Below are 57,031 nucleotides of genomic sequence, written 5' to 3' on the forward strand. Positions count from 1 at the left end.
GGCATCCCCGCGTCCTTTGTGGACCACCACGAGCTTCCCTTTGCCGTCGAGCGTGCTCAGGAGGGTAATTCCGCCTCCTCCGCGGACGATATCTTCCACGACCCCTACCTCGACGGCCCCGCGAAGCTGGTAGGTTTAACAACCGTTGTTTGGACGTGCGAGGCCACCGATCCGGTGGCCCCGGCAGGCAGCCAGATGGAATCTGTGGAGACTGAAGCGGATGATCTGGCGGCCCGCGCGGCACGCCTGGTTGCCCGGGCCTACGCGGTAACGGCGCTTGCTGCCGACGCCGATGCCGCCGCCACGGAGGAGTAGAAGGAGAACCATGGAGCACCTCGAAGGAGCTCTGCGCCCCTACCCCTGGGGCTCTCACACGTTGATCGCCCAGCTGCGCGGCGAGCCTTCGCCGAGCCCGCAGCCGCAGGCGGAACTCTGGTTTGGTGCCCACCCGGCCGCCCCGGCGACGGTGAACGGGCAAGGCTTGGACGAAGCCATTGCCGCCGACCCGGCCGCCGCGCTGGGCAAAAGGGTCACAGAAGCGCACGGCGACCAATTGCCGTTTCTGGTCAAGCTGCTCGCTGCGGCCGCGCCCTTGAGCATCCAGGCCCACCCCTCGCTGGAGCAGGCACAGGAAGGCTTTGCGCGCGAAAACACCGAGGGCATCGCGTTGAACAGCCCGAACCGCAACTACAAGGATCCGAACCACAAGCCCGAGCTCATTGTCGCGCTGACCGAGTTCCGCGCTTTGGCCGGGTTCCGTCCGGTTCCGGACACCGCCGCGTTTTTTGCCGAGCTCGGCAGCGCGGAGCTGGACCGCTACGCCACCTTGTTGCCCACGGACGGCGAGGGCGATCTGCGCGCATTGTTTACCACCCTGATTTCGCTGCCGCACCAGCCGCGGGTGGAGTTGATCGAATCGGTGCAGCGCGCGGCGGCGGAGCTCGTCGACCAACACTCAGCCCCTGCATGGATGGTAGACGCCGCCGAGGTCTACCTCGAGCTCAACCGGGCCTACCCGGGCGATGTGGGCGTGTTGGCGGCGTTGCTGCTGAACGTGCTCACGCTCGCGCCCGGCGAGGCGGCGTTTTTGCGTGCCGGCCAGCTTCACGCCTACCTGTCGGGGCTGGGCGTGGAGGTCATGGCTAACTCCGACAACGTGCTGCGAGGTGGGCTGACCACCAAGCATGTGGACGTGCCGGAGCTGGTGAAGGTGCTGGACTTCAGCACCTTGGAAAACCCGCGGGCAGAGGCAGCCCCGTCGCACGGCGGCGTGGAGTTCCAGCTTCCGGTGGACAGTTTCGCGGTGCGCGTGCATTCGCTTGCCCACGGCGAGACGCTGGTCATCGACGAAGACGGCCCCGCGATTGTGCTGTGCACCTCCGGCGAGGTGCGCGGCGCCGACGGGTTTGTGCTGTCCCAGGGCAACGCAGCTTGGGCGCCGGCGAGCGAAAGGGAAGTGCAGCTGACCGCCGAGGGCGCGGCCCAGGTGTTTGTGGCTACGGCCTAACGGCTACGCGGCCCTCAACGCTGCGTGGTTTAGCGGCCGGTGATCTTGTCCAACACGCCGCGGGCCGTCATGCCTTCATCTTCCTTCGGGTAGCCCGCAACGTCTTCCTTGCCCGCCACACGGGTCGGCGCCGAGGGCTCCTCCGCAGCGGTGGCCTCCGGGGTCACCTGCGATGCGGGAGCGGAGTCGGCGGCGTCGGTGATTTCGGCGCCCGCGGACGGCTGTGTCGCCTCGCCTGCGCCTTCAAGCCGCGTCTTTGGCGCCGGGCTCTGCGGCGCATCCTGTGCGTGAGAAGGCTCTTGCTCCGACGATTCTCCCACCTGGACGCCGCCCGTGTCGCCCGAGTCGCCCATGTCATCGGGGCCGTGCGATGGGCCCGAGCCGTTGCCCGGCTGCGGCGTCTGCTCTGACTCATCGGACGCTTCAGTGGTCTGCGGCTGTTCCGGCTGCTTCGACGGCTCCTGTGCCGGGGTGCGCGTCGGCTCGGTGGCCTCCGACGGCTGTGCTTCGGACCCACCAGGTGCCGGCGTAGCAGGGGTGCTCGGCTGCGCTGCGCTGCTCTCACCCGGCTCGCGCGGCGGGGTGCTGCCCGGCGTCTGCTGGGAGGAAGTGCGCGTGCTGGTCTGTGCGCCCGCCGGGGTTGGCTCTGCCGCCGGGTTGGCGCCCTGCGGCGCTGCCTGCGGACGGGCAGGGGAGGGCACGATGTTGGACGGGCGGTACACGCGGGACGGCTGCCCCGACTCCGGTGCCGGAGCAACCACAGCGTGCGGCGGCAGGTACGGGTCCTGCGCCGCGTTGTAGCCGGTGGGCACGGCAGCGCCGGCGCGTCCTTCGTCGGAGCTGGCTCGACCGGCATCGCCCGCGCCGCGGTTGGCGTTGCGTCCGTTGTCGGCGGCGCTTGCAGGGCTGCGCACGGTCCGGGTGTGTGTCTGGTTCTCCGTCACCGTTTCCGTTGTCGGGCTCGATGTGGTGGGCGTGGCGCTGGCGTCGGTGGTTCCAGCGGCTTCCGCGGTGAAACCGGCGCGGTTGTTCTGCCCGGCCGAGGAGGTGGCCCACACGGTGAACCCGACGAGGGCGGCAAGGAGCGCACCAGCGCCGATGAACACGGCTACCCGGCGTGCTGTCCCTTCCACGGTGGCTCCTCCCACGGGGCGTTTCGGCCCCGCGTAGTAGTTACAAATTGATAACGTTTTGCGTTGTAGCACTGTTTATAGCACGCGGTTGGTAAATGCGGAACCCCCGCGCGGCGAGTCGATGCGCGTTCTGCTGCCCCGGGGGCGCGTTTTGCCGTATACAGATGGGTGTAACGCAACGCGCGGGCGCCCGCTCGCGCACTATCTATGGAAGGAGCGCCGCAGTGAGCACTTGGGACGAGCAGATTTTCACGGTCGATGCCAACACCGACTTCCTGGACGAGCTGGTCGATCTTGATTTCGACGAGGTTTTCGAGGCGGTCCGTGATGCGGTTCTCCTCGCTGCGAAGCAGGATCCGAGCGAAGATGAGCTCCTGAACGGCCAGGCTGCGGCCACGATCGCCGCGATTTGGGCGGGTGCGCCGTTTTCTGCCGGCGAGATCGCTGAGACCTACCCGTTTATCCGTATGCGTCCGGACGAGATGGACGAGCAGCTAGTTGAGTCCGCGGCCGCCGTGCTCGAGGAGGCGGACACCGAGCAGGATCTGGAGCAGTTCCTCGAGGCGTTGGCGTAACTGCATGATTGTCGCTGTTGAAGGCATAGATGGTGCCGGCAAAAACACGCTTGTCACCGCGCTAAAAGAGCGCTTCGGTGCCGAGACCTTGGCGTTTCCCCGCTATGAGACGTCCGTCCACGCCCAGCTGGCGCAGGACGCCCTGCACGGGCGCATGGGCGATCTGACAGATTCCGCGTTCGGCATGGCCACCATGTTCGCGTTGGACAGGCATGGGGCGAAGCAGCTTCTCGACGGCTTCGCTGGCCGACGAGACCGCATTATCATCCTGGACCGCTACGTGGCGTCCAACGCGGCGTACACCAGCGCCCGCACGGGTGATACCGCCGCGGTGAAGTGGGTGCACGACTTGGAATTTGAAAAGTTGGGTCTACCCAAGCCGGATCTGCAGGTTCTGGTGGACACCACCCCGGATGTTGCCCGCGAGCGCGCGGAGGCGCGCGAGGAGCAGGACGCAACGCGCACCCGCGACCGCTACGAGCGCGACGTGGCTCTGCAGGTGGCGACCTTCCAGGCATATTCGGAGCTGGCGGAGCACAACTGGGTGAGCCGGTGGCTTCGCACCGCAGATCCGGCGGTTATCATGCAGGCAGTGAGCGAGCTGACGGAGTAGAAGAGCAGTTCAAGCTCAGCGGCTCAGCGCGAAAAGGATGGAGGAGGACGCATGGCACCGAAGATCCTTGTGGTGGACGACGACCCGGCGATCAACGAGATGCTGACAATCGTGTTGGAGGCCGAAGGTTTCCAAACCAGCTCCGTGACGGACGGTGTTGAGGCGGTGCCTGCCTTCCGCTCGTTCGACCCGGACCTGATCCTTTTGGATCTGATGCTGCCGGGCATGAACGGTATCGACATCTGCCGCGAGATCCGCAAGGAGTCCGCGGTGCCAGTGGTTATGCTCACCGCCAAAACGGACACGGTGGACGTGGTGCTGGGTTTGGAGTCCGGCGCGGACGACTACATCACCAAACCGTTCAAGCCGAAAGAGCTCGTTGCCCGCATCCGCGCGCGCCTGCGCCGCACCGACGAGACCCCGGCAGACGTGTTCGAGGTCGGCGACCTGACTGTGGACGTGCCGCAGCACACCGTCACCCGCGGCGACGAGGAAATCCAGCTCACACCCCTGGAGTTCGACCTCTTGGTGGAGATGGCGCGCAAGCCCAACCAGGTGCACTCGCGCGAGGAACTGCTGGAGTCCGTGTGGGGCTACCGCAACGCCTCCGACACCCGCCTGGTCAACGTGCACGTGCAGCGTCTGCGCTCCAAGATCGAGCACGACCCGGAGAACCCGGAGATTATCCTCACCGTGCGCGGTGTGGGCTACAAAACCGGTAAGTCGGAGGTGTAGCACCTGGACGCCATACGTCGTGCTAGCGACCGAGTGCGGCACGCCTGGTCCACGAAGCTGCAGGTCCGCTTCGTGGGCACGGTGCTGCTGGTGTCCACGGTCGTGATGTCTGTGCTTGGCTTCGCGCTGGCGTCCGTTGTCACGGACCGCATTACCGCTGCCAAGATTGAAACCGCCAGTGTGGAAATTGAGCGTGCCCGCTCGACCGTGGATTACCAGCTGGCCAACTCTGGGTCTTCTGCATCCTTGCAGGCGCGGCTGAATTCGGCGCGCGCCGGGTTGACGCAGCGCGTGCAGGAAAGCGGCGACTCCGCCAGCTTCTACGAGCCGGTGCTGGTGGTCGAAGCCCCGAACGGCTCCGTGACCTCCTCGCCGGAGGCATACCAGATTCCGAAGCGGCTGGGCGACTATGTCAGGGACGGCAACGTGGCGTACCAGTTCGCCACCGTGGAGCGCCCGGACGGTTCGGCCTACGACGCGCTGATTGTGGGAACCCCGACCAACGCGGACATCCCCAACCTACGCCTCTATCTGGTGATGAACATGGAAAGCGAAGCCTCCACCGTGGCGCTCATGCGCGGCATTTTGGCGTCTGCCGCGGTGATCGTCGTGGTGCTGTTGATGGGCATCTCTTGGCTCGCGTCCCAGCAGATTGTGGCGCCGGTGCGCTCCGCCTCGCGCACCGCGCAACGTTTCGCATCCGGGCACTTGCGGGAGCGAATGCCTGTCGACGGCGAGGACGAGATGGCCGTGCTCGCCATGTCCTTCAACGACATGGCGGACACCTTAAGCAAGCAGATTGCCAACCTGGAGGAGTACGGCTCGCTGCAGCGCCAGTTCACCTCCGACGTCTCACACGAGCTGCGCACCCCGCTAACCACGGTCCGTATGGCGGCGGATTTGATCGCCGCGAACGAGGATTCGCTGGAGCCGGCGACCAAGCGTGCCTCGCAGCTGATGATCAGCGAGCTGGACCGATTCGAGGCGTTGCTCAACGACCTGTTGGAAATCTCCCGCCACGACGCCGGTGTGGCTGAGCTGTCCTCCGCGAACGTGGATGTCCGCCAGCCGGCGGAATCCGCTTGGCAGCAAACCCAGCACCTGGCCGAAGAGCTGGACGTGGACGTCATCTTCGACATCCCAGACGAGCCGCAGACTTTGGAAGGCGATGCGCGCCGCATCGAGCGCGTCGTGCGAAACCTCATCGCGAACGCCATCGACCATTCCGAAGGCAACCCGGTCACCGTGCGCATGCGTTCCAACGACGAGGCAGTGGCTATCACCGTCACCGACGGTGGTGTGGGCCTGAAGTCGGGCGAAGAAGACTTGGTGTTCAACCGGTTTTGGCGCGCCGATAAGTCCCGCAAGCGCCACTCCGGCGGCACGGGCTTGGGCCTGGCCATCGCACGGGAGGATGCGCAGCTGCACGGCGGCACGCTCGACGCGGTCGGCGAATTCGGCGTGGGCTCGCAGTTCCGCCTGGTGCTGCCGCGCCACCTGGAGGCCGGGGTCACCGAGTCCCCGCTTCCGCTCGAGGCGCCGCGCGCTACCGCACCAGAGTCTGCAGAACCACTTGACGGCGCAGAAAACTCTGCCGACAGCGCTGAAGGATTTGGCGGGGAAGGCGGAGCCGTCGATAAGCGAGAGCCCCAGGAGGACACCAATGCGTAAAACCCTTGCCTGCCTCATGGTTGCGCTGACGGCGCTGACCACTAGCTGCGCCTCGCTGCCCACGAACTCGGCGCCGCACGTCATCCGCTCCTTCACGCCCGATGAGACCGAAACGCAGGACGCCGGTCCGAAGGACGGACAAGAGCCGGACCTTTTGCTCCGCGATTTTTACCACGCATCCGCGACACCCGACGGCGACTACGAGGCAGCGCGCGCCTACCTCACCGAGGGTGCCTCCACGGCGTGGGACCCGACCGGCCAACAGCTCGTCGTGGACAGCATCGGCATGACCACGCTGCCGGGTTCCTCAGTGGGGCAGCGCAGCTTCGCGGTGCACGGCCAGGTTGTCGGCACGGTGCGCCCCGGCGGTTCCTACTCGCCGGAGCGGGGAGACTACGAGGCCACCATCGACATGGAGATGGTCGACGGGCAGTGGCGCATCTCCTCGCTGCCGGAAGGCGTGGTCTTTGAGCGCACGGAGTTGCGCAACCAGTACCAGCCGTACAACCTGTACTTCTTCGACCAGGACGACCAGGAGCTTGTCACGGACCGTCGCTGGGTGCATTCGCGCCGCGAAACCCTGGCCAGCGACCTTATCGGCCTGCTCATGGAGGGCCCCTCCGAGCGTCTGCGCCCCGCATTGACCGGCTCGCTGCCATCGAGAGTGACGTACACGGGCGAGCGCGACGGCATCTACACCTTCAGCGGTTTTTCCGGAGTGAGTGAGGATGAGCGCGCCCGTTTCGCGGCCCAGGTTGTGTGGACGCTCGCGTCTGCGGGGGTGACCGGCCCGTACATGCTGGAGGCTGACGGGCAATCGCTTATCGACGGCACCGCCGCCCTGGACACCGATGACTTCATCGCCGCGAGCCCCCTGGTGGAGACGGTGGGGGAGACCAAGCTCTACGCCCTGTCCAGCGGCAATGTTGTGCAGGTGGAAGAGCGCTCCACGCACCCGGTGGAGGGCAGCCTCGGCGCAGCCGGCGATGTGTCCTCGGTGGACATCGCCGGCGGCGGTGAGTGGGCCGCCATCTTTGGCAAACCCGGCGACGATGAGGACGATATCTTCCGCGTGGGAACCTTCGACGGTGCTGAAGCGGAAGTCATGCGCGCGGGCACGTTTACCCGCCCCGCGTTCGAACCCGACGCGGCCGCGGTGTGGACGGTGGTCGACGGCAAGCAGATCCTGCGCACGGTGAGATCCGCAGCCACTGGCAATCTGACCACCGGCGAGGTCAAAGTTGAGCTGCCCAAGGGAGTGGACGGAAACATTTCCGTACTGCGCCTGTCTCGCACCGGCACCCGGGTAGTGATGGTCATCGACGGCAGCCTTTACACCGGGATTGTGCGCCGCCAGGCCTCGGGCGAGCGCTCCATTGTCAACGTCTGCGAGTACGCCCAAGAACTGGCAGGCAGCGTGATCTCCGCCGACTGGCGCCCGGACGGATCCCTGCTCGTGGGCACGACCTCCACCACGCCGGTGATGCGCGTGGAACAGGACGGCTCCTCCATGACCGCGATGTCCGCAGGCAACATCTCGGCGCCCGTGGTGGCGGTGGCGGCGTCGCCGAGCACCCTGTACGTCACGGACGCCAACGCGCTGCTGCAGATGCCGGCCTCCGGCGCAGACAACCCGATCTGGCGCGAGGTTCCCGGCCTGGAAGGCGTGCGCGCGCTGCCGATCACTTCGCGCTAGCCTTTCCCACATGGGGGAGATGTTCGGGCAGATCGGCGAGCTGCTGCTGCCGCGCAGATGCGCGGGCTGCCGCGCGCCGGGGACACTGCTGTGCCCTTCGTGCCGTAAGGGCCTGGCGACGCCACCGCAGCGGGTGTTTCCCAACACCACCCCGCACGCGCCGGTGTTCGCGCTCGGGCCGTACGCGGACCCGCACCGCGGGGTGATCCTGGCCATGAAGGAGCGAAACCACCTGGCGGTACGCCGCCACGTCGGCGCGGTGCTTGCGGCTGCGTTGGATTACTTGGAGGCGCGCGGCGAGATCCCCACCGGCGCGGTTTTAGTGCCGGCACCTACGCGCACTCGTTCCGCGCGGGCTCGCGGCGGCGACCCGGTGGAGCAGGTCTGCCGAGCCACCGGAAGGCAGGTCGCGCCCGTGCTGCGGTTGGACCCGCGGACGGCGGACCAGTCCGGCCTCGACGAAGCAGGCCGGCGGGCCAACCTGGCGGGGCGCGTGCAGATTTCCGGGGTGCCCGCCGGGCAGGTCGTGCTGGTGGACGACGTGGTCACCACCGGCGCAACGCTGCAGGCCAGCGCAGCTATTTTGCTCTCGCGCGGGGCGGACGTCGCCGCGTGTGTGGCGCTGTGCGCGGCCTAGCCGGCGCCGGCGGGGTCGCTGCAGCCGGTGGTCCGCCGCAGGTTCACTCTCAGCGAGCATTGTATAAAACCGGCCGAATTGGTCATAACCAGTTGTATAGTGGTGGTGGACACAGTTCCTACTACCGCAAGGGAGGACGCAGATGACGTCTGCAGACCGCAACCCGATCCAAGAGACGCTGAGCCCGGAAGCCCAGGTCACCATCACCGGTCGAAACGTCGAGGTCCCAGAGCATTTCCAGGAACGAGTAAACGGCAAGCTGGCCAAGATTGAAAAGCTTGATCCGACGCTCAAGTCGTTCCATGTGGAGCTGAAGCACGAGAAGAACCCGCGCCGCGAGGCAGAGGCGGAGCGCATCCAGATCACCGCCACCGGCTCGGGCCACCTGGCCCGCGCTGAGGCGAAGGAGGAGAACTTCTACGCCGCGCTCGAGACCGCGGTGGACAAGCTGGAGCGCTCGCTGCGCAAGGTCAAGGCACGTCGCAACATCGCAATGTCCGGCCACCGCGCGCCGAAGAGCACCGGTGTGTTGGCCGCGGAGATGGAGGCGGACGCGAAGGCCAAGCAGGAGAGCGCGGCGCAGGAGGCCGGCAAGTACGACGTGGACCCGTACGCCGACCAGGTCGAAGACGTTGTCCCGGGCCAGATCGTGCGCTCCAAGTTGCACTCCAACGCCCCGCGCAGCGTGGACGATGCGCTCAGCGAGATGGAGCTGGTGGGCCACGACTTCTACCTCTTCGTCAATGAGGAGACCAACCGTCCGGCTGTGGTCTACCGCCGCCACGCGTTCGATTACGGTCTGATTGAGCTCGCCCCGGAGGCAGACGCCGAGTAGCGCGCATTCCCGCAGCTCAAGCTAGCAAGACCTGCCCCGGCCAGATACTGTTTCCGGATCTGGGCCGGGGCGGTAGTCGTCGATAGGCAATGGCTCGGCTGTGGAGCGCCTATGGGGTTGTCTATACCCCGGGAGGCGTGCGTACAATGGCCGGTTGTATCACCTTGGCCCTGTCAACCCATCAGTAAAGGACTTTGCACACGTGTTTGGACTGTCAAAGCTGCTCCGTGCCGGTGAGGGGCGCACCGTAAAGCGCCTTGCCAAAATCGCCGATCAGGTCATGGCGCTCGACGACGAGTACTCCGCGCTGGCCGACGAGGAGCTCAAGGCTAAGACCGTCGAGTTCAAGGACAAGATCGCCGACGGCGCGAGCCTGGACGACATCCTGCTCGACGCGTTCGCCACCGCCCGCGAAGCCTCATGGCGCGTGCTGGGCCAAAAGCACTTCAAGGTGCAGATCATGGGCGGCGCCGCCCTGCACTTCGGCAACGTCGCCGAGATGAAAACCGGTGAAGGCAAGACCCTGACCTCGGTGCTGCCGGCGTACCTGAACGCTCTGTCCGGCAAGGGCGTGCACATTGTCACGGTGAACGACTACCTTGCCAAGCGTGACGCCGAGATGATGGGCCGTGTCCACCACTTCCTGGGCCTTGAGGTGGGCGTGATCCTGTCCGACATGCGCCCGGCCGAGCGCAAGAAAGCATACGACGCCGATATCACCTACGGCACCAACAACGAGCTCGGCTTCGACTACCTGCGCGACAACATGACGCGCTCTGTCAACGACATTGTCCAGCGCGGCCACAACTACGCCATCGTGGATGAGGTGGACTCCATCCTCATCGACGAGGCGCGTACCCCACTGATCATCTCCGGCCCGGTGGACGGCTCCAGCCAGTTCTACAACGTGTTCGCGCAGCTCGCTCCGCGCATGCGCGAGGGCATCCACTACGAGGTGGACCAGCGCAAGCGCACCGTGGGCATCTCCGAGGAGGGCGTGGAGTTCGTCGAGGACCAGCTGGGCATTGACAACCTCTACGCCCCGGAGCACTCGCAGCTGGTCAGCTACCTCAACAACGCCATCAAGGCGAAGGAGCTGTTCGAGCGCGACAAGGACTACATCATCCGCCAGGGTGAGGTGATGATCGTGGACGGATTCACCGGCCGCGTGTTGGCGGGCCGCCGCTACAACGAGGGCATGCACCAGGCCATCGAGGCCAAGGAGCAGGTGGAGATCAAAAACGAGAACCAGACCCTGGCCACGGTGACCCTGCAGAACTACTTCCGCCTCTACGACAAGCTGTCCGGCATGACCGGTACCGCCGAGACCGAGGCGGCGGAGCTGCACCAGATTTACAAGATGGACGTCGTGCAGATCCCGCCGAACCGTCCGAACCAGCGCGCGGACCGCGACGACCTGATCTACAAGACCCAGGAGGCGAAGTTCGCCGCCGTGGCGGAGGACATCGCGGAGCACGCGGCGAAGGGGCAGCCGGTGCTGGTGGGCACCACCTCGGTGGAGCGTTCCGAGTACCTGTCGCAGCTGCTCACCCGCAAGGGCGTGAAGCACAACGTGCTCAACGCGAAGTACCACGAGGAAGAGGGCAGCATCATCGCCGAGGCCGGTCTGCCCGGCAAGGTGACCGTGTCCACCAACATGGCTGGCCGCGGTACCGACATCGTGCTTGGCGGTAACCCGGAGATTCTCCTGGACGCGAAGCTGCAGGCCCAGGGCTTGGACCCGCTGGAGGATTCGGAGCGCTACCAGGAGGCGTGGGACGCACAGCTGCCGGCGGCCAAGGAGCGTTCGCAGCAGCTTGGCGACGAGGTGCGCGAGGCCGGCGGCCTCTACGTCATCGGCACCGAGCGCCACGAGTCGCGCCGCATTGACAACCAGCTGCGCGGCCGCTCCGGCCGCCAGGGTGATCCGGGCGAGACCCGCTTCTACCTGTCCATGCGCGACGAGCTCATGGTGCGCTTCGTGGGCCAGTCCATGGAGAACATGATGAACCGCCTCAACGTGCCGGACGATGTGCCGATTGAGGCGAAGATGGTTTCCAACGCGATTAAGGGCGCGCAGTCTCAGGTGGAGAACCAGAACTTTGAGATGCGCAAGAACGTGCTCAAGTACGACGAGGTGCTCAACGAGCAGCGCAAGGTGGTCTACCGCGAGCGCCAGGAGATCCTGGGCTCGAAGGATATTGCGGGCCAGGTGCGTCGCATGATCGATTCCACCATCAGCGCCTACGTGGACGGCGCGACCGCCGAGGGCTACGTGGAGGACTGGGACCTCGACGGCCTGTGGAACGCGCTGGAGTCTCTGTACGGCCCGACGGTCAGCGCGCAGGAGCTCATCGACGGTGACGAGTACGGCCGCGCCGGCGAGCTCACCTCGGAGCAGCTGCGCCAGGCGCTTGTCGACGACGCGAACGCTCAGTACGACAAGCTGGAGGAAAACGTCGCGTCGATTGGCGGCGAGGAGCAGATGCGCAACTTAGAGCGCATGGTGATCTTGCCGATCATCGACACGAAGTGGCGCGAGCACCTCTACGAGATGGACTACCTCAAGGAGGGCATCGGCTTGCGCGCGATGGCGCAGCGCGACCCGCTGGTGGAGTACCAGAAGGAAGGCGGCGACATGTTCAACGGGATGAACGAGGCCGTACAGGAGGAGACGGTGCGCCAGCTGTTCACCATGCGCAAGCAGTTCGAGACCCAGGATGCTGAGCAAGCGGCTGATGCGGGCGGCTCGACCGTCGTCTAGGCACTCGCTTATCGACGTGCTGTCGCCTACAGCACCTTGAAGGCAACCAGCTTGCCGTCGCGGATTTTCGCGGCGTAAGCCCGCCTGGTGCCGTCCGTGGTTTCGACGGTGCCGAAGAATTCCCCGCCCTCGCGGGCGTGGCAGGTAACCACTTTGAGCCTGCCCGCCGCGGGGGCGGTACTCGTTGGCGGGTTTGTCAGCGCCGCAGCGTGCTGCCGGGCGCGTATGTGGGCGCGCACGGCGGGGGCGAAGCGCCACGCCATCATGGACGTGGCCCGGTGTTTGCTCATGGCGGCGCTGAGCGCTTCCGCCACGACGGGCTCCACCGCCATTGGGGCGCCGGGTGGCCCAATGGCGGGCCGTTTCGTTCCCAGGGGCCGGCTAAGCGCGGCGGGTGTGTGGTTTCGCCGGGGTACGAGCACTTGCACGTGCCTGTGCCCTGGGGCGGTGTAATACATGGCGGGCATCCTCCCTCTTTTTCACGCGGGAATGCGTGGTGGAGGGGGACGGGCATTGGGCGGGGTAGGTAGTATTGTCCACGTTCGCAGCCGCCCGTGTAAAGGGTGTGCTCACTACAGTAGGCACGACGCAACCAACGAAAGAGGGATCCCGTGCAGGGCTTGATCATCGACTACGCAGGAGTGTTGGACACCGGTGCAGAGGACGAGCAGCGCTGGAAAACCCTCATTGAGGCGGTGAAGGCGAAGGACATCGCGGTGGGCATCCTCTCCAACGAGGAGGGCGACGGTGAGATGGCCGACAAGATCCGCGAATGGGAGTTCGGCGGCCGGGTTGATGCTGTGGTGCTCTCCGGAGAGATTGGGGCGGAAAAGCCGGAGCGTGCGGCGTTTCAAGCCGCGGCCGACGCGATCGGGGTGGACTTGAACGACTGCGTGATGATCGACGACGACATCATGCACGTCCGCGCCGCAGTCGAGTACAACATGATTGGCATCCTGCACACCGCCATCGACCGCACCGCGGTGGAGATCCAGTCCCTGTTCGACATCGAGGGCGAGTTCTAGTGCGCGTCTACATTCCCGCCACCTTCGGCATGCTCGCGGCGCTGGAGGACAACCGTCTGATGCACGCCCGCAGCGGCTGGGCGTTCGCCGCCACCGAGGCGCTGCACGAGTTTTTCACCTCGGGCGACCAGGAAGAGATTGAGGCTGTGGCGTTCGACGACGCGGCGATGGCGTCGATCCGTCTGCTGGCCATCGGCGACGAGGAGCGCCACCCGCACCGTCGCGTGGTGGTCTCCGCGGACGTGCCGGATTCCCAGGCCACCCCGGATCCGGAGATGGGCGAGTCCGTGGTGAAGCTGTCCGCGCCGGTGCAGATCGAGGACATCGCCGCGATCCATGTGGACATCGCGGAAGCCGAGGAGGCGACCGCCAAGGCGGTTGAGGTCGTCGACGCCGCTGATCTGGGCGACGAGGACGCCGAGCTCGCCGTGGGCGACGCCCAGGACAACTACATGGCGTTCTACGACCCGAGCGAGTTACCGGTCCTCGTCGAGCTGCTTTAGCTCCCAGTTGTTGTTGGAGTGCAGGGCCGAAAGCAGACCCCGCACTGCCGCGGCCCGGCGGCCGACGGGGGACGCCGGATCCAGCTCGTCCCAGGCACACTCTGGATCCGCCGGGGGGCCCAAATGTGTGCAGCCACGGGGGCAGCGCTGAGCCGCTTCCTCCAGGTCCGGGAAGACGTCCACGATTTCTTCGGGGGAGACGTGCGCCAGGCCGAATGACCGGATGCCCGGGGTATCGATCATCCACCCGCCGCCGGGCACCTCCAGCGCCACGGACTGGGTGGAGGTGTGCCGGCCCTTGCCCACCCCGGAGACCTCGCCGGTTTCACGGTCCGCGTCGGGCACGATGCGGTTGACCAGGGTGGACTTGCCCACGCCGGAGTGGCCGATGAGGGCAGAGACGTGGCCGCGGATAAGCTTACGCAGCTGCTCCACGCCGTCCTCCACGCCGGTGCGCAACACCTCCACGCCCATGGCCTCGAGCTCGCGCTCGAAGTCGGTGGGATCCGCCAGGTCGGTCTTGGTCACGCACACCACCGGGGTCACGCCGCCGACAAAGGCGGCGATGAGGGCGCGCTCGACAAAGCCGGTGCGTGGCGGCGGGTCGGCGGCCGCGACCACGATGAGCAGCAGCTGCGCGTTGGCCACGATGATGCGTTCGTAGGGGTCGGTGTCGTCCGCCGTGCGGCGCAGCACCGAGGAGCGATCTTCACGTTTGACGATGCGGGCGAGGGTGTCTTTCGCCCCCGAGGTGTCGCCGACCACGCCGACGCGGTCGCCCACCTCGATGGAAGTGCGCTTCAGCTCGCGGGCGCGGGTGCACTGCAGGCGGGTGCCGGTGGTATCGAGCACCACACCCCAGCGGCCCCGGTCTTTGGCCACGACGAGTCCGAACTCGGCGTCGTCGTGGGTGGGACGTTTCTTCGAGCGCGGGCGCGAGCCTTTGCCGGGGCGCACGCGCACATCGGACTCGTCGTAATCGGCGAAGCTGCGGCCCATTACTGCGCCACCACCTCCGCCCACATGTCGGCGAAGCCGGGCAGTGTCTTGGAGGTGGTGTCGATGTTTTCCACCTCGACGCCGTTCACCATCAGGCCGATGATTGCCCCGGCGGTGGCCATGCGGTGGTCGTCGTAGGTGTGCCAGGCCCCGCCGCGCATCCGGGTCGGGGTGATGCGCAAGCCGTCGCCGAGCTCCTCGCAGTTGCCACCGAGACCGTTGATTTCGCGCGAGAGCGCAGCCAGGCGGTCGGTTTCGTGGCCGCGCAGGTGGGCAATGCCGGTCAGCTCACTCGTCGTGGTGGCGCAGGCGGCGATGGCGGCGACAGTGGGGGCGAGCTCGCCGATGTCGCTCATGTCGATGCGGATGCCTCGCAAACTTCCGGCCTCCGGGCCCCGCACGCGCAGGGTGTGGCCGGCGCCAGCGGCTTCCAGCTCCACCTCGCAGCCCATGCGCTCCAGGATGGACTGCATGGTCGCGCCCGGCTGGGTAGAGGCAACCGGCCAGTGGGGGATGCGCACTTCGCCGCCGGTGACCGCTGCGGCAGCCAAAAACGGCGCGGCGTTGGACAGGTCAGGCTCGATCTCCCAGTGGGAGCCGCGGATCGGCTGTGACTCAACGGACCAGGAGGAGGCGGTGGCCTGCACCTGCACGCCAGCGTGCTGCAGCATGGCCACCGTCATCTCAATGTGGGGCATCGACGGCAGGGTGCCGCCGGTGTGGCGGATCTGCACGCCGCGCTCGAACCGGGGCGCGGCGAGCAGCACGCCGGAGACGAACTGGGAGGAACCGGATGCGTCGATCTCCACCGGGCCGCCCTCGGCGCGGCCGGTGCCGTGCACGGTAAACGGCAGGGTGTCGCCTGCCACGGAGACTCCCAGGGTGCGAAGGGCTTCCAGGATGGTGGCCATGGGGCGTTTGCGGGCGTGGGCGTCGCCGTCGAAAAGCACGGGCCCATCCGCGAACGCCGCGACAGGCGGCACGAACCGCATCACCGTGCCCGCCAGGCCGCAATCGACCTCGGCGGAGCGCAGCTTGCCAGGGGAGACGCGAATGGTCTCGCCGTCGTGGTCGATGGCGGTGCCCATGGCGCGCAACGCAGCTTCCATCAGGTCCGTGTCGCGGGAGCGCAGTGCGCCGACGATGGTGGAGGGGCCGGACGCAAGCGCCGACAGAATGTAGGCGCGGTTGGTCATGGATTTGGACCCGGGCACCCGCTGGGTGTGGGTGATCGGGCTGGGGTGAAACGGCGCAGGCCACATCTTGGTCATGAAAGTCATGATAATGGAGCGCATGTGCGGACGATTCGTTCTTTTCACGTCAGGCGACGACCTTGTAGGCGAAGTAGCCGGTCTTCCCGGCATCGCGGAAGTTCAGGCCCCGGACGGCACCCCGCCGCCGCGCTACAACATCGCGCCCACGCAGCAGGTGCCGCTGATTAGGGTTGCGGATGCTACCGCGCGTATCGACGCCGCCCGGTGGGGCCTGCTGCCCACTTGGAAGAAGGACGAGACCGGCCCTCCGTTATTTAACGCCCGGGGCGAGACGGTGGCTGAGAAGCCTTCCTTCCGCAGCGCGTTCAAGGCGCGCCGCGGGCTGATGGTGCTGGACGGCTACTACGAATGGAAGCCCACCGAAAACGGCAAGCAGCCCTACTTCGTGCGCCCGAAGGAAGGCATGCTCTACGCCGCCGCGCTGTGGGAGACGGGGCTGGACCGCCTGTCTACGACCATGGTCACCACCGAGGCCGCCGAGAGTATGGCGTGGCTGCACCACCGCCTGCCACTGTTTCTGCGCGAGGACGAGATACGCACCTGGGTCGACGGCTCCCCGGAGGAGGCCCTTGAGCTGGTGCACCCCTCGCGTGTGGCGGACACTCTGGTGTGGAACGAAGCGGCCCAGGAAGTGGGCAACATCAGGAATGACTACCCGGAGCTTGTGGGCAAAGCCGACTGAAGCTACAGACTACGGCTAGGGCGCGCTGATCGGCGCAAACGTCGCCCCGGTCAGCTCAGCCAGGTCGCGCGGGCTCAGTTGCGCGGACAGGCCGCGTTGGCCGGCGGAGACGTTGATGGCGGGAAGGTCGGCCACGGAGGCGTCGATAAGCGTTGCCAGCTTTTGCTTCGTGCCCAGCGGCGAGATGCCGCCGACAACGTAGCCGGTCGCGCGCTGCGCCTTGGCCGGATCCGCCATCTCCGCGCGCTTCCAGCCGAGGGCTTTCGCCGCGGCTTTTAAGGACAGGTGGCCGTCCACGGGCACGCAGCAGATGGCCAGCTCGCGTTCGTGGGTGATCATCAGCGTTTTCAGTACCGACGCCGGATCCAGTTCGAGCTCCTCGGCCGCGTGCGCGCCGAAGTGGTCCTGGCTGGGGGAGTAGGTCAGCACCTTGTGTTCAGTGCCTTGCAGTGCAGTCAGTGCGTGCGTCTTCTCTGCCATGGGCACAGGGTAGCGATTGCAAATACTGGCCCTACAATGGCTCACATGCCCGAAACCGAGCCAGACGCAGGCGTGAGCGATGACCTGAAGGCGCGCTTTAACGAGGAAGCGATGCCGCTTTTGGACCAGCTGTACGGCGGCGCGCTGCGCATGACGCGCAACCCGCAGGATGCCGAGGACCTGGTGCAGGAGACCTATTTAAAGGCCTACAAAAACTTCGGCAGTTTCACCCCCGGCACCAACCTCAAGGCTTGGCTGTACCGGATTATGACGAACACGTACATCAACTCCTACCGCAAGAAGCAGCGCCGCCCGCTGGAAACTTCGGCGGACGAGGTGACGGACAACCAGCTCTACACCTCAAGCTCGCACGACTCCACCGGCTTGGAGTCCGCGGAGGTGGAGGCGCTGAAATCCATGCCAAACTCCCGGATTTCGGAGGCGCTCAACGCGTTGAGCGAGGACTACCGCATGGTGGTCTACTACGCGGACGTGGAGGGGATGGCCTACAAGGAGATCGCGGAAGTGATGGAGATTCCTATCGGCACCGTGATGAGCCGGCTGCACCGGGGAAGAAAACAGCTTCGCGGGATGTTGAAAGACGTGGCGAAGGAACGCGGTATCGGTCTCGACCATGCTGACATGACAGATGCCACCGGTAAGCAAGACGCGAAGGAGAAGTAATGTCCACCGGACACACCCACACCGACGCTCACGGCTGCGAGGCCACTTACCGCTTGCTGTGCGAGCTGTTCGACGAAGACACCGCGCCCGAGCGACGCGAGGAGATCAAAAACGACCTGGCGGCTTGCCCGGAGTGTTTGGCCGTCGCGCAGTCTGAGCGCGACGTGCGCACGATGGTGCGCGAGTGCTGCGGCCCTGTGAAGGCCCCGGAGCCGTTGCGCCAGCGCATCATCGCTTCCATCACCACGGTGAGCTATACCGAAGTTCGCTATAGATAAGATCCGTGTTCCTCGCCCGCAGCCCGTTGGTTGCGGGCTTTTCGTTGTTTGAGGGGGCTTTTTGCTTTGCGACGGGTCCTTGTCCCCGCGGCGGGGGTAAAACACGGGGGTAGGGGGTAAATCGGGATTGCTGAACAATCCGCGGATCTTTGAACAATCCAGGGGGTTTCTGGGGTTCCTGAGGAAAAACCCGTCGAAACTAAGAACACATGAATTGTGTAGTCAATCAGAATATGCAGGTAAACGGGAAATCGGCCTATACCATCCAAGAATACACCTTAAGGTGCATAAAATGCAGCTGTGGTGGATTGTTGAACCATCTGGCACTGCGCGCGGTTTGATCGTTGAACAATGCCGGCGAAACCGGGAAATCGCCACCCGGATTGCTAAACAATCCGCAGGCCACAACGGGTGGAAACGTTGAACAATCCGGAAGGAATGTTCAACGATTCAACGGTTTCTTCAGGCTTTCCCCGAGCGTTTTACCAGCGCATATTCGGTGCATAAACTCATGGATGTAACAAAGAGAAAAACACACCAAGGAGTCACCGAGATGCGAGCAGCATTCCGAAACACCATCGCCGCAGCAGTTGCCGCCGCCATCGCGGTTTCCGGCGCGAACGTCGCACACGCCCAGCAGGAAGTTGAGTTGGCGGAGTTCCGCACCAACACCACCACCCTCGTTGACTCCGATAAAGACGGCCTGCCCGACATCTGGGAAGAAGAAGGCGTCGTGTTAGCCGACGGCACGGAAATCCCCCTGCCGGACTGGGGTGCGGACCCTAAGCGTCCGGATCTGTTCCTCCAGCTGAACTGGATGGCCTCCGAATACGACACCCTCGGCTGCAACACGTCCGCCGCCCGCGAGTGCGCAAACGCCAACCGCACCTCCTACGCCCCGTCGACGCAGAGCCTGGATGATCTCGTGGACCTGTTTGAGACCCACGGCATTACCCTGCACATCGACGCCGGCGAGCACTACACCAACATCGCCAACTACACCGAGCGCTTCGGCGGCCAGACGATCGACTACCGCGACGTGTACTTCGATCCGAGCCAGCACGAGGCATTCCAGCTCATCGACACCATCAACGAGCTCGGCGAGCGCGCGAACATCTTCCGCCCCGGCGTACTCGGTGACCGGATGCGTGCTGGTTCCAACGCCACGGGCCTGTCGCTGGTGGGCGATAACGCCTTCTACATCGCAAACCCCGGCGGGCGCGCGAACGAGGAGCAGGTGCGCAACTCCATCCTCCACGAGTTCGGACACACCCTGGGGCTGCGCCACTGGGGCGCCGCCAAGTACGTTAAGGACTTCGCCGAAGGCTCCCCGATGCAGGACGGCTACCACTCGGTGATGAACTACAACCACCAGTTCAACTACTTCAACTACTCCGAGCATGCCTACTTCGCCAACACCCCGCAGGGAAGGGTGCTTATCCCGGCCGACTGGGACTCCCTGGTGCTCAACAGCCCGCGCATCGGCGCCTACGCCGAATCCATCGGCGCCCGCGCAGACATCGCCGAGGTCGAGGTCGAAGCAATCGAGCAACCCGAGGAAATCGTCGAGACCACCCAGCCCGAAGCTGTCGAGGTCGCCGAAGACCACCCCATGGTCGCACTCGTCCCGGCCGAGGAAATCAACGACGAGCCAGGTGAAGTCCCCGCCGAGCAGCCCAAGGCAGAAGCCCAGGCCAAGGTCGAAGACGTCAAGCCCGCCAAGGCCGAAGCCCCGAAGCAGACCAACAACCAGCCCGACAACCAGATCAACATCGCAGCCATCATCGGCGGCGTCAGCGCAGCCCTGGCAGCCCTCGGCATCGGCGCAGCATTCGTCGCAATGCACTAAGACGTAAAGGCTACGGCTGGCCGGTAGGTAAAAGCCAAAACGCGGGCCCTTCCCGAAATAGGAAGGGCCCGCGTTTAACTTCGTTTACCGCGTTTTAAGAGTTGGGGCGCTTACCGCGGTTAGCGCTCTTCTTGCGACGGTCCTTGCGCTTGCGACCACGCTTGCTCATGGGGGCCTCCTTTGAATATGGGTACCGGTTACAGATGTTCCACTGTATAACCCTGCACTGCTGGCAAGGTAATCCGGCGGAGCTTTATGGCCTTATGCCGACAGACGAGCGCGGTTGCGGGCGCGGGCCTTGTTGCGGCGCTTGAGCGCGCGGCGCTCCTCCTCGGACAGGCCACCCCAGACGCCGGCGTCCTGGCCGGTCTCCAGAGCCCACTTCAGGCACTGGGAGGTGACGGGGCAGCGATGGCACACCAGCTTGGCCTGGGCGATCTGGCTCAGGGCCGGGCCGGAGTTACCGACGGGGAAGAACAGTTCCGGGTCCTCGTCGCGGCAAATTGCTTCGTGGCGCCAATCCATGATGATGACTCTCCTTTTGGGTCGTGTGTGTTGAAACATGTGTTCAATCCATGTGCAATTACGTGCGCACCACAAACACCCGCATTGTGGCGGATGCGTTGCAAACGAAGTTTGATTCCTGGGTACCGGGCGGAGCTTCCCGTTGGATGCGGGACCCGTCTTCCGGTTTACCGGGCGTTAACCCTGTGGTGGCTTAGGGTTAAGGGCTGTTTAACCAGCCCGTTGTTTTTGCTACCCGGAAATAATGGCATGTTCACCTACACCGCGCTAGGGGTGTAAGCCAAATTGTGACAGGAATCATAGAATCTAACCCTGTTTTCGTTGGTTCGGGTTGGGGGCTGGGTGCGTCCGGAGGTCGTCGATAGGCAATGTGACCTGCACAATCATGATTCCGATGCGAGGTGGGTCACCGTCAAATCGTGCCACACGAATGGGAGCATGGGGCAGCGGGGCCTAGACTGCTTTGTTGTGGAAACCAACAAAAAACCCGCCCAAAGTAGGTCCGAAGTTGCGCTAGGAACCGTGCCCGCAGTGATGCGGTTCAGCGCGGTGGTGGTGCTTGTGCAGTGCGCCGCGATGTTTATTTACGCGGCCTCGCTAATCGTCTCACAGTTCACTGAGCACACCTCGACGTTGGAGTCGCAGTCCCCGGCAGCGAACTACGTCAACATCGGCACCGCGACGTTTCTCGTGATCATTTTCGGCTACATCGCCTACGCCGCGGTGAGCACATTGAAGGGCAACCCGCGCGCCACCGGCGCGATCGTGCTGGTGGAAGCGATCTTGGCGGGCGTGGCGGTATACATGTTCCGTGGCGGTGTGCCGCTGTTGGGAGCCGCGACGCTGGCCTCAGCCGTGCTCGCACTTATCGGTATCTTCCACCCGGCTACGCGCGAGTACAACGAGGCGCGCTACGCGCAACGCAAAGCGCGGCGCTCACAGTAAAGCGCCGCGCCCAAAGGTGGTAGTGCCGATGCGTTAGGTGTTGGCCTTCATCACAACGACTTCGTCGCCGCGCTTTTCTACGACGGTGGCGCCGGCAGAGGAGATGTGCACCGGGCCGGAGTAGCCGCCGCGGTCGACCGGGATGATCTTGTCCACGGCGTTTTTGTCCCAATCCACTACGGCAATGCCGTTGTCGGAGGCGTATAGCAGCTTCTCGCCGGCAGAGAAACCCGTGCCCAGCGCGCCCTGGAAAACGCCCGTGACTGCGAGCGCTGCTGGCTCCATAAGTAGCAGGGAGTTGTTCTCCCAGTACGTCATGTGGTGCGGCAAGTCAGCCACAGGCAGGTTCTTCACAATGCTGTCCGGGCCGAGCTCGGGGCTATCCATCTGCGGCACCGACGAGGAGCTGATGTTGGTGCCCTCCGTGTTGTAGCCGCGCACCTCGGAAGTAGTCGGATCATAGACCGCGGCCGCGTCCTGGGAGATAGACACCAGGTACGCGTCCGGGCTGATTTCCGCGTCGGCGAGAACCTCGGGCTTGCGCGAATCTTCCGGCGTAGCCTCCTGCAGGCGCAAAAACGCGCCGTCGTCGCAAATTTCGGTGACGGCAACGAGTTCCGTGCGAGTCAGTGCAGATGTGATGGTGCACTCGTTGGGCTGCATGTCCGGCTCTTGCTTCGCCTCCACGTGCCCGTACTCCACGGTGCGCACTAGATCGGATCGCCACACCTCGGCGCGCTCGGAGCTGGCGTAGCCCACACGGTCATTTGAGGCCAAACGCACCACCTTGTCCGGCGCGATGGCCGAGCGTGTGCCGGCGTACTTGCCGGTCTTCGCGTCGATGGCCACCACGTCGCCGCAGCCCGCGTTGTCGCGGTAGGTTGCCACAACCTTGCCCCAGGCATGGTCCACCAGGCACAGGTCGTTGGGCCGCTCGTACGTCCACACGGTTTCACCCTCCGGCGTGGTGGCGGAGAGGGTGTTGTCGTTGTAGGTGATCACCATGCCGCTGGCCACCAACGGCTGGTCGCGGCCAGATGTATCCGGCAGGGAAAACCCCTCGCTGAACGACTTCGGCACCACGGCGAGCTGGCCGTAGTCCTCCTGCTCTTCTTCGGCAGCAACCAAGTGTGCGTCGCGCGCGGGGGCGGTGAGAAAGGCAGTGCCCAAAAGCAGCGCTGAGACACCTGCGATCACTCCGGTAGCGATCAAATCGCCGCGGGTGCGACGCAGAGGAGAATTCATCGCCGGTTCCTTCCTGAGGCTCGTGCTGGGCGTGCTCCGAGCACTTTACGCGGGCGTCCCACTCGTGCAGTAGCCGAGTCCGGGATATCCAGCGCCTCGTGCAGCTCCGGGGAGGTGGAAAACCACTCGGGCAGCTCGCGGGCATCTAGCGAAAGCTCGTCGTTAATCGCCTGCCACTTGCGCACCTCGTCGTAACCCACCAACGTCACGGCCGTGCCCTTCTTGCCAGCGCGGCCGGTGCGGCCGATGCGGTGCACGTATGTCATTGGGTCATCCGGCGTTTGGAAGTTGATCACGTGGGTGACGTCTTCAACGTCAATGCCGCGGGCGGCGACGTCGGTAGCGACGAGAATGTCGGCCGAACTGCGGCGAAACGCATCGAGCGCCGCTTCACGCGCACGCTGGCCAAGATCACCGTGGACCGCCGCCACAGTAAAGCCGCGCTGCGCGAGATCCTCCGCCAACTGAGCGGCGGAGCGCTTCGTGCGGGCGAAAATGATGGTGCGGCCGCGGCCGCGGGCCTGAAGGATGCGCGCGACCACCTCGGGCTTGTCCATGCGGTGGGACTTCAGGGCGACCTGGCGGGTGGTGTCGTGGGTTCGCGGCGCGTCGGCGGACTCGGCGCGGATGTGCACCGGCTTGTTCATCTTCGCCCGCGCAAGCGTCAAAATCGGGCCCGGCATGGTGGCGGAAAACAGCATCGTCTGCGCGTCATCGCGCACCGCCGCCCAGAGCGTTTCGATGTCGGGCAGAAAGCCCATGTCCAGCATCTCGTCAGCCTCGTCGAGCACCAGAATCGCCACAGTAGAAAGGGTGAGATCCCCGCGCTCGTGCAGATCAATCAGGCGCCCGGGCGTGCCGACGACAACGTCCACGCCCGCTTCCAGCGCCGCAATCTGGTCCTCGTAGGGTCGGCCGCCGTAGATAGTGGTCACGCGCACCGGCGTCTGGGAGGCAGCGAAGGTGAGGTCGTCGCCCACTTGCACGGCAAGCTCGCGGGTGGGCACCAGCACCAGCGCGCGTGGGGTGCCGTCGAGCTCGTCGATGTCCGCGTCGTCAAAAACACGGTCTAAAAGCGGCACGCCGAAGCCGAAAGTCTTGCCCATGCCGGTGCGGGCCTGGCCGATGATGTCCCGGCCTGCAAGTGCGCGGGGCAGCGTCAACTCCTGGATGGAGAAGGGGCGAGTAATGCCGCGCTGCGCCAGCGCATCGGTGATTTCGGCGGCGACACCCAGCTGAACAAAAGTCGGCGGCTGCGATTTCTCGCCGGCCGGGGCGCCAGTTGAGGCGCGGTTGCGTTCACTCTCAGCTGAATAGGGCACGCGTTCATCTTAGCTACAGGCCGTTACAATGGCGCCATGGATATCAAGATCGGTCTTGCAGACAGCCCCCGCGAACTGACGATCAAGCTGCCGGAGGGGCAGGACGACATCATCGCCACCGTCGAGCAGGCCGTTGACAGCGGCCAGGCCACCTTGAAGGTGGAGGACGACAAGGGTCGGGTTTACCTCATCCGCACCGACCGCATCGTGTACGTGGAGCAGGGTACTGCCGCAGCCCGATCCGTCGGGTTCATGCGCTAAATTACGCATTTATGGCACAACGGCACGGCGCACATGAGCGGGACGTCCGCCGCGGCGACTCCATCGAGGGTGGCCGCGGAGCGCACCGCCGCCCCAGCGACGGCGAGTTCGGCGCCCGTGACACCGACGACGATGATTTCGGCGACTGGTTTGATAGCTGGGAACTCGAATCTGAGAGCGCTGATCCTGCTCACACGCCCCGCCGTTCTGGGAAACGCTCGCAAAAGCGCGGCAAGCTTTTCGACGCCTCACGGCGGCCCACGTCCCGCGCCGCGCACGCCGAAGCAGGCGATAGCAAGCTCGTTGCGTTTGCGCAGGAGTACGGCTGGCGTGCCTACGCCATCCCCGTGCTGGCCGTGATCACCGTTTTTGTGCTGATCAACATGTTTCAAAACCCGGAGGACCTCGCGGTGGGGGCTACCGGTTCTCCCGCTGAGTTGGAAGATTCCGCAGCCGCCTCGCCCGCGCCGGGCGAGGAAGACCCGGAGGGCGGCGCGAAGCCGTTGGAACCGGCGAAGATCGCGGAAGGGGAGTTTGATCCCCACGATCTGCCGCCGGGTGGGCCGTACACCACTACCGGTGCTGGCACTTACCGCGAGGTGGGCGCACCGGGCATGAGCGTCGGCGAGGGCACCGAAATCGTGGTGCGCTTCGCAGTGGAGGTCGAGGACGGTATCGACACCTCCGGCTACGGCGGGGATGATGCGTTTGCGCACATGGTCGACGCGACGCTGAGCGATCCACGCGGTTGGACCAACGACCCGCGTTTCCGCTTCGAACACGTCAGTGTCAACGATAATCCGTCGCTGAAGATCCGTCTGACCTCGCTGGAGACGACCGCGGAGCTGTGCGGTGTGCAGATCGGCACCGAAACCAGCTGCCGCACCCGCATCACCGGCGAGGATACGGTGTTGCTGAACGAGTCGCGCTGGGTGCGCGGCGCCGTGCCGTTCCAGGGCGATCTGGGCAGCTACCGCCAGTACCTGATCAACCACGAGGTGGGCCACGCCGTGGGCTTTGCGGAGCACGTCCCGTGCCCGGAGCCGAACGCGCTGGCGCCGATCATGATGCAGCAGACCCTGAGCCTGAACAATGCGCAGCTGCATGAGATGAGCCCGGAAGACAACTACCCGGACAACCCGGACACGTGCCGGCCGAACCCGTGGCCCTACCCGCGTCCAGCGGTGCTGTAGGAGGCAGGCGGTGGCGCAGCGCACAGCACAGCACATCCCCGGGCATGTTTTGTCGGCGTTCCAGCTCGACGGCCGGGCAGGCATACCTGTAGGTCCGGAGTGGGACAACGGTGTCCGTTTCGGCCGGGTCGTGGTCTCCGAGGCGAGCGACACGGCCGCTTGGTCCGGCAAGGCCCGCGATCATGCCGGCGAGTTCGGCGCAGGCATCGCGGTGTCCCGCCCGGTGCGCGCCACCGACGGCCGCCTGGTCGTCGGCGGTTTCAAAGCCAGCGAGTTCGTTGAGGGGCGGGTGCTCGCGCGTATCGACGAAGCCGTGTCCGCCGCCCTGCGTTACGACGAGGCGATGGCCGGCGTCGACGCGCCGACGGCGGATCGCGGCGACGCCTTCGCGACAGCAGAGCGAGCGGTGTGGCGCGACTACATCCCGCAGCCGGGCGACGTTGTGGCGCACATGGACTTTGCGTCCTGTCTGCTCTTTTCTGGGGATACGGTGCCGACGTTGACGGACCTTGTGCCGTCTTCAAGCAAGCGCCCCCGCGGTTTTACCGCGGCGCTGGTGATTGTGGACGGACTGTTGGCTCAGGCCTGCAATGTGGCAGTGCTCGACAGGTGGGCGCACGTGCCCGGTCTGCGGGAGCTCGCAGGCTATGCGCTGGAGTACCGCGTGGCCTGCGCGAGAGCTGCAGGCTCGGACATACGTTCGATGGCTGAGGGGATTGATCAGGCGCTCGTGTCGGAGTGAGTGACACAATCAACGGCATGACTTTCACCAGACCCTCTCCCGTGCCCCCGGCGGTACTCGAGCCGAATGCCTGCCTCGTGCCACGCACGCGCCCGGACACGCAGCGCGAATGGCCGGTTGAGCTGCCCCAGCAAGGCCTGTACAAGGTGACCGGAGAGCCGGGCTCGGGAGTGTCGAGCTTCCTGCTGGACACCGCCGCGGCTGCGATGCGCAGGCACGCAGGCAGCGAGGCGGAACAGGGCCCGGGCGGGGTGCTGGTGCTCACGGATTCCAAGGAGACCGGCGCGCGGCTGCGCGCGGAGCTAGCGGACACGCTTGCCGCCTCCGGGTTTGTCTCCGACGAGCCAGTGGTGCGCTCCGTGCACTCGCTCGCGTTCGCGCTGGTGCGCCAGCAGATGGACGAAGAGCTGCGGTTGATCTCCGGCGCGGAGCAGGACGCGGTGATCCGCCAGCTGCTGCAGGGCCACGCTGAAGACGGCGGCGGCACCTGGCCTGAGGAGCTGCGCCCGGCGCTGCCCATGGTGGGTTTTGCCCGGCAATTGAGGGACTTTTTGTTGCGCGCCATTGAGCGCGGCCAGGGCCCGGAGGATCTGGTGGAGCTGGGCCAGCGCCACGACATTGGCATCTGGTCCGCCTCGGGCGAATTCTTGCGCGAATACCAGCAGGTGATGGCACTGTCCGGCGCGCACCGCCTGTCGGCGTCGGAGTTGATCGCGGCCGCGCTTGAGGTGGAGCTGCCGCGGACGTGGCATACCGTGATAGTGGACGACGCGCAGCACCTGGCGCCGGCATCCGCGGCACTGGTGCAAAAGCTGTTGGAGCAGGCGGACCTCGGGGTCGTCGGCGGGGATCTGGAGCAATCCGTGTTCCGCTTCCGCGGTGCCTCTCCGGCATTCTTCCAGGACTTAGGCGGGCTAGACCACGAGGTGATCAACCTCGGGGCCACCCGCAGGACGCCAGTGCGGTCAGCGGCAATCGCAGAGTCCAGCGCGGCGGAGCTTTCCCTGGTGGCGGACACGCTGCGCCGCGCCCACCTGGAAGAGGGCGTGGCGTACCGCGACATGGCGGTGGTGGTGCGCTCCACGCCGCTGCTTGAGCCGATGCGGCGCGCGCTGCTGCGCGCGGGGGTGCCGGTCGCGCTCAACCCCACCGACCTGGTGCTGGGGGAGCAGCGCATTGTTTCGGCGCTGCTGCTCGGCGTGCGCGCGCTGTATGAGGAACTTCAACCCACCGAGTGGCGCGACCTGCTGCTGAGCCCCGTCGGCGGTGCTGACCCGGTGACGCTGCGCAGGTTACTGCGCGGCCTGCGTCGCTGGTCGCCGGAGGTTCGCGCGGAGGAAAGCCTGCGCGAGCTGCTTCTCACTCCGGACGGGCTGCCGGATTTCGGCACCGTGCTCACGGACCGCGAGCTGGACATCTTGCACCGCGTGCGCGACGTGCTCGATGCCGGGCGCGATGTGCTTGCTCACGGCGGCACGGTGGAGGAAGTGCTGTGGGCACTCTGGCACGCCACGGGCTTGGCTAACCGTCTGCTGGCGTCTGCGCTGCGGGGAGGCGCGACTGGTTCGCAGGCGGACAGGGATCTCGACGCCGTGATGGCACTGTTCGACGCGGCTGGCGACCACACGGAGCGCAGGCCCAGCGCGGGCATCGAATCCTTCGTCGCCTCGATTACCGAGCAGGAGCTGCCCACCGGCGTGCGCGACCGCCGAAGCGCCACCCCGGACGCCGCCGCACTGCTTACCGCCCACGGTGCGGTGGGCCGCGAGTTCCGCCGCGTGGTCGTGGCCGGCGTGCAGGAACTGACCTGGCCGAGCCTGGGGGAGACCGGGTCGCTGTTCCGCCAGGAAGACCTGGTGGACCTCATCGACAACGACGTCGACCCCGGCGTGCCCGTCTCCCACATCAACGAGCGGTTGGTGGAGGAGCGCCGCTTGTTTACCGTGGCAACCAGCCGCGCCACAGATGAGCTCCTGGTCACCGCCGTGGAAAGCGATGACGGCGAAGAAGTGGAGCAGCGATCCAGGTTCGTGGAGGAATTCTGCCGGGACTATGGCGTGCAACCGCGCCCGGTGCGCATCGCGGGCTCGTCCGCGGACGCCTTCCGGATCTCCGGGCAAACCACTGACACTGCTGCTGACGCCGAGGACGCCAGCGCGGTGGTGCGCGTGCTCGCGCACGACGACCTGATCGCCGAGTTCCGCCGCGTGCTGGTGGACCCTGTATCCACCGAAGCAGAGCGCAGCCAGGCGGCGCGCCAACTCGCACGATTGGCGGACGCAGGCGTGCTGGGCGCGGACCCTGCGCAGTGGTGGACGACCACGGAGCCTTCCACAAGCGAACCGCTCGACGTCTCGCCGGCGCTGTCGCCGTCGCGGGTGGAAAAGCTGCTCGCATGCCCCATGCAGGCCGTGCTGGAGCGGATGTCCGGCCTGGACGAATCGCTGGACATGATCTACGGCGCTATGGCCCACGCCTACTTCGAAGCGCTGGGCAACGGCATGGACGACACCGAGGCGCTGGATGCGACCGTGGCGGCGCGGCGGGCCGCGGATAACGCCCCGGAGTGGAAGGTCGAGCGAGACATCGCGGACTTCCGGGCCATGCTCGAGCGCGCCCACGGCTGGCTGCAGGCCAGCCGCGGGGCGTTTGAGCAGGTCGCCGTGGAAGCGGATGTGAACGTCCAGGTCAGCGACAACGTGCGCATCCGTGGCAGGCTGGACCGCCTTGAGCGCGATAGCAGCGGTGCGGTGCACATTGTGGACCTGAAAACGGGCGCGTACCCGCCGACCGTCGACGCCACCGCGGACAACCCCCAACTGGCCACCTACCAGTTGGCGCTTGCGCACGGCGAGTTCGACGGCGGCAAGGTTGTCACCGCTCGCGACGGCGCAAATGCGCTTTCCGTGGGCGGGGCGGTGCTGGTGTACCCAAACGCCAACAAGACCACGCTGAGCACCCGCGAGCAGGCGAAGAAAACCGCCGACGAGCTGGACGCGCTCGCCGCCGCACTCGACGGGCTGCCCGAGGAGACCGCTGGACCGATGTTGCTCGCCGTGGTCGGCCCGCAGTGCGACCGCTGCGCGGTGCGAGCGCTGTGCCCAGTCCAGCCGGAAGGAGCGACGATCCACCATGTCTAACCCCACCCCGATGTCTCCCGTGCTGCTGTCGCGCTACCTGGGCCAGCAGTACCCGCCGACAGACCAGCAAGCCGCTGTGATCGGCGCAGAGCCCGGCCCGCTACTGGTGGTCGCCGGTGCCGGCGCCGGCAAAACCGAAACCATGGCCGCGCGCGTGGTGTGGCTGGTGGCCAACGGCTACGCCCGGCCGGACGAAGTGTTGGGCCTGACGTTTACCCGCAAGGCCGCCCAGGAGATGGGCAAGCGCATTCGGGACCGTTTGGGCTCGCTCGCGGCCAACACCGATCTGGTGCACCGCCTGGACCCGTCCGGCGAGCTAGCGGACAACCTGCAGGTGATCGCGCCTTCGGTGTCCACCTACGACTCGTACGCCGGCGAGCTGATCCGCGAATACGGCCTGTTGGTTCCGGTGGAGCCGGACGCCCGGCTGATCACCGACGCGGAGCTGCACGCCATCGCCACCGACGTGGTGGTCAACTACTCCGGCGGGCTGATCACGGAGATGGGTTCCAACCCGTCGCTGTCCACGGTGGTGGAGGACCTGCTGGCGCTGACCACGGCAATGGGCAACGAGCTGGCTTCGCCCGAGTGGGTGCGCGGGCACGCGCACGACTTCCTCGCAGAAACCGAGTCCTATCCCATGGCCCCGCGTGCCCGCGTGGAGTTCACCAAGGTGCTCACGAATTGGCGCTCCAAGCAGGAAATGCGCGTGAACATGCTGCCGCTGGTGGAGGAGCTGGCGGCGGAGCTGCGCCGCCGTGGCGTGGTCACGTTCAACGAGCAGATGTCCGTGGCAGCAAAGCTGGCGCGGGACCACAAGACGGTGGGGGCATCGCAGCGCTCCCGCTACCGCGTGGTCATGCTGGATGAGTACCAGGACACCTCGCACGCGCAGCGCGTGCTGCTGCGCAGCCTGTTCGGTGAGGGTGCGGACCCGTCGCTGACGGTGACCGCAGTGGGCGATCCGATGCAGGCGATCTACGGCTGGCGAGGCGCCACCGCGGCCAACCTGGCCGCGTTCGTGGAGGATTTCCCCTCGACTGAAGGGCCGGCGCCGAAAAAGCAGCTGACCACCTCCTGGCGCAACCCGCCCGAGGTGCTGCACCTGGCCAACGGCGTGTCCGACGCGGTGCTGGGCACCGCCGAAAACCGGGCGGTGGCTGCGCTTCAGGCGCGACCGGCCGCAGAGGCCGGAGACGTCACCCTGGGCTTCTTCCCGAACCAGGACACGGAGATCGCCTACGTGGCTGACGCGCTCGCGCAGGAATACCAGGCGGCAGTACAGGAAGGACGAGCGCTTTCCGCAGCCGCGCTGGTACGCAAGAACCGGCACTCGCCGCTTTTGGCAGCGGCGCTGGAGGAGCGCGGCGTGCCCTACGAGATCGTGGGCCTAGCCGGGCTTCTCGACGTCCCGGAGGTCGCCGACACCGTCGCCATCGCCACGATGCTGGTGCGCCCGGACGACACCGCGGCCGCGTTGCGCCTCCTCGGCGGCCCGGCCGTCGGCCTGGGCCTGGCAGACCTGCAGGCGCTGGCGTCGCGCGCGAACAACCTGCACGGCTCGGCGCTGGACACCCCGCCGGAGGCCGCCCCGGCGGACGCGGCGGAGCATCTGCACGCCCAGCTGGATGAGCTCGTGTCCCGCGCCGCGGAAATCTCCGCCAGCTCGGACAAACCCGAAGGGCTCACGGATGCCCTGGCAGACCTTGGCGAGCCGGAACGCTACAGCGAAGAAGGCCTTGCGCGCATGCGGGACACCGCCGCGAAGCTGCGCTGGCTGCGCACCCATAGCCTGGGCAAGCGCCTAAGCGACCTGTTCGCCGACATCATCCACGTTTTCGGCATCCGCACCGAAGTGCTCGCCCGCGGCTCCGCCACCGGGGCAGTGCACCTGGACCGGTTGCTCGAGGAGGTCGCCGCATACCCGGGCGCGAGCCTCGACGGGTTGCTGCACTTTTTCGAACTCGCCCGCAGCTTCGAGGACGGCTTGGCCCCGGGCTCGGTGGCGGTGAAGGAGGACCGGGTGCAGATCCTCACCGCGCACAAGGCCAAGGGGCTGGAGTGGGACACCGTGGCGGTGCTGCACGCGGACGCGGCAACGTACAAGTCCAAGACGGAAACCTTCCTCACCTTCCCGCGCTTCCTGCCGACGGAAACGTTCGGCGACCCGGACGTCTATCCAGTATTCGCGGACGTGGAAAACCGCAAGGACTTTGAAAAAGCTGGCAAGGCCTGGCTCAAGGAGGTCGCCGGGGATCTGGCCGAGGAGGCTGCCCGGTTGTTCTACGTGGCGGTGACCCGCTCCGGGAAGAAACTCCTCGTCACCGGCTCGCGCCGCCGCGAAGGTGTCGCGCGGGAGGCGGAGCCGTATGAGCACTTCGCCGCCATGCGCGAGCGGGTGCCCGAAGAGTGCGTGGTGGTCTGGGACGACGGCACCGAGCCTGACATCGCAGAGGAAGCGAGCGACAAGGAGGCGGCCGCACCGGAGTCCGGACGCTGGCCCCACTACCTGCCTGCGTCACGCGACCTCGCGGCCGCTCAAGCGGTGCGTGCCGCCATGGACGCGCTGCCGGACTACACCGAAGGCGAGCTGTACTCGCTGTGGGAGCGCGACGCCACAGCCTTGATCGAGGAGCACGACGCCGCTCAAGCCGCAGACGTGCCGGTGGTCATGCCGGGCGAACTCACCGCCTCCGACGTGGTGGCGCTGAAGGCGGACCCGGAGCAGTTCGCCCGCCGCGCCCGCCGCCCCGTGCCGTTCAAGCCGAATACCTACGCCAAGCGCGGCACCGCGTTCCACGAGTGGCTGGAGCAGTTCTACGGTGCGCGCCCGCTGCTCACGGAAGACGAGCTGCCGGGCAACGATGAGGCCGAAGTGGACCGCGCCGTCCTGGAGCGGCTCAAACGCAACTTCGAGGCCAGCGAGTGGGCCGGGCGCACGCCCGAGTACGTCGAGCACCCCTTCGAGCTGGCACTGGGCGATTCGGTCGTTCGCGGGCGCATGGACGCCGTGTTCGCCGACGATGACGGCTGGGTCGTGGTGGACTGGAAGACCGGCGAGAAGCCTGGCCGCGACGCGATGGAATCGGCTCAGCTGCAGCTCGCGGTCTACCGTGAGGCGTGGCGCCGGATCGCACGTGACGGCAAGCCGGTGCGGGCGGTATTTTTCTACGTGCGCACCGGCGAGACGTTCGCGCCCCGCGCCTTGCCGGATCTCGACCAGCTCGAGACAATGCTCGGAGGCGCAAGAGCCGGTACGCCCGGTGAAGAAATAGCAAGAGAAAGCGAGGAGCGGCAGGGATGAAGCTTCGGAGCCTGTTGTCGCTGCGCGCAGACGCGACCAACCTCACCGAGATCCCGGTGCACAGCTTGTTGGATGTGGTGAATATCCCCACCGCGGAGCGCGCGACTCCGTGGTCGCTGATCGCGCGCCGCTTCGGCTACGCCTTGCTGCTCATGGTCGCCATCGCGTTCGTGGCCTACCTTGACCGCGACGGATACTCCGAGCCGCTGACGTTCATCGACGCGCTGTACTACTCCGCGGTGACGCTGTCCACCACGGGCTACGGCGACATCACGCCGGTGACGCAGACGGCCCGCCTCATCAACATCTTCCTCATCACCCCGGCCCGCGTGGCCTTCCTGATGCTCCTGGTCGGCACCACGTTGTCGGTGCTGACGGAGGATTCCCGCAAGACGCTCCAGATCCAACAGTGGAGGAATAGCGTGCGCAACCACACTATTGTCATCGGCTACGGCACCAAGGGCCGTTCCGCAATCGACGCCCTTATCGCCGGCGGTGCGTCGCCGTCGTCGATCGTGGTCATCGACTCGGACCCAGCCGCCCTCTCCGTGGCGGAGCAGCGCGGCCTGATCACCGTGCACGGTAACGGCACCAAGTCGGGCGTGCTGCGCGTGGCCGCGGTCAGCCGCGCCAGGTCTGTCATCGTCGCGCCGTCGTCGGACGACACGGCCGTGCTGATCACCCTATCGGTGCGCGAGATGGCGCCGAGCGCGATGATCGTGGCCAGCGTCCGCGAAAGCGAGAACCAGCACCTGATCATGCAGTCGGGTGCGGATTCGGTGATCGTCTCCTCCGAAACCGCGGGCCGTCTGCTCGGTATCGCCACCGTCACCCCGCCGGTGGTGGAGATGATGGAGGACCTGCTCAGCCCGGACGAAGGCTTCGCCGTGGCGGAGCGTCAGATCGCGGACGACGAGGTCGGCGCAAACCCCCGTCACCTTGCGGACATCGTGCTGGGTGTGGTGCGCTCCGGTGAGCTCTACCGCATCGATTCCCCCGAGGCGGAGACGGTGGAGCCGGGCGACCGGTTGCTGTACGTGCGCATGAACGGCGCAATTACCAACCGGGATTAGCTGGATGTTCCTGCTCATCGATGCTGACGGGCGTTTCCCGCTCGGCGACGACGGGGAGCCGAAGCTTTTTCACACACCTCCGGCCACCACCGACATCACCTCCCACGTGCACGTGACCCGGGAGGTCACCGCGGCACGGGTGCACGGCGTCGACGCGGCAGACCTCGCCGGGCCGGCCGGGGCGACCGGGGACGCGCGCACCCACGCCAGCCACCCGCTCGCCGCCCGGGCGGTCGGTTTGGTCAACGCGCGCGAGCGCACCCGCTTCGACCCGGCGGACGGCTCCGAGGTGCTCTGGGGCGAAGGCGGCATCGTCGCGCGCGGCGCTACCGGCCGGCCGATCTTCCCGCGGCTGGACCCGTGCGTGATCGGCCTGGTGGAGGACCCGGCGGGCGAGCGGATCCTGCTGGTGGAAAACTCCCGCCGCCCCGGCTACCTCACCCTGGTGGCGGGCTACGTGGACGTCGGTGAGACGCTTGAGGCCGCGTTTGCCCGCGAGGTGTGGGAGGAAACCGGCCGCCGGGTAAGCGACGTGCGCTATGTGCGCTCCCAGCCGTGGCCGCTCTCCGGCGCGCTCATGCTCGGCATGGCGGCGCGCACGGCGGATACCGATGCGCAAGCGCCCACCGACGGAGAGCTGACCCGCACCGTGTGGGCCAGCCGCGACGAGCTGGATTCCCTCACGCTCGCCGCGGAGGGCACCATCGCCCGCGCGCTCATCGGCTACTGGGCGGACATCCCGAACACACCCACCCCGGAAGGAGCACACCCATGGCGATAGACCTCAGCGTGCTGGATGAAGACCAGCGTGTGGCGGCGGAAGCGCCGCGCGGGCCGGTGTGCATCCTCGCCGGCGCGGGTACGGGCAAAACCCGCACGATCACCTACCGCATAGCTAACTTGATCGACCGCGGCCAGGTCGCACCGAACCGGGTGCTGGCGGTGACGTTTACCAAACGCGCCGCCGGCGAGATGCGCGACCGCCTCACCGCCATGGGCATCGGCGGGGTGCAGGCGCGAACGTTCCACTCCGCGGCGATGCGCCAGCTGCAGTACTTCTGGCCCCAGATCGCAGGAGATCTGCCGTGGCGGGTGCTGGACAACAAGTTCCCCATCGTCGCCCGCGCCACCCGCGCCGCAGGCCTGGACACCGGCAAGGAAATGGTGCGCGACTTGCTCAGCGAGATCGAGTGGGCGAAGTCCTCTGTCATCGGCCCGGAGGACTACGTGCAGCGCATCGCCGATTCCCCGCGCAAACCACCAGCGGACGCGCAGAAGGTCGCCCAGGTCTACCGCTTCTACGAGGAGGCGAAGACCAGCCCGGAAGGCATGCTGATCGATTACGACGACCTGCTCATCCACGTCGCCGGCGCACTTGAGAACGCGCCCGCGGTGGCGGAGGAGTTTCGCGCGCAGTACCAGTCGTTCGTGGTGGACGAGTACCAGGACGTCACCCCGTTGCAGCAGCGGGTGCTGGAGGCATGGTTGGGCACCCGCGACGACCTGACGGTGGTCGGCGACGCCAACCAGACCATCTACTCCTTTACCGGCGCGACCCCGGACTACCTTTTGAACTTCTCGCGCACGTACGAACACGCGACCGTCGTGAAGCTGCAGCGCGACTACCGCTCGACCGTGGAGATCACGGACCTGGCCAACACCGTCATCGGCAAGGCCACCGGCCGCATCGCGGGCACCCGCCTGCAGCTTGAAGGCATGCGCGGCCACGGCCCGGAGCCGCAGTTCAACGGCTACGACGACGAGCCCGCGGAGGCGCGGGCGGTGGCGCAGAAGGTGCGCAAGCTGCTTAACGACGGCGTCGCTGCCCGCGAGATCGCCATTTTGTACCGCATCAACGCGCAGTCCGCCGCGTTTGAAGCCGCACTTGCGGACGAGGGGATTGTCTACCAGGTCCGCGGCGGCGAAGGGTTTTTCCAACGCGCGGAAATCCGCGAGGCGTTCGCGCAGCTTTTGCGCGCCTCCAAGCGCACGGACCTGCCGGATGATCCGGTGCGCATTGCGCGTGCCGCGCTCGCCCCGCTGGGGCTGACGCCGGAGGAACCGGAGGGCGCGAAGGCACGCGAGCGCTGGCAGTCCTTGAACGCGCTGGTGGATCTGATCGAGGAGATCGTGCGCACCCGCGAGGCATCAACCATGGGGGAGGTGCTGGGGTCGCTGCGCCGCCGCGCCGAGGCGAAGCAGCCCCCGGCCGTGGACGGGGTAACTCTGGCCAGCCTGCACGCCGCGAAGGGCCTGGAGTGGGACGCGGTGTTTTTGGTGGGGTTGGTGGAAAAGACGCTGCCGATTTCGCATGCCCTCAAGGCGGGCGACGAGCAGATCGAGGAGGAGCGCCGCCTGTTCTACGTCGGCGTGACCCGCGCGCGCGAGCACCTGCACATGTCGTGGTCGCTGGCGCGCCAGGAGGGCGGGCACAAAAACCGCACCCGCTCGCGCTTCTTGGACGGGCTGGTGCCGGAGCTGGAGGTGGAGCAATCCCCGCAGCGGCTCAAGCGCGCGAAGCGCTGCCGGGTGTGCGGCAACCAGCTGGGCACGCCCGCGGAGAAGTCCCTGGGCCGCCACGAGGAGTGCGAGCCGAGTTTCGACGAGGCCGTCTACGCTGCGCTGAAGCGCTGGCGCCTGGACGTCTCGCGTGCAGCGGGCCAGCCGGCGTTCGTGGTGTTCACCGACGCGACGCTGATGTCTATCGCGGAGGCCATGCCTGCCGACGAGCGCGAGCTGCTCGGAGTCTCCGGCGTGGGCCCGGTGAAGGTGGACAACTACGGCGCCGGCGTGCTCGAGGTGCTGGGGCAGTTCCGGTAAGGGGGCGTCCGGAGGCGCTCCGAAGCTTAGAAGCACATGGCGCAGTCCGGGTGGGGCGGCAGCGTCGCCGTGGACACGGGTGTCGGCGCGAACGGGTCGACCACCGTGAGCACCCCAGCACCAGGCTTCGGCGCGGAGACCCCGGGCGGGTCCGGCGCGCCCGCCAAACGCCGCAGCGCCACCGCCGCAAAAGCGGCGCCGGCCGTGGCAGCCACGGGATCGCCCTGCACGCTCAGCGGCGCGCGCTGCTCCACCACGGGCCAGTTCGGGTCCCGGTCCAGAAGGTAGAGGCGCATGCACAAAGGGCACGGGCCAGGGCGGGCGCACACGGGGCCCACCACCACGCGCGCGTCCACCTGCGTCACCGGCAGCACCGCGCCTTGGCGCTGCCGGGTCAGCGCGGCGAGCTCGCCGAGTTGGGCGGTGGTGTTCACCGCCGCCACCGGCACCCACTTCTCGCTGTGCAGGAGGAACTTCGACAATGCCTCGTTGCGCGCTTGTGTGCGCACATCTAACCCGCATTCGCGCAGTCTGGCAGTCACCGCCGCCGCCAGCCGTCCATGGCCGACGAGCAGCACCTCGGGCTTGGCGGCTGGCACGAGCACCCGGTAGCTGAGCAAGTCGTCCGTAAGGCTCCGGGCTGCCTCGGCACCGATGAGCGAGATAAGCTGCTCCACCACCCAGCCCAGCCTCCGCGGCCGCATGAGCACCCCCAACAGCGCCGCGACGTCCTTGGCGTGCTCGGTGGTGACCAGGCCCGTGCGCGTGGCGTCGGCGCCGAACTGTATGACGTTGTCTGCGCGCAGAAACGGGTGCGCGCCGTGGGCGAGTTTCACCCGTGTGTTGTCGTTGATCATCCCTGCATCCACCCCCGATGCGGGATCCTACAATGCATTGCCATGGCTGGCAGGCAAACACAGAACAATTCGACGCCGTACCGCGTGATCCGCTCGGCGCGCAGGACGCGCTCGGTGCAGGCGCGGCTGGTGGGCGGTGTAGCGGAGATCCGCATCCCCGCGCACTTCACTAACGCGCAAGAGTGCGAGGCGGTGGCCGAGATGCTGGCCAAGCTCGAGCGCAAGACAAAAGCGCGCCCGCGTGACGACGTCTCCTTGCGCACGCGCGCCGATTCCCTGAATAAGCACGTCCTGGACGGCCAGGCGCGCCTCGGCTCAATCAGGTGGGTGTCCAACCAGCGATCGAGGTGGGGTTCCTGCACGGTGTCCACCGGCGACATTCGGATCAGCGACCGGTTAAAGCAGGTGCCGGATTACGTGTTGGACGCGGTGATCGTGCACGAGCTGACGCACACGTTCATCCCGAACCACAGCAAAGAGTTCTACGAGTGGGCGGACAAGGTGCCGTACGCGGAGCGCGCACGCGGCTACCTGGAGGCATACCAGCGCTTCGGGTGAGGACCGCCCTTAAAGTTCCGTGCCGTCCTCGCGGCCGTCGTCCTTGCCGTCGCCGTCTTCGCGCTTGAGCTCCGGGTTGTCGCGCAGCTCCTGCTCGAGCTTGGCAAACTCGTCGTCGAAGTCGGTGTCCGGCGCGTCGTCGAGCAGCGTGTCGATGAACGCGGCCGGGTTGTCCAGGTGTTCCGCGGACGGCAGGAAGTCCGGGTGGTTCCACACCTGGTCGCGGCGCTTGGTGCCCACGGCGGTGTCGATGCGGCGCCACAGCTCGGCGGCGTCGCGGGTGCGCGGCGCGCCCAGCTCGATGCCTACGATGTTGGCGAATGCCTGCTCGGCGGAGCCGCCGGTGGCGCGGCGGCGCGCCCACGCCTCCGCCAGCTGCGGGGTGGACGGGATGCGCTCGCCGAGAGCCTCGGCCACCACGACGTCGACCCAACCTTCCACCAAGGCGATCAGCGTCTCCAGGCGGGAGGTGGCGCCGGCGTTGCGGGTGCCCACGCGCGGGGAGAGGTCCTCGCCCTGCAGGTTCTGCAGCGCCTCCTGGATCTGCTGCGGGTCGCCGCCTTCCAGGTTGAGGTTGCGGGCGATGTCCTCGATGTGGGAGGTGTCGATCTCCAAACCGGCGGCGTATTCCTCCACGGAGGAGACGATGCGCTCCACCAGCCACGGCACGTGGCGGAACAGGCGCTGGCGCGCGGCCTCGCGGGCGGCGATGTAGACCATCACTTCCTGGCCGGCCAGGTCCAGTCCCTTGGAAATCTGGGTGACGTTGCGCGGCAGTATCGCGGCGGTGCCGGCGGGGGCGACGGGCAGGCCGAAGTCGGAGCCGGTCAGCGCCTGCTGCGCCAGATCCCCCAGCGCGTGGCCGAGCTTCATGCCGAACTGCATGGAGTTCATCTGGTTCATCATCCCGGCCATCGGGCCCATCATCTCCCGGGCCTGCTCCGGCATGGAGTCCAGCTGGGCGCGGTTCATGTGCTCCGCAACGGGGTTGACCAGTCGCTTCCACATCGGCATGGTCTGGTTCAGCCACTGCTCGGCGTTCCACGCCTGCGCCTTCGCGCCGCTTGCGGGCAGGTCCGTGGCCTCGTCTAACCACAGCTCCACTAAGCGCAGGGATTCTTCCGCCGCGCGGGTGTCCGCCTCGGAGACCGGGCTTGCACCGGCGATGCGCTGGCGTGCCATGCGCGCGGCGAGTTCAAAGTTCACCGCGTCGCCCGACGCTTGGGCGTTCATGGACGAGCCCATGCCGGAGAGCATCTGGCCCAGCTGGTTAAACACGTCGCCTAAGCCGCCTCCGCCGGGCTGGCCCCCGCCGAAGCCGAATGCGGCAAACGGGTTGTTCGCGTCACCGCGACCGTTATCGTTGCCGCGGCCGTTTCCGTCGCCGCCCCGATTGTTGCCGTCGCCTTCGCCGTCATCGTTCGAGTCGTTAGGAAAGGAAAAGCCGAATCCGTTAGTCATGCCAGCCAGAATACAGTCAGGCACAACGCTCATGGGTTCGCTGAGAGCCAGCAACAGTGTCAAGCGCCTCCTGCGCTAGAATCTGCGCCCATGTCCAAAGCGCGTGAAGCACGGAACCGGCGGTGGTCGACCCTGGTCTGGGGGTCCATCCCCGTCGTGCTGTTGGCAGGTGCACTGACCGCGGACCACATCCCGGGCACCGATATCCGCCTGACAGTGCCGTACGCGGCGGAAGGGCCGGGGCCTACCTTTGACACGCTCGGCGAGGTCGGCGGCGAGCCCGTCGTGGACATCGAGGGCGCGGAGACGCTGGACACCGGCGGCAAGTTGAACATGACCACCGTGTCCGTGCGCACGAACATGACGCTCGGCCAGGCGCTGGGGCGTTGGGTTGCCACGGACGACACGATCGTGCCGGTGGAGCAGATCATGCCGCCGGATTTGGACGAGGATCAGGTGCGTGAGGTCAACCAGCAGGCGTTTGTCGCCTCCGAGGCGTCTGCGACGGTGGCGGCCATGCATTACCTGAACCGTCCCACCACGGTGGTGGTGCACGACGTGATGGAAGGCAGCGCCTCCGAGGGGGTGCTGCAGCCGGAGGACCTGATCACCGCCGTCGCAGACGAAAAGGTGGAAACGCCGCAGGAAGTCCAGGATGCTGTGCGCGCCAAGACCCCCGGCGAGACGATCGAGATTACCGTCGAGCGCAACGGCGAAGAACGCACCGAGGCGGTGGAGCTGGGGGAGAACCCGCACGAGAAGGGCCAGCCCATGCTGGGCATCCTCATGACTTCCGAGCCGGCCGGCGGCATCAGCGTGAACTACAACCTCAACGACATCGGCGGGCCGAGCGCGGGCATGATGTTCTCGCTCGCCGTCATTGACAAGCTCACCCCGGGCGCGCTCAACGGCGGCAAGTTTGTCGCAGGCACCGGCACGATCAACGAGGACGGCAAGGTCGGCCCCATCGGCGGCATCACCCACAAGATCCGTGCCGCAGAGGACGACGGTGCGGAGCTCTTCCTAGCGCCCGCCGGCAACTGCGACGCCGTCAAACGCGTGGACACGGAGCACATGACGGTGGCGAAGGTGGACAACCTCGCCGAGGCCGTCGAGGCGATGGAGGATTTCGCCGCGGGTGCTGATGTGCCCGCCTGCGAGTAGTTACTGCTTGGCCAGCCCCAAGTCGTAGATACGCTGGCGCGGATCATCCTGCTCGGTGGAGATCAGCTGCTGCATCACCTGACCGGCCTCGTTGTCCACCACGGTGATGATCGCGGAGGTGCCGAGCGTGGACCAGCCCACCACGCGGTCGCCGTTGTCTTCCACCACGCGCGAGGAGCGCAGCTCGGTGAGAAGCTGCGTTGTCGAGGCGGCCTTGGAGTCGGAGTCGAAGAATTGGAACTGGCCGATGCCCTCGCCGGAGCAGTCGAAGGAGCCGCTCAAACCGCCCGCCGCGCAGTCGTCGAACTGGTCGAAGAACTCTTCCGGGGCCAACGTGGAGAAGCGTTCGCGCACTTCCGCCAGCGCGTCAGCTTCCTGCTTCTTTCCGCTTGTCGACGTCGCATCCGCCGTGCCCGCAGCAGTCTTCTTCGACGAGGATTTCGTGGACGCGGCGGTCGTGGACGACTTGGGCGAGCTGGAAGCAGTCTCGCTTCGCGTCGACGTCACCGTCGCAGTGTCAGTCTCGGTGCCCGAGTCGGTCTCGGTGTCGGTTTCGAGACCGGTCTGCTCTGGCTCGCTCGGCGGCGTTTCCGTGGAGGTGATCTCCGGCGCGCGGGTATCGGGGTCCTCGGAGTCGGAATCGTTGGAGCACGCCGTTAGCGTGAGCGCTGCGGCGGTGGCGGCGGCGATGATGGAGACGGAGCGGGACCAGGGGCGGGAAGTAGACACAACTGACATACTAAACCAGCTCGTCCGGGTCCTGCTCGAGGCCGTAGCGCAGCGCCGCCACTACACCCGGGGCTACGCCGGGCCCGCCGCGTAGCTCGATGTCGTCTTGGGCGAACGCGCCGCGCTCCTCCAACTCATCCTCGGTCAGGCGCAGCTGCAGCAGCGTCTGGTCGATGTCTTCTTCCCGCAGCACGCCGGAGAACAGGCGTGCCGGGCGCGGCTCAGCGGCCTCGCCGGCGGAGGCGTCCTTGAACACGATCTCCTGCGCCAAGATCACGCCCTGCACGTCGCGCGGCCAGGCGATGCGGGAGACGTACTCGCCCAGTTCCTCGGAGCCGGGCAGGATGTGCTCTGGGAGGTCTTGGACCACCAGTGTTAACGGGGAAGAGTCGTCGAGGTGGCCCAGCTCGTCGACAAGCAACTGCGTGGGTACCAGGCCGAACAGTGTCGGGGGAGCGTCCCACCCCTCCGCGTGGACGAACTCGACGGCCTCCATCATGGCCTTATTTAATGCTTGCTGTTCGCGCACGGGAACCCTCCGGGCTAGTTTGACGTTGGATTATTTAAGCTTGATGCTTATCTGCGTTGCACACACTAATTCCTAAGGAGCAGGCTTGGCTACCCGCCTCAATCGGCCACAACCACGCGCCAAGAAACCGAACACGGGGTTAATGACCACCATCGGTGTCTTGGGCCTCATTCTTTTCCTCCTGCCAATGGCAGTCGGGCTGTACACCGACTTCCTGTGGTTCGGGGAGGTGGACTTTAGGGGCGTGTTTAACCGCGTGATCCTGGTCCGCGTGGTGCTGTTTATCATCTTTGCGCTGCTCGGCGGCGCGATCACCTGGATTGCCGCCCGACTGGCGTGGCGCGGCAGACCCCAGGAGCAGGCCGCGCCGTTCGACCAGGCCGCGCAGTACCGCCAGCAGGTGCAGCAGTCCGTTCGCGGCATGCTGGTGTGGGTGCCGGTTGTCGTGGCCATCCTGTCCGGCCTGGCCGGCCAGCGCATGTGGCGCGTGTTCATGCTCTGGTTCAACGGCGGCGAGTTCGGTTCCACCGACGCGCAGTTTGGCAAGGACCTGGGCTTCTACGCGTTTACCCTGCCCGGCATTTCCGCGGTGGTGGACACGCTTTCCATGCTGCTTCTGGTGGCGTTTTTGGTCGCGGCGGTAGGCCACTACCTGCTGGGCGGCATCCGCATTGGCAACAAGGTCTCCGGCATCTCCGGTCACATCAGCAAAAACGCGCGCATCCAGCTCGCCGTCACCGCTGGCCTGTGGATGCTGCTGAAGGCTGTGAGCTACTGGCTGGAGCGCTACTACCTGCTCTACAGCGAAAACGACATCTTCACCGGTGCGTCCTACACCACCGTCAACGCCATGCTGCCGGCGAAGATCATCCTCACCGTCATTGCAGTTTTGGTGGCCGCGGCGTTTTTCGCCTCCATCGTCTACCGCGACTTCCGCGTGCCGGTCATGGCCACCGTGCTGATGCTGTTGTCGTCTCTGGTGGTGGGCAACGTCTGGCCGGCGCTGATGGAGCAGTTCTCCGTCAAACCCAACCGCCAGGCCAAGGAGTACGAGTACATCGGCCGCAATATCGAGGCCACCCGTGAGGCGTACGGGCTTACGGACGACAACGTGACCTACCTGGATAACTGGGGCGCTGGCAACACCTCCAACTCCGACGTCGCCTCCGACGCGGCCACGATTTCCAACCTGCGCCTTTTGGACCCGGAGATCATCTCTCCGACGTTTACCCAGAACCAGCAGCTGCGTAACTTCTACGGCTTCCCGGACCAGCTGGCCATGGACCGCTACCAGGTGGACGGCGAGCTGCGTGACTTCGTGGTTGCGGCCCGCGAGATGGATCCGAACTCGCTGAGTGAGAACCAGCGCGACTGGATTAACCGCCACACGGTGTACACCCACGGCAACGGGTTTATCGCCGCCCAGGCCAACACCGTGGACGAGGCGGCGCAGGACGCCGGCTCCACCCGCGGCGGCCTGCCCATCTTCACGGTGTCCGACCTGCAGTCCAACGCCGCCGCAAAGGCCTCCGAGGACGCAGAGGAGCTGGGCATCAAGGTCGACGAGCCGCGCATCTACTACGGCCCGGTGATCGCTTCTGCCGAGGACGGCCTGGACTACGCGATTGTGGGCGAGGCCGGCCAGGGCCCGGTGGAGTACGACACGGACAACTCCACCTACACCTACGACGGCAAGGGCGGCGTGGACATCGGCAACATCTTCAACCGCCTCGCCTACACGGTGAAATACCAGGAGCTGAACTTCCTGCTGTCCGACCGCGTTGGTGGCGACTCGAAGGTGCTCTACGACCGCGACCCGCGCACCCGCGTGGAGAAGGTCGCCCCGTGGCTGACCACGGACTCCAAGACCTACCCAGCCGTGGTGGACGGCCGCGTGAAGTGGATCGTGGACGGCTACACCACGCTGTCCCAGATGCCGTACTCCACGCGCAACTCCCTGCAGGACACCACCCAGGACGCCCTGAACCCGGACGGCACCACCCAGCGTCTGATCACCGACAACGTCGGCTACATCCGCAACTCTGTCAAGGCCACCGTGGACGCCTACGACGGCTCCGTGGAGCTCTACGCCTTCGACGAAACCGACCCGGTGCTCAAGGCATGGCAGGGCATCTTCCCGGACACGGTGCGCCCGGAGTCTGACATCTCGGATTCTCTGCGCGAGCACCTGCGCTACCCGGAGGACCTGTTCAAGGTGCAGCGCGACCTTTTGGCGCGCTACCACGTGGATGACCCGGGCGTGTTCTTCAACAACGACGCCTTCTGGTCCGTGCCGAACGACCCGACCGCCCCTGAGGGCCGCGGACAGCTGAACCAGCCGCCGTACTACGTCGTGGCAGCAGACCCGGAGACGGACAAGGCCTCCTTCCAGCTGATCACCCCGTTCCGCGGCCTGAACCGCGAGTTCCTGTCTGCGCACATGGCGGTGTCCTCCGACCCGGAGACGTACGGCGACATCACCGTGCGCGTGCTGCCGACGAACAAGCAGACCCAGGGCCCGAAGCAGGCGCAGGACGCCCTGATGTCCTCCGACCAGGTTGCCCGCGACCGCACGCTGTGGGAGGGCACCAACGACCTGAAGAACGGCAACCTGCTCACCCTGCCGGTGGGCGGCGGCGAGATCCTCTACGTCGAGCCGATCTACTCGCAGCGCAAGGACCAGGAATCGGCCTTCCCGAAGCTGCTTCGCGTGCTGGTGTTCTACCGCGGCCAGGTGGGCTACGCGCCGACGATCTCTCAGGCGCTTGACCAGGTGGGCATCCACTCCTCGGCCGCCCAGGACATCGAGGTTGTGGACGAGAACGCCGGCGACGACGCCAAGCCGGAAGGTGAGAACCAGGAGGCGAAGCCGGAAGGCGACGCCCAGCCGGAGGATGGCCAGGACGCTCCGCAGGTGAATAAGGACGAGGCGATGAGCAACATCAACGACGCCCTGCGCAACCTGGAGAGCGCTCGCGACGGCTCCTTCGAGGAGTACGGCCGTGCACTCGACCGCCTTGACCGCGCGGTGGAGGAGTACCAGCGGGCGCAGTAAGCACGATCCGCGCCAGCGCGCCACTCGAGCACAAAAACGATAGCGCCAAACCTCCAATGAGCAGGAGGTTTGGCGCTATTAGTTGGTGTATGTATAGTAACTCCACGTTGCCGGTTACGGCGACAGGCGATAATCACATAGACGCCCGACGCGGGGTGGAGCAGCTCGGTAGCTCGCTGGGCTCATAACCCAGAGGTCGTAGGTTCGAATCCTGCCCCCGCTACCAACTTCCAAGCCCCTACCAGGAGAAACACTGGTAGGGGCTTTAGTTATTTCTCTTAAGGCGCACGTCCTGGGACTCAAATCGGGACTTTAGCGATGGCATTTTGTCACTTAAGCCGGTTTGGAAGTGATGGGGTTAAGTGACAATTTTCGATTTTGTGACCTTGGATGACTGTGTCGTTTTGAGGAGTCGTCTGCACGGATTTCAGAAGTCCTCTGTACTATCGCCATCCACTCCGGAGAGGCCGCGGACGTTCGTCCACTTCATCTGGAACGCGATTCGACAGAGCGCATTCAATACGATGGTCTTTTTCTCCCTGCGAAGGATGGGGGCAGTTTAGGGTGCCAGGGTGTTGACCAGATCGAGGAATTCCTCAGCGTAGGCAATTTGCTTGCGTAGCTTTTCGTAGCGGGTGCGCGTCTCCTCACGAATGTCGGCAAGGGTGGCCTTGGCATCACTCCGTGCCTGCTGTGCGGTATCACTTTCCTGCCCGCCATCTGAACTATGAAGAATCTCCGCAGCTTCCAGGAATTCCCGCATCTGATCCAGAGTAAACCCCAGCGGTTTCATCCGTCGCACCAGCAAAACACGACGTACATCAGCCTCACTATAAAGCCTGAACCCACCAGGGCTACGCCCCGATGGGGTAATCAGGCCGACGTTGTCATAATAACGCAAGGTGGGAATCGACAACCCCGTCTGGTCAACGACCTCGCCGATCTTGAAATTACTGTTTTGCATTGCCTGTTCTCCTTCACGGTGATGTTGCCCACGGGTTCCTGTGCCTGGGTTGGCGGTTGAGTAAAACTCCCGCTACCATGACCACCATCACCAAACCTAAAGTTACTAGAGGGTTGGATTCCTTTCGGGCGTTCGCCCAGTTACCTATCCCCTCAAAGATTGGACATCTATGACTGAAACTAGCACGGCGGCCCCCCGCCCCCTCCTGAGTCCAGACGGCGCTGATGCCCCTACCGGGATCATCGCATCCTTCCGTTACGCATTTTCTTCCCCCGCCCGTATCCGTATAGAGATTCTGGCCGGACTGGCGGTATCCCTGGCGCTGATCCCTGAGGCCATTGCCTTTTCCATCCTTGCCGGTGTTGACCCAGCCATGGGTCTGTTTTCCTCGGTAGTCATGGCCATTGCGATCGCCTTTACCGGTGGCCGCCCGGCAATGACCACCGGCGCCACCGGGGCTATTGCCCTAGTCATTGCTCCTGTGGCGCGTGGTTACGGGATGGATTATTTCATCGCCACCGTCCTGTTGGGCGGTGTCCTACAAATCGTGCTCGGCGCCCTCGGTGTGGCGAAACTTCAGCGTTTTATCCCCCGATCGGTGATGCTGGGTTTCGTCAATGCACTGGGCATTATGATTTTCACCGCCCAACTCGAACACCTCATTGATGTGCCTTGGATAGTCTACCCACTCGTCGGCTTGGGTGTGGTGATCATGATTTTCTTCCCCAAGCTCACCAGTGTGATCCCCGCCCCGCTGGTCACGATTATCGTGCTCACCGGTTTGGTCATTGCCGCCGGTTTGACTGTCCCGACGGTCTCGGACATGGGCAAGATGCCGGAGACCTTACCGTCCCTGTTTATTCCGAACGTGCCGTGGACGTTGGAGACCCTGCAGATCATCGCGCCTTATGCCCTGGCCATGGCCGTGGTCGGTCTCATGGAATCGTTGATGACCGCCAAGCTCGTCGATGACATCACCGACACTCATTCCGATAAAACTCGTGAATCCTGGGGACAGGGGGTGGCTAATATTGCCTCCGGTTTCTTCGGCGGCATGGGTGGCTGCGCGATGATCGGTCAAACCATGATCAACGTCCGCGAATCCGGGGCACGTACCCGCCTATCCACCCTGTTAGCCGGTGTGTTCCTGCTGGTCCTGGTCCTGGCACTGGGCGACATCGTTGGCATGATCCCGATGGCTGCGCTGGTGGCAATCATGATCATGGTCTCGGTCGGCACCATCGACTGGCACTCGGTGCATCCACGCACCCTTAAACTCATGCCGGTCTCTGAGACCATTGTTATGGCCGTGACGATTATTGCCACCCTAGCCACCAGCAACCTGGCCATTGGTGTGGTGTTGGGTGTGGTCACCGCGATGATCATGTTCGCCCGTCGGATGGCACATATCGCTTCCATTGAAAAGGTCTCCGAGATCGACGGCGACGGCGATGGCGAGATTGATACTCGTACCTACCGGGTGCATGGCCAGTTGTTTTGGGCATCAAGCAATGACCTGGTTTATCGCTTTGATTACACCGATTCTGCCCGTCATATCACTATTGATCTCACTGAGGCGGAGATCTGGGATGCCTCCACGGTCGCGACCTTTGACGCGATTACGCAGAAGTTCCAGGACAGAGGCAAAACCGTGTCCATTATCGGGCTCGACGGTCCCAGTCAGGACCGGCTGAACCGCCTGTCTGGCCGGCTTGGCACCGGCCACTAACATCCCCCGACTCGAGCACATCGACTTGGCGCCCCAACTTATAACCGGGGCGCCAGTTTATTGGTGCTGTTGCAAAGTTGGGGCATAGGAAGAGCATAAAAGAAGCGTAGCGGTTAACCGCTACGCTGTGTTGTGGGGATTTTTACTTTTTACGGTGCACGTGTTCTAGTTAGTGGTTCGTTTCTTTCCTCGGGTGATTGCGACGGTATTCCTCGACTAAGTGAGCAATACCCGGCGCAGCCTGGGACAACATCCAGGTCATAAGCGCTATAAGAACCCCTATGACGATAAGTGTTAACGCCAACCAGCCCAGTGTTGGGCCGATGCCGTTGGCCTCCTGGACCTGCGCACCGACAACGCCGTGAAAGCGTCAGCGGCTCTGTTTAAAGATGTCGGCGCGCAGGTCCAGGACGACCACGTCGCTTTAATGAGATCCCATGACTGGCGCACGGTGCTCAATAACCGGGCCATCGCGCGAGGGGTGCCCGCCCAGGTGCGTGCAGCCTACTTCGGGCATGACGTCGACGTGAACGCGCGCAACTACACGGATTGGACTGATGTCGACGCTATGCGGGGAGCCTTGAATCTCGGTGAAGAAAGTGGGACTCAAAACGGGACTTAAGAGTCGGTAATCCGCGGTAAGGCGCAGTAAGGCCCAGTATGCTTATACCTCTCTAATCAGCAGGTAAAAGGGTAATAACTGCAGGTGGCTCGAACTTGAGGGTGAGAACCCAGAGGTCGTTGGTTCGAATCCAGCCCCCGCTACCAACGTGATTGCAACCCGGCCAGAGAGAAACTCTCTGACCGGGTTTTTGCATTTGGTTGCTTGCGTAGGCGTAGTCCGCTGAGCAGCCTTTTGCTCCCGAGATTGCGGCATTGCTGTGGGACAATCAGGCGGTTACCAGAAGCACAATAGGGACGCCGTAATGACTGATACCTCAGAGATTCTCGATTCGATCACCCCAAAGCAAACAGCCAAGGTCAACAGCCTGAATGAGTTCCCGCGCGAGGATGCTCAGGGCATGGTCATCTATAACGCCGTGCTGTACCGTTAACCCGTAGCCCAAGGCACGACAGAGCAGTAACCCGTGAGGATCATCCTCATGGGTTTTGTTTGCCTTTATGCGTGCCCCGCGTCAGGACTGCATAAGCGTGCTCTTAATACCTGGTGAATGAAGCGCCGTTGAGCTTTTCAAAGGTCGTGGTCGGGCCGACTGGTAGCTTTTTGTCCAGCGCATCGACGTAGGCGGCGATCTGTGACATGGGAACCAAGTACGTGGGCATGGGGCTGACCATGATGGAACCGGTCTGATCGTAACGATCGATGTGGGCGTTGAGGGCCATGGGGAGCTTGTTGCGCTTCTCCGCCTCCCCGCCGACGGCCATGATGACGGCGCGCGGCCGCGTCGGCAGACAGGACGCTTCGTACAGGCAAGTCGACACTGTCTCCCAATAGGGGGTGTTCTTTGGCAAGTAGGTGAAGTCTCCCGTCGTCGCGGGCTTGAGCTTGTCGCCCCAGACCTTCGAATCGATGAGGAGTAGGCCGCGCGGGGAAATGGTCAAATGGTCGATATTGGCGGATTCGCGCCCATTTTTGTGGATGGTGATGTCCTCCACCAGCGAATATTCGTCATCGAGTCCCTGCTCCAGCATCTTAGAGACCTCGATCTCGCCCCATGCGCCGGTGAGCCAACGCTGTTCATCGGCGGTGAGCTGGCTCGGCTCTGGGATCTTGCCGTTCTCGATTTTGTAGAACTCCTCCCCGGCGACGCGCTTGGCGTCGTTCACCGCGGCTTCCATTGCGGCCTTCTTCCGCTTCTCCAGCTGCGGGTCGTGCGGGGTGATGGATTTGTAGCCGACGACAAAGATGATGGCGTCCCCAATGAAAATCGGCCATCTCAGCCAGGAGCCGGTCAAAATACACAGCAGCCCGATGAATGCGATAAAGCCGACAACGACGAAGAGCAGAAGGAGCTTCGCCACCTTCGGGCCCGGATCGTTTGACCGGTCGAACTGGGCTGCGTAAACCTCGGGATGCAGGCGCTTGACGACGGCCTCTATCACCTCATCGATCGCGCCCTCCGCAACTGACCCGTACCGCTTCGCCATGCTCGCTACTCCTTGAGTCTGAATGAATCCTCCAAAAGACTAGCGCGACGGGCGATGTTTCCTCTGGAAAACATTGGGGTCACGTCCACTACGCACGCTGACCTGGATGCTTCGACCAGACTGATCAGTGATCAGCGAAGTGCTGGACGCAGAAATAGTGTCCCGTCTCCGGGTCTTGCGCGATACCGATACCTACCTTCGGAGCGCGCCCGTTAGTGCCCATGGCACTGGCGTGCCCCGGAGACTGCGAAAACATGGCGACGAAGTACTTGTAATCGATCTGGCTCATTGCCACATTCTCCCGCCCCCTCGTGTTGTACCCCGAATGCCAAATCTCATCTCCCGGAGTCTGCGCCAGTTCGTCTGCAAACCGCTGTGCAGTCGCGTCCAGGGACGGGTCATAGGTGATCGGGCGCAGTGCCTTATCACGAGAACGCCATGCAACCAGTTGCTGGAACTGATCCTGTTTCGCTTGCTGGATCTCGCTCGGAGTCAGGGTCGGGTTCTTCTTGTCGATAGGGTTGTGGAACTGCTTGCACTCCCAGTAGTTCGGAGTGCCATAGACGCACCCATCCGCATCCGCTTTACGTCCACCATTCGACGGGGCAGAAGCGTTGGACTGCTTCCGGGTGTTCGCCGGAGCTGACTGCGCACCCGCGTCGCTACGAGTAGAAGATGAGGACAAATCCTCGCTTCCAAAGAGCAATCCGAGGATCAGGACGATGACGGTGACAGCAGCACCGGCGTACTGCATGAGTTGTTGTGGGTTAGGCACGGGTTTACTTCCTCAGAAAACCAATGACGTGGGGATGTAACGACCCCTTCATAATAGGGGGTGCAGGCGAGACCTCTTATTTTCACGTGGAATCCGAAAGGGGCTTACCCCCACGCCTCCAGCACCGCCTCGCCGACACCGGCAGCGGACGTTGGGTTCTGGCCGGTGATGAGGTTGCCGTCGACGATGACGTGCTTGGTCATCGGGATCTTGGCGGTGGTGTACTCCCCGGCTTGGTCGCGGAGTTTCTCCTCCAGGCTGAAGGGGACCTCCTCGGTGCGGCGGGCGAGTTTCTCTTCGGTCCAGGAGTAGCCGGTGACGTGGCGGCCGTCGAGAAGCATGCGCCCGTTGGCGAGGGTGACGTCGAGCAGACCGCACGGGCCGTGGCAGACGGCGGCAACGATCTTGTCTGCGTCGGCAAAGTGGGCGACGGCCTTTTTCACGTCGTCATTGGCGAAGTCGAACATGGTGCCGTGGCCGCCGATGAGGTAGATGCCGGCGAATTCGTCGAGGTTCACATCCGTGATGGCCGGGGTGTCGTCGAGTTGGTTCATGAACTCGGGGTCCTCGTAGCGCTTGTTGGTGCCGCCGAGCTGGATCACTGGGGTTTTCAGGCTCACCGGGTCGATGGGCACGGCGCCGCCGTCGACGCTGGCGAGGGTGACTTCGTGGCCGGCCTCGGTGAGTACGTCGTAGAAGTGCGTGTACTCGCCCAGCCACATGCCGGTGTGGATGCCGGAGTCGGTGTAGCGGTGGACACTGGTGGAAAGCGCAAGAAATTTCATGCGCCCCATTGAACCACCAGCGCTCCCGCCGGGTAGCGGGCCTACGTGGCCAGGTTGCGGACCAGCAGGCGGTCCACCTGGTCCGCCAGGTCCGGGGCTTGCGTGTCAAAGTCGCCGGGCAGCTCCCGGTCCGCTCCAGCAATGGCGTCCGCGTCCGGCTCACCGGTAGCCATCGCTGCCTTAGCCGCGTCGAGCAGCCGCTGCAGGCGGGGCACGTTGAGCTGGTACGCGCCGTCGTGTTCTGGGCCTTCCACGGGTTGGATCCAGCCCGTGGCGGTGAAGATGAACATGCGGGTTTCCAGCATGTTCGCCTTCAACCCGAGTTTGTCTTTCGGATCTCCCAGGCCTCGCACGTAGCCCCGGCGGGCCTCGCGCACGGTGCCGTCGGTGTCCAGGACAGGTCCTGAGTGATCGTCAGCGTTACACGCGATGTCGGCCAACATATGCAGTTCTCGGGGGAAGAGCGACGGTGGATTTGCGCAGTACACGGCGGCTCTCAATATCTCGCCCAAGGGCGCCTCCTTTATGCGGTTGTGGTGGAACAAGCGGACATTATAAAAACCCGCTCGACGCTTGTGGTGCGATTCGTCGAACGGGTGTGTGATCAGTCGGATTGGGTGGAGCTATCTATTCGCTCCCTGAGTTGGAGGAGGAGTTCAGTTTCTGAATTTAAAGCCTCGCGCCAGTCAGAGACGGCATTGTCTTTTCTATATGGAAGTATTGTGAAGGACGCACCAATAAGAGCTAGTGAAGTCCTGTATGCGAATCGTAAAGACTCAAGCTCTAACGAATCCGGGTTGAGTTCAGGCGCTGAGATTTGGTTGAACGCCTTCCACGGATTGTGATGGGTATAGCTGCTCAACTCGTTGTAAAACTTAGGCCCAATAAGGTCTCCGGCGGTTTTCTCAACCATCTCACTGAACTCGACCTCGTTGTGTTTGAGTTCGGGGATGAAATGCTTCCGAGTGTGGCGTTCTACAACTCTGTTCAAATCCGCGTACATGTCTTCGGCGATGGGCTGTCTGTGCACCTTGTCGATTTTCATGCCCATGCGAAGGGCTCGGGCGTTGCGAACGGTTCGATCTTCGGGGGCCTCTTCTCGGTTGAGGAACATTAAGAGAGCAGAATACTCAACAGCACTTCGTGCTAACGGGGCGACGGTAGCGGGGGAAGTGAAAGGATCTAGTAAGAGCCGACCGATCGTGTGGACGTGTGCTCCAGCGACCTGAATAATGCCGAAAGCCAACTCATCAGGGACTCTAGCTACGTTTTTGACTGACTTGTCCAAAACGCTATTGATCCTGCCAGTGATATCTGGGCCCCACGCAGGTTCCGCCTGGCCAATTTCCCTGGCGGTAATCGCGAGTCCGATACAAAGGCGGGACATTTCGTCTTTGAACTGCTTAATACTTGGGTTCAGTTTCTTTGGATCAGGAATCGTCATGGCGCGATTATTTCAGGGCAACTTAACTCGTTTGGGAAAGTCGAGAAAAGCATCAGTCTGAGAACGGCCACATTGGATTGGGCCCGTCTCTCCAAATGAGCCGCTCTACAATGCGGGATTGAAGCTCTCGCTGGCGGAAGCGCTAGAACTGCTTGTGGTGGTGGCGGTGAAAGCAGCGATGACGCCGCGGAGAAGAGTGCGCATGAGATTCTTCTAGAGCTTGAACAGCACGTGGTTGGTGGCGCCGGCGCGGATGGCCGCGCGGGTGGCAATGTCCGCCACGTACAGGTTGCCGGAGAAATCCGGGGTGATGTAGGCGGAGCCGAGCTGCTTGACCTGCAGCGGGTTCAACTTCTGGGGCGGGTTGGTAAAGCCCTGGTTCCAGCAGTGGACAGCGGCGGCGATGAGAGTGGCGGTGGCAGCAATGGGGCGGTCTTTGTGATCTGCATGGCAAAAGTAGTGCAGTTTATGTCCAGCGTTGCACGCCTCCGGGCAAAGATTTCAAAGAAATCCCCAATGTTTCGGCAAGCGCCCCATGCCTATCGACGAACCCTTCGGAGCGCACACCACCAGCGCAATACACAACAACCTCGTCGCCGGGCGAGAACTGCTCGAGCGCCCTCGGCACCGCTTCCGGGTCCCGCTCCACCTCGCTGAGCGGGAGGTTTATCCCGGGCACGGGCAGATCCGCGATCGCCTTCTCGTGCGGTTCGCGGACATCGAGGGAGGGGAGGCGGTGGGCCGTGAGGGCGTCGAAAAGCGATTGCCCTTCGGTGCTTACCGAGCACGCCTCGGTGTAGGTGCCCAGAGTGGTGGCGAGCTCGCGCGCCGGGTCGCGGGTGACGGTGAAGCGGCGCATCGTGGCGGAAAGGGCGTCGTACATGTGCAGCCTGCCCACCTGAACCTCGCCGATGCCGGCGAGGAACTTCACCGCCTCGGTGGACATGAGTGAGCCGACCACCGAGGTGGTCACGCCGAGCACGCCGGCGGTGGCGCAGTCCGGCACGGAATCCGCGTCCGGCTGGGTGGGGTAGAGGTCGCGAAGTCCCACCCCATCCGCGGGCGCGCCGGGGCCGGAGTGCCACAGGGCGATGTCGCCGCGGTAGCGCAGCACCGAGCCCCACAACAGCGGCGTGCCGGTGACCTCGGCGGCGTCGGCGGCCATGAACTTGGTGGCGAAGGTGTCGGAGCCGTCGATGAGCAGGTCGATGCCGTCGAGCGCCTCGATGAAGTTGTCGGGGCTGAGCCGGTCGTTTACGGCCGTGACCTGGATGTCCGGCTGCAGGGCGCGCAACCTTTCGGCGGCCACGTCGACCTTCCTGCGGCCCACATCGGAAGCGCCGAAGAGGATCTGGCGGTGAATGTTGGTGATGTCCACCGTGTCGTCGTCCCACACCGTGATGCGGCCGACGCCGGTGGCCGCCAGCGTCTGCATGACGGGGCAGCCCAGGCCGCCTGCGCCGATGACCAGCACGTGGGCGTCGTAAAGCCGCTGTTGCTGCTCCGGCCCGAAGCCGGGCAGGCTCATCTGGCGCGCGGTGCGCTTGAGTTCTCGCTCGGGCAGCACTTACAAAACCTCGTCCGCCCAGCTGGCCAATCCCTCGAAGGTGGAGGACGCTACGGCGTGCTCGCGCTTCGGGATCCGCCCGGCGGCGCGCGCCAGGCGCCCGGCCTCCACCGCGTGCCGCATCGCCTGCGCCATGGCCACCGGGTCCTGGCAGCGGTTTACCGCACTCGCCAGCAGCACTCCAGAGCAGCCCAGCTCCATGGCGAGCGAGGCGTCGGAGGCGGTGCCCACGCCGGCGTCGATAAGCACCGGCACCTCCGCGCGCGAGCAGATCAGCTCGATGTTGTGCGGGTTCAAAATGCCAAGCCCGGTGCCGATCGGCGAGCCCAGCGGCATCACCGCCGCCGCCCCCAAATCCTCTAAGCGCTTGGCGGCCACCGGGTCGTCGGAGGTGTAGGCCAGCACGGTAAAGCCCTCGTCGACGAGCATCTCGCAGGCGTCCACGGTCTCCACCACATCGGGAAGCAGCGTGCGGTCGTCCGCAATGACCTCCAGTTTCACCCAGTCTGTGCCCAGCGCCTCGCGCGCCAGCTTCGCCGTGATCACCGCGTCGCGCGCGGTGCGGCAGCCGGCGGTGTTCGGCAGCGGCGCGATTTTTAAGCGCTTGAGCAGGTCGAACACGCTCTCGCCGCCGTCAGTTTTGGCGGAGTGGCGGCGCATCGCCACCGTGGTCAGCTCCGTGCCGGAGGCTTCAAGCGCCTGCTCCAGCATGTCAAAGGAGCTTGCCCCGCCCGTTCCCATGATCAGGTGCGAGCCAAACTGCTTTCCGGCAATCTCCAGCACGTTTAGCCTCCTTGCACTGCGGTGAGGATGTCGGCGGCGCAGCCGTCGTGAAGCTTGCGCCCCCACTGCGAGCGCGGCACGACCTCACCGTCGATGGCCACCGCGGTGCCGTCGGCGGGCGCGCCGACCTCCGCCACGAGTTCCTCTACCGTCGTGGCGGCGGTGGTGGCCGCTTCTCCGTTGAGCGTGATGTTCATGAATGCCTCCTCGGGTCGCACGCGGACAAGTCTATTGAGGGCCCTTGCCTATCGACGAGCTCCGCCCCAACCCTCGCCCCCAACCCCGCCAACAGAATCCCGTGCCGGAAGTAACCGGTGGACACGACCGTGCGCTCGTCGATGCGGCCGAGATAGGGCAGGTCGTCCGGCGTGCCGGGGCGCGCGCCCGCGGTGGCCTCGACGAAGTCGCACTCCTCCAGCGCCGGGACGAGCTCGATGGCATCGCGCAACAGCTGGTGGATGCCCTGGACCTGGGGCTTACCGCGGCCATCCTCGCGGGTGGTCGCGCCGATGGTCAACGTGCCGTCCTTTCTGGGGATGAGGTAGACGGGACGGTCCTCCACAAACCCGCGGACCACCCGCGTAAGCAGCGGGTACTGGTGCTGCGGGACCCGCACGTGCAGCACGTCGCCGTACACCGGGCGCAGGTCCAGGCATTCCACGAGCTGGCTTGCGCCGAGCCCGTTGGCGACGACGACCTGGTCGGCGTTGCCGAGCTGGTCGAGGCTGTCAATGCGGTCGGTGGTGAAGGTGACGCCCGCGGACCGGCAGGCGCGGATAAGCGCACGCGTAAACAGGCGGGGCTGCACCTGGTGGTCGCCGTCGATGCTGACAGCGCCGTTGATGGCGGGGGAGAGCGCCGGCTCGAGCTTCCGGACCTGACGCACGGTGAGCTTGTCCACCGCCATGCCGTGCCGGGACTGGTACTCGCGCAGCTCGTTCAGGTGGGTCTTGTCCGCGATGTCGCGGGCGACCACGAGGGTGCCGTCCGTGCGGTAACCCGTGGGCAGGTCCGTGTACTTCGCGGTGAGTTCGATCAGGTCCGGGTACCACTCCGCGGACGCGCGCATCAGCGGGAAGAGGGGATCCTGCTTGTACACCACCTCCGCAGTCGGGGCGAGCATGCCACCCGCGTGATGGGAGGCCCCGGAGGCGGGCTCAGGGTCGTGGACCGTGACCGTGTGGCCGCGGTCCGCGAGGGTAAGCGCGGTGGCCAGGCCGATAATTCCTGCGCCGACGACCGAAACATTCACGCTTGACAGGGTAGCGCGTTCGTGTCGGTGTGGAAGCGAGTTTCGTGTGGTTCAGCCAGACCTCAGCGACGCCCGTGCGCACAGACCCTGAGGAACAAAGCACGAGTTTGCCCTAATTTCGGCGGCGGGATCAAGCGGTTAATGCGCCACGATTGAATATTTGCTGGAGTATCTCACGTGGGGTTGCTCCGCCGAGGACTTGTCGTGGTGTGTCGTTGAGTTCGTCTTGTACCCAGGCGACGTGCTCGGGGGTTACTTCGGCGAAGTCGGTGCCCTTTTTGTAGAAGCGGCGGCGGATCTCACCGTTGGTGTTCTCGTTGGTCGGCCGCTGCCACGGCGCGTGCGGATCGCAAAAGTACACCTCGCAGCCGTCTTTGATGCGCACACGTGCGGTTTCAGCCATTTCCACGCCTTGATCCCAGGTGATGGTCTTGAGCTGTTCAGCGTTGAGGTCTTTGACCATCTGCTGGATCGTTGCAATCACCGTCATCGATGTGTGTTCGGTGGGCAGATGACCAAGCAGGGTGTAGCGGCTGGTGCGCTCCACCAGGGTAATCAGCGCGCTTTTGCCGCCGGTGCCGATAACAAGATCGCCTTCCCAGTGCCCGGGGATTGCCCGGTCGTCAGCCTCTGGGCTGCGCTTGGTGATTTCAGCACCTTTGATCCACGGCTTACCGGTGAGCACACCGGCATTACGGGGCCGAGCTTTTCGCCGCTTGCCGCCGCGGATGAGCACATCTTGGGTCTTCATCACCGCTTC

The 57,031-nt window shown here is 65.1% G+C and carries 55 protein-coding genes and 1 tRNA gene (2 of these 56 running past the window's edge); 31 read left to right on the forward strand and 25 right to left on the reverse strand.

Annotated elements, in window-relative coordinates:
* Positions 1–315, forward strand: the final stretch of a protein-coding gene (locus CAFEA_RS02615) for a hypothetical protein (RefSeq protein WP_063938584.1). The gene continues 684 nt to the left of window position 1, outside the view; only the last 315 of its 999 coding nucleotides appear in the window; the start codon falls outside the window, past its left edge; it ends in the stop codon at positions 313–315.
* 10 nt (positions 316–325) lie between these two features.
* Positions 326–1,507, forward strand: a complete 1,182-nt coding sequence (gene manA / locus CAFEA_RS02620; protein WP_063938585.1) for a mannose-6-phosphate isomerase, class I — start codon at positions 326–328, stop codon at positions 1,505–1,507.
* Between the two features lie 29 nt (positions 1,508–1,536).
* Here the strand turns inward: manA and CAFEA_RS02625 are convergent, their stop codons facing one another.
* A complete protein-coding gene (locus tag CAFEA_RS02625) occupies positions 1,537–2,640 on the reverse strand; it encodes a hypothetical protein (RefSeq protein ID WP_143313188.1) in 1,104 nt (367 codons plus the stop codon).
* Positions 2,641–2,864: 224 nt separating this feature from the next.
* Here CAFEA_RS02625 and CAFEA_RS02630 point away from each other — a divergent pair, with 224 nt between their 5' ends.
* The 8 genes from CAFEA_RS02630 to secA all read left to right on the forward strand — a co-directional run bounded on the left by CAFEA_RS02630 (position 2,865) and on the right by secA (position 12,166).
* A complete protein-coding gene (locus tag CAFEA_RS02630; protein ID WP_034997493.1) occupies positions 2,865–3,215 on the forward strand; it encodes a hypothetical protein in 351 nt (116 codons plus the stop codon).
* A 4-nt stretch (positions 3,216–3,219) separates the two neighbouring features.
* Positions 3,220–3,828: a dTMP kinase gene (locus CAFEA_RS02635; RefSeq protein ID WP_034997494.1), complete on the forward strand. Its 609-nt coding sequence runs from the start codon at positions 3,220–3,222 to the stop codon at positions 3,826–3,828.
* Between the two features lie 51 nt (positions 3,829–3,879).
* Positions 3,880–4,563 carry an MtrAB system response regulator MtrA gene (gene mtrA / locus CAFEA_RS02640; RefSeq protein ID WP_063938587.1) on the forward strand — a complete coding sequence of 228 codons (684 nt, stop codon included), beginning with the start codon at positions 3,880–3,882 and terminating at the stop codon, positions 4,561–4,563.
* 33 nt (positions 4,564–4,596) lie between these two features.
* Positions 4,597–6,234 (forward strand): MtrAB system histidine kinase MtrB, encoded by a 1,638-nt coding sequence (mtrB, locus tag CAFEA_RS02645; RefSeq protein ID WP_216635703.1) that lies wholly within the window; start codon positions 4,597–4,599, stop codon positions 6,232–6,234.
* Positions 6,227–7,930: an MtrAB system accessory lipoprotein LpqB gene (lpqB, locus tag CAFEA_RS02650; RefSeq protein ID WP_063938588.1), complete on the forward strand. Its 1,704-nt coding sequence runs from the start codon at positions 6,227–6,229 to the stop codon at positions 7,928–7,930. The genes mtrB and lpqB overlap by 8 nt, the downstream gene beginning before the upstream one ends.
* Before the next feature lie 10 nt (positions 7,931–7,940).
* Complete coding sequence (locus CAFEA_RS02655) at positions 7,941–8,567, forward strand: ComF family protein (RefSeq protein ID WP_063938589.1); 627 nt, start codon at positions 7,941–7,943, stop codon at positions 8,565–8,567.
* A gap of 142 nt (positions 8,568–8,709) precedes the next feature.
* Positions 8,710–9,402: a ribosome hibernation-promoting factor, HPF/YfiA family gene (gene hpf / locus CAFEA_RS02660; protein ID WP_063938590.1), complete on the forward strand. Its 693-nt coding sequence runs from the start codon at positions 8,710–8,712 to the stop codon at positions 9,400–9,402.
* Positions 9,403–9,604: 202 nt separating this feature from the next.
* Complete coding sequence (gene secA, locus CAFEA_RS02665; RefSeq protein ID WP_063938591.1) at positions 9,605–12,166, forward strand: preprotein translocase subunit SecA; 2,562 nt, start codon at positions 9,605–9,607, stop codon at positions 12,164–12,166.
* A gap of 26 nt (positions 12,167–12,192) precedes the next feature.
* Here the strand turns inward: secA and CAFEA_RS02670 are convergent, their stop codons facing one another.
* Complete coding sequence (locus tag CAFEA_RS02670; RefSeq protein WP_126857708.1) at positions 12,193–12,480, reverse strand: hypothetical protein; 288 nt, start codon at positions 12,478–12,480, stop codon at positions 12,193–12,195.
* 297 nt (positions 12,481–12,777) lie between these two features.
* Here CAFEA_RS02670 and CAFEA_RS02675 point away from each other — a divergent pair, with 297 nt between their 5' ends.
* Together CAFEA_RS02675 and CAFEA_RS02680 are read left to right on the forward strand one after the other, a co-directional pair.
* Entirely contained in the window at positions 12,778–13,191 is a 414-nt protein-coding gene (locus CAFEA_RS02675) for an HAD family hydrolase (protein WP_063938592.1), read from the forward strand.
* Positions 13,191–13,694 (forward strand): DUF6912 family protein, encoded by a 504-nt coding sequence (locus CAFEA_RS02680; RefSeq protein ID WP_063938593.1) that lies wholly within the window; start codon positions 13,191–13,193, stop codon positions 13,692–13,694. Before CAFEA_RS02675 ends, CAFEA_RS02680 begins: the two co-directional genes overlap by 1 nt.
* On the opposite strand, the gene rsgA is transcribed toward CAFEA_RS02680, so the two are convergent.
* Positions 13,668–14,693, reverse strand: coding sequence for a ribosome small subunit-dependent GTPase A (gene rsgA, locus CAFEA_RS02685; RefSeq protein WP_063938594.1), 1,026 nt, complete (start codon positions 14,691–14,693; stop codon positions 13,668–13,670). The genes CAFEA_RS02680 and rsgA overlap by 27 nt on opposite strands.
* Positions 14,693–15,964, reverse strand: a complete 1,272-nt coding sequence (gene aroA / locus CAFEA_RS02690) for a 3-phosphoshikimate 1-carboxyvinyltransferase (RefSeq protein ID WP_172796735.1) — start codon at positions 15,962–15,964, stop codon at positions 14,693–14,695. The genes rsgA and aroA overlap by 1 nt, the downstream gene beginning before the upstream one ends.
* 22 nt (positions 15,965–15,986) lie before the next feature.
* Between aroA and CAFEA_RS02695 the strand changes: the two genes are divergently transcribed.
* On the forward strand, positions 15,987–16,649 hold the full coding sequence (locus CAFEA_RS02695; RefSeq protein WP_063938636.1) for an SOS response-associated peptidase: 663 nt from the start codon (positions 15,987–15,989) through the stop codon (positions 16,647–16,649).
* 15 nt (positions 16,650–16,664) lie between these two features.
* Here CAFEA_RS02695 and ybaK read toward each other — a convergent pair whose 3' ends face one another.
* On the reverse strand, positions 16,665–17,129 hold the full coding sequence (ybaK, locus tag CAFEA_RS02700) for a Cys-tRNA(Pro) deacylase (protein ID WP_063938595.1): 465 nt from the start codon (positions 17,127–17,129) through the stop codon (positions 16,665–16,667).
* 45 nt (positions 17,130–17,174) lie between these two features.
* Here ybaK and CAFEA_RS02705 point away from each other — a divergent pair, with 45 nt between their 5' ends.
* The 3 genes from CAFEA_RS02705 to CAFEA_RS02715 all read left to right on the forward strand — a co-directional run bounded on the left by CAFEA_RS02705 (position 17,175) and on the right by CAFEA_RS02715 (position 19,940).
* Positions 17,175–17,813, forward strand: a complete 639-nt coding sequence (locus tag CAFEA_RS02705) for a sigma-70 family RNA polymerase sigma factor (protein ID WP_063938596.1) — start codon at positions 17,175–17,177, stop codon at positions 17,811–17,813.
* Positions 17,813–18,091, forward strand: a complete 279-nt coding sequence (locus CAFEA_RS02710; protein WP_034997528.1) for a hypothetical protein — start codon at positions 17,813–17,815, stop codon at positions 18,089–18,091. Before CAFEA_RS02705 ends, CAFEA_RS02710 begins: the two co-directional genes overlap by 1 nt.
* 553 nt (positions 18,092–18,644) lie before the next feature.
* Complete coding sequence (locus tag CAFEA_RS02715; protein WP_063938597.1) at positions 18,645–19,940, forward strand: hypothetical protein; 1,296 nt, start codon at positions 18,645–18,647, stop codon at positions 19,938–19,940.
* Between the two features lie 94 nt (positions 19,941–20,034).
* Here the strand turns inward: CAFEA_RS02715 and CAFEA_RS11360 are convergent, their stop codons facing one another.
* The gene (locus tag CAFEA_RS11360; RefSeq protein ID WP_095066802.1) at positions 20,035–20,109 is read right to left on the reverse strand and encodes a 50S ribosomal protein bL37; all 75 of its coding nucleotides are present in this window, start codon (positions 20,107–20,109) and stop codon (positions 20,035–20,037) included.
* Positions 20,110–20,201: 92 nt separating this feature from the next.
* The gene (locus CAFEA_RS02720) at positions 20,202–20,465 is read right to left on the reverse strand and encodes a WhiB family transcriptional regulator (RefSeq protein WP_034997533.1); all 264 of its coding nucleotides are present in this window, start codon (positions 20,463–20,465) and stop codon (positions 20,202–20,204) included.
* A 522-nt stretch (positions 20,466–20,987) separates the two neighbouring features.
* Here CAFEA_RS02720 and CAFEA_RS02725 point away from each other — a divergent pair.
* Positions 20,988–21,410, forward strand: coding sequence for a hypothetical protein (locus CAFEA_RS02725; protein ID WP_126857714.1), 423 nt, complete (start codon positions 20,988–20,990; stop codon positions 21,408–21,410).
* Positions 21,411–21,443: 33 nt separating this feature from the next.
* Here the strand turns inward: CAFEA_RS02725 and CAFEA_RS02730 are convergent, their stop codons facing one another.
* Positions 21,444–22,655 (reverse strand): Rv3212 family protein, encoded by a 1,212-nt coding sequence (locus CAFEA_RS02730; RefSeq protein WP_063938598.1) that lies wholly within the window; start codon positions 22,653–22,655, stop codon positions 21,444–21,446.
* On the reverse strand, positions 22,652–23,977 hold the full coding sequence (locus CAFEA_RS02735; protein WP_063938599.1) for a DEAD/DEAH box helicase: 1,326 nt from the start codon (positions 23,975–23,977) through the stop codon (positions 22,652–22,654). The genes CAFEA_RS02730 and CAFEA_RS02735 overlap by 4 nt, the downstream gene beginning before the upstream one ends.
* 36 nt (positions 23,978–24,013) lie before the next feature.
* Between CAFEA_RS02735 and CAFEA_RS02740 the strand changes: the two genes are divergently transcribed.
* From CAFEA_RS02740 to CAFEA_RS02775, 8 genes are read left to right on the forward strand one after another with little or no spacing between them, the layout of a single operon-like run.
* A complete protein-coding gene (locus tag CAFEA_RS02740; RefSeq protein ID WP_034997535.1) occupies positions 24,014–24,238 on the forward strand; it encodes a DUF3107 domain-containing protein in 225 nt (74 codons plus the stop codon).
* 11 nt (positions 24,239–24,249) lie between these two features.
* Positions 24,250–25,431 (forward strand): DUF3152 domain-containing protein, encoded by a 1,182-nt coding sequence (locus tag CAFEA_RS02745; protein WP_082855729.1) that lies wholly within the window; start codon positions 24,250–24,252, stop codon positions 25,429–25,431.
* A gap of 10 nt (positions 25,432–25,441) precedes the next feature.
* Entirely contained in the window at positions 25,442–26,173 is a 732-nt protein-coding gene (locus tag CAFEA_RS02750; protein WP_143313339.1) for a hypothetical protein, read from the forward strand.
* A gap of 17 nt (positions 26,174–26,190) precedes the next feature.
* Positions 26,191–29,313: an ATP-dependent DNA helicase gene (locus tag CAFEA_RS02755; protein ID WP_063938641.1), complete on the forward strand. Its 3,123-nt coding sequence runs from the start codon at positions 26,191–26,193 to the stop codon at positions 29,311–29,313.
* The gene (locus tag CAFEA_RS02760; RefSeq protein ID WP_253705011.1) at positions 29,306–32,617 is read left to right on the forward strand and encodes an ATP-dependent helicase; all 3,312 of its coding nucleotides are present in this window, start codon (positions 29,306–29,308) and stop codon (positions 32,615–32,617) included. The genes CAFEA_RS02755 and CAFEA_RS02760 overlap by 8 nt, the downstream gene beginning before the upstream one ends.
* Complete coding sequence (locus CAFEA_RS02765) at positions 32,614–33,690, forward strand: potassium channel family protein (protein WP_063938601.1); 1,077 nt, start codon at positions 32,614–32,616, stop codon at positions 33,688–33,690. The genes CAFEA_RS02760 and CAFEA_RS02765 overlap by 4 nt, the downstream gene beginning before the upstream one ends.
* Before the next feature lie 4 nt (positions 33,691–33,694).
* Positions 33,695–34,471: an NAD(+) diphosphatase gene (locus tag CAFEA_RS02770; protein ID WP_063938602.1), complete on the forward strand. Its 777-nt coding sequence runs from the start codon at positions 33,695–33,697 to the stop codon at positions 34,469–34,471.
* Positions 34,462–36,510 (forward strand): ATP-dependent DNA helicase UvrD2, encoded by a 2,049-nt coding sequence (locus tag CAFEA_RS02775; protein WP_063938603.1) that lies wholly within the window; start codon positions 34,462–34,464, stop codon positions 36,508–36,510. Before CAFEA_RS02770 ends, CAFEA_RS02775 begins: the two co-directional genes overlap by 10 nt.
* A gap of 26 nt (positions 36,511–36,536) precedes the next feature.
* Here the strand turns inward: CAFEA_RS02775 and CAFEA_RS02780 are convergent, their stop codons facing one another.
* A complete protein-coding gene (locus tag CAFEA_RS02780; RefSeq protein WP_063938604.1) occupies positions 36,537–37,367 on the reverse strand; it encodes a hypothetical protein in 831 nt (276 codons plus the stop codon).
* A gap of 42 nt (positions 37,368–37,409) precedes the next feature.
* Here CAFEA_RS02780 and CAFEA_RS02785 point away from each other — a divergent pair, with 42 nt between their 5' ends.
* Entirely contained in the window at positions 37,410–37,925 is a 516-nt protein-coding gene (locus tag CAFEA_RS02785; RefSeq protein ID WP_063938605.1) for a M48 metallopeptidase family protein, read from the forward strand.
* Positions 37,926–37,934: 9 nt separating this feature from the next.
* Here the strand turns inward: CAFEA_RS02785 and CAFEA_RS02790 are convergent, their stop codons facing one another.
* Positions 37,935–39,386, reverse strand: a complete 1,452-nt coding sequence (locus CAFEA_RS02790) for a zinc-dependent metalloprotease (protein ID WP_034997544.1) — start codon at positions 39,384–39,386, stop codon at positions 37,935–37,937.
* 90 nt (positions 39,387–39,476) lie between these two features.
* On the opposite strand from CAFEA_RS02790, the gene CAFEA_RS02795 reads away from it, so the two are divergent.
* Complete coding sequence (locus CAFEA_RS02795) at positions 39,477–40,550, forward strand: YlbL family protein (RefSeq protein WP_063938606.1); 1,074 nt, start codon at positions 39,477–39,479, stop codon at positions 40,548–40,550.
* Here the strand turns inward: CAFEA_RS02795 and CAFEA_RS02800 are convergent, their stop codons facing one another.
* Positions 40,551–41,279: a hypothetical protein gene (locus tag CAFEA_RS02800; protein ID WP_200803055.1), complete on the reverse strand. Its 729-nt coding sequence runs from the start codon at positions 41,277–41,279 to the stop codon at positions 40,551–40,553.
* Positions 41,280–41,289: 10 nt separating this feature from the next.
* Positions 41,290–41,778, reverse strand: a complete 489-nt coding sequence (locus tag CAFEA_RS02805) for a PPA1309 family protein (RefSeq protein ID WP_063938608.1) — start codon at positions 41,776–41,778, stop codon at positions 41,290–41,292.
* 172 nt (positions 41,779–41,950) lie between these two features.
* Here CAFEA_RS02805 and CAFEA_RS02810 point away from each other — a divergent pair, with 172 nt between their 5' ends.
* Both CAFEA_RS02810 and CAFEA_RS02815 read left to right on the forward strand, forming a co-directional pair.
* Positions 41,951–44,863, forward strand: coding sequence for a UPF0182 family protein (locus CAFEA_RS02810; protein ID WP_063938609.1), 2,913 nt, complete (start codon positions 41,951–41,953; stop codon positions 44,861–44,863).
* Positions 44,864–45,012: 149 nt separating this feature from the next.
* Positions 45,013–45,089 (forward strand) — tRNA-Met (locus CAFEA_RS02815).
* Positions 45,090–45,422: 333 nt separating this feature from the next.
* Here the strand turns inward: CAFEA_RS02815 and CAFEA_RS02820 are convergent.
* Positions 45,423–45,827: a MerR family transcriptional regulator gene (locus CAFEA_RS02820; protein WP_063938610.1), complete on the reverse strand. Its 405-nt coding sequence runs from the start codon at positions 45,825–45,827 to the stop codon at positions 45,423–45,425.
* A 169-nt stretch (positions 45,828–45,996) separates the two neighbouring features.
* On the opposite strand from CAFEA_RS02820, the gene CAFEA_RS02825 reads away from it, so the two are divergent.
* Together CAFEA_RS02825 and CAFEA_RS02830 are read left to right on the forward strand one after the other, a co-directional pair.
* Positions 45,997–47,556: a SulP family inorganic anion transporter gene (locus tag CAFEA_RS02825; protein WP_063938611.1), complete on the forward strand. Its 1,560-nt coding sequence runs from the start codon at positions 45,997–45,999 to the stop codon at positions 47,554–47,556.
* 926 nt (positions 47,557–48,482) lie between these two features.
* Positions 48,483–48,611: a hypothetical protein gene (locus CAFEA_RS02830; protein ID WP_286131631.1), complete on the forward strand. Its 129-nt coding sequence runs from the start codon at positions 48,483–48,485 to the stop codon at positions 48,609–48,611.
* A gap of 103 nt (positions 48,612–48,714) precedes the next feature.
* Here CAFEA_RS02830 and CAFEA_RS02835 read toward each other — a convergent pair whose 3' ends face one another.
* From CAFEA_RS02835 to CAFEA_RS02885, 11 genes are all read right to left on the reverse strand, one after another.
* The gene (locus CAFEA_RS02835) at positions 48,715–49,665 is read right to left on the reverse strand and encodes a nuclease-related domain-containing protein (RefSeq protein ID WP_063938612.1); all 951 of its coding nucleotides are present in this window, start codon (positions 49,663–49,665) and stop codon (positions 48,715–48,717) included.
* 124 nt (positions 49,666–49,789) lie between these two features.
* Entirely contained in the window at positions 49,790–50,440 is a 651-nt protein-coding gene (locus CAFEA_RS02840) for a CAP domain-containing protein (protein WP_156490107.1), read from the reverse strand.
* Between the two features lie 104 nt (positions 50,441–50,544).
* Positions 50,545–51,225, reverse strand: a complete 681-nt coding sequence (locus CAFEA_RS02845) for a type 1 glutamine amidotransferase domain-containing protein (RefSeq protein WP_082855735.1) — start codon at positions 51,223–51,225, stop codon at positions 50,545–50,547.
* A gap of 41 nt (positions 51,226–51,266) precedes the next feature.
* The gene (locus CAFEA_RS02850; protein ID WP_063938615.1) at positions 51,267–51,668 is read right to left on the reverse strand and encodes a hypothetical protein; all 402 of its coding nucleotides are present in this window, start codon (positions 51,666–51,668) and stop codon (positions 51,267–51,269) included.
* A 161-nt stretch (positions 51,669–51,829) separates the two neighbouring features.
* Positions 51,830–52,669, reverse strand: coding sequence for a hypothetical protein (locus CAFEA_RS02855; protein ID WP_063938616.1), 840 nt, complete (start codon positions 52,667–52,669; stop codon positions 51,830–51,832).
* A 213-nt stretch (positions 52,670–52,882) separates the two neighbouring features.
* On the reverse strand, positions 52,883–53,020 hold the full coding sequence (locus tag CAFEA_RS02860) for a hypothetical protein (RefSeq protein ID WP_156490108.1): 138 nt from the start codon (positions 53,018–53,020) through the stop codon (positions 52,883–52,885).
* A 115-nt stretch (positions 53,021–53,135) separates the two neighbouring features.
* Positions 53,136–54,236, reverse strand: coding sequence for a ThiF family adenylyltransferase (locus CAFEA_RS02865; protein ID WP_076590054.1), 1,101 nt, complete (start codon positions 54,234–54,236; stop codon positions 53,136–53,138).
* Positions 54,237–55,019, reverse strand: coding sequence for a thiazole synthase (locus tag CAFEA_RS02870; protein WP_063938617.1), 783 nt, complete (start codon positions 55,017–55,019; stop codon positions 54,237–54,239).
* A gap of 2 nt (positions 55,020–55,021) precedes the next feature.
* Complete coding sequence (gene thiS, locus CAFEA_RS02875) at positions 55,022–55,216, reverse strand: sulfur carrier protein ThiS (protein ID WP_034997604.1); 195 nt, start codon at positions 55,214–55,216, stop codon at positions 55,022–55,024.
* Complete coding sequence (gene thiO / locus CAFEA_RS02880) at positions 55,213–56,280, reverse strand: glycine oxidase ThiO (RefSeq protein ID WP_063938618.1); 1,068 nt, start codon at positions 56,278–56,280, stop codon at positions 55,213–55,215. Before thiO ends, thiS begins: the two co-directional genes overlap by 4 nt.
* A gap of 121 nt (positions 56,281–56,401) precedes the next feature.
* A protein-coding gene (locus CAFEA_RS02885; protein ID WP_290183919.1) for an IS30 family transposase crosses the window boundary here: on the reverse strand, positions 56,402–57,031 show its 3' portion. Its footprint extends 480 nt past the window's final position; only the last 630 of its 1,110 coding nucleotides appear in the window; its start codon lies beyond the right edge, outside the window; it ends in the stop codon at positions 56,402–56,404.

It is taken from the genome of Corynebacterium afermentans subsp. afermentans, assembly GCF_030408355.1.
Taxonomy (GTDB): domain Bacteria; phylum Actinomycetota; class Actinomycetes; order Mycobacteriales; family Mycobacteriaceae; genus Corynebacterium; species Corynebacterium afermentans.

Bases quoted from the DNA above. Each gene is read 5' to 3' on its own strand.
- manA (WP_063938585.1), top strand. From the start codon at position 326: ATGGAGCACCTCGAAGGAGCTCTGCGCCCCTACCCCTGGGGCTCTCAC.
- CAFEA_RS02635 (WP_034997494.1), top strand. From the start codon at position 3,220: ATGATTGTCGCTGTTGAAGGCATAGATGGTGCCGGCAAAAACACGCTT.
- mtrA (WP_063938587.1), top strand. From the start codon at position 3,880: ATGGCACCGAAGATCCTTGTGGTGGACGACGACCCGGCGATCAACGAG.
- lpqB (WP_063938588.1), top strand. From the start codon at position 6,227: ATGCGTAAAACCCTTGCCTGCCTCATGGTTGCGCTGACGGCGCTGACC.
- CAFEA_RS02655 (WP_063938589.1), top strand. From the start codon at position 7,941: ATGGGGGAGATGTTCGGGCAGATCGGCGAGCTGCTGCTGCCGCGCAGA.
- hpf (WP_063938590.1), top strand. From the start codon at position 8,710: ATGACGTCTGCAGACCGCAACCCGATCCAAGAGACGCTGAGCCCGGAA.
- rsgA (WP_063938594.1), bottom strand. From the start codon at position 14,693: ATGGGCCGCAGCTTCGCCGATTACGACGAGTCCGATGTGCGCGTGCGC.
- aroA (WP_172796735.1), bottom strand. From the start codon at position 15,964: ATGACCAAGATGTGGCCTGCGCCGTTTCACCCCAGCCCGATCACCCAC.
- CAFEA_RS02695 (WP_063938636.1), top strand. From the start codon at position 15,987: ATGTGCGGACGATTCGTTCTTTTCACGTCAGGCGACGACCTTGTAGGC.
- ybaK (WP_063938595.1), bottom strand. From the start codon at position 17,129: ATGGCAGAGAAGACGCACGCACTGACTGCACTGCAAGGCACTGAACAC.
- CAFEA_RS02705 (WP_063938596.1), top strand. From the start codon at position 17,175: ATGCCCGAAACCGAGCCAGACGCAGGCGTGAGCGATGACCTGAAGGCG.
- CAFEA_RS02710 (WP_034997528.1), top strand. From the start codon at position 17,813: ATGTCCACCGGACACACCCACACCGACGCTCACGGCTGCGAGGCCACT.
- CAFEA_RS02715 (WP_063938597.1), top strand. From the start codon at position 18,645: ATGCGAGCAGCATTCCGAAACACCATCGCCGCAGCAGTTGCCGCCGCC.
- CAFEA_RS02720 (WP_034997533.1), bottom strand. From the start codon at position 20,465: ATGGATTGGCGCCACGAAGCAATTTGCCGCGACGAGGACCCGGAACTG.
- CAFEA_RS02730 (WP_063938598.1), bottom strand. From the start codon at position 22,655: ATGAATTCTCCTCTGCGTCGCACCCGCGGCGATTTGATCGCTACCGGA.
- CAFEA_RS02740 (WP_034997535.1), top strand. From the start codon at position 24,014: ATGGATATCAAGATCGGTCTTGCAGACAGCCCCCGCGAACTGACGATC.
- CAFEA_RS02745 (WP_082855729.1), top strand. From the start codon at position 24,250: ATGGCACAACGGCACGGCGCACATGAGCGGGACGTCCGCCGCGGCGAC.
- CAFEA_RS02755 (WP_063938641.1), top strand. From the start codon at position 26,191: ATGACTTTCACCAGACCCTCTCCCGTGCCCCCGGCGGTACTCGAGCCG.
- CAFEA_RS02760 (WP_253705011.1), top strand. From the start codon at position 29,306: ATGTCTAACCCCACCCCGATGTCTCCCGTGCTGCTGTCGCGCTACCTG.
- CAFEA_RS02765 (WP_063938601.1), top strand. From the start codon at position 32,614: ATGAAGCTTCGGAGCCTGTTGTCGCTGCGCGCAGACGCGACCAACCTC.
- CAFEA_RS02770 (WP_063938602.1), top strand. From the start codon at position 33,695: ATGTTCCTGCTCATCGATGCTGACGGGCGTTTCCCGCTCGGCGACGAC.
- CAFEA_RS02775 (WP_063938603.1), top strand. From the start codon at position 34,462: ATGGCGATAGACCTCAGCGTGCTGGATGAAGACCAGCGTGTGGCGGCG.
- CAFEA_RS02780 (WP_063938604.1), bottom strand. From the start codon at position 37,367: ATGATCAACGACAACACACGGGTGAAACTCGCCCACGGCGCGCACCCG.
- CAFEA_RS02785 (WP_063938605.1), top strand. From the start codon at position 37,410: ATGGCTGGCAGGCAAACACAGAACAATTCGACGCCGTACCGCGTGATC.
- CAFEA_RS02790 (WP_034997544.1), bottom strand. From the start codon at position 39,386: ATGACTAACGGATTCGGCTTTTCCTTTCCTAACGACTCGAACGATGAC.
- CAFEA_RS02795 (WP_063938606.1), top strand. From the start codon at position 39,477: ATGTCCAAAGCGCGTGAAGCACGGAACCGGCGGTGGTCGACCCTGGTC.
- CAFEA_RS02805 (WP_063938608.1), bottom strand. From the start codon at position 41,778: ATGATGGAGGCCGTCGAGTTCGTCCACGCGGAGGGGTGGGACGCTCCC.
- CAFEA_RS02810 (WP_063938609.1), top strand. From the start codon at position 41,951: ATGACCACCATCGGTGTCTTGGGCCTCATTCTTTTCCTCCTGCCAATG.
- CAFEA_RS02820 (WP_063938610.1), bottom strand. From the start codon at position 45,827: ATGCAAAACAGTAATTTCAAGATCGGCGAGGTCGTTGACCAGACGGGG.
- CAFEA_RS02825 (WP_063938611.1), top strand. From the start codon at position 45,997: ATGACTGAAACTAGCACGGCGGCCCCCCGCCCCCTCCTGAGTCCAGAC.
- CAFEA_RS02830 (WP_286131631.1), top strand. From the start codon at position 48,483: ATGACTGATACCTCAGAGATTCTCGATTCGATCACCCCAAAGCAAACA.
- CAFEA_RS02835 (WP_063938612.1), bottom strand. From the start codon at position 49,665: ATGGCGAAGCGGTACGGGTCAGTTGCGGAGGGCGCGATCGATGAGGTG.
- CAFEA_RS02845 (WP_082855735.1), bottom strand. From the start codon at position 51,225: ATGAAATTTCTTGCGCTTTCCACCAGTGTCCACCGCTACACCGACTCC.
- CAFEA_RS02850 (WP_063938615.1), bottom strand. From the start codon at position 51,668: ATGTTGGCCGACATCGCGTGTAACGCTGACGATCACTCAGGACCTGTC.
- CAFEA_RS02855 (WP_063938616.1), bottom strand. From the start codon at position 52,669: ATGACGATTCCTGATCCAAAGAAACTGAACCCAAGTATTAAGCAGTTC.
- thiS (WP_034997604.1), bottom strand. From the start codon at position 55,216: ATGAACATCACGCTCAACGGAGAAGCGGCCACCACCGCCGCCACGACG.